Genomic DNA, 55,565 nt, shown 5'->3' with positions numbered 1-55,565 from the left:
GCCGGGTGGTGTGAGAGGACAGATAGGGAAATAATCCCTATCTTCCTACTCGATTATTATAGATCAAAACGCGGGTATACGAATATCGTGTAACCGTGTATTGCCGTGTTTTGATATTAAGTGCTTAATTAAACCAGTTCAGCACATCATCTTTAGCGGGCATACTAACCTCAAGTTTGAGTTTTTTGCGCATACCTCCCAAATCGTTAAATACCTTATTTGGATTGGCTGCTTTTAATTCCTCGATCGTGTTAAAGCCCATTTTTTGTAGTACTGGTACCCATTCTGCTGGTATTCCTTCAGCGAGATAATCTTCAATGCTCGCGGCTTGTACGATTTTTTCTGGTCGCATTTGCGGAAAGAACAGAACTTCCTGAATCGAAGCATTGTCGGTTAAATACATCGTAAGTCGGTCCATCCCGATACCTAATCCTGAGGTAGGTGGCATCCCGTATTCTAAAGCGCGCAAAAAGTCTTGATCAATAAACATTGCTTCGTCGTCTCCTTTTTCCGAAAGAGCGAGTTGTTCTTCGAACCGCTCGCGTTGATCGATTGGGTCGTTTAGCTCGGAGTATGCGTTAGCAATCTCTTTACCACAAACCATAAGTTCAAATCGTTCAGTTAATTCTGGATTGTCTCTATGTTTTTTGGTTAGAGGGGACATAGAAACGGGGTAATCTGTGATGAACGTCGGTTGGATGTAGTTTCCTTCACATTTTTCACCAAATATCTCATCAATTAATTTCCCTTTACCCATAGTCTGGTTAACGGCAATTCCCATTCCTAACGCGGCTTCTCGGATTTCCTCCTCGCTTTTTTCGGAAATATCAAACCCGGTAAAATCGAGTATGGATTGTGCCATCGTTACACGTTTATATGGTGCACGGAAGTCAATTTCATGTTCACCAAATTTTGTTTTGGTGGTGCCATTTACTTGGATCGCACAATGCTCTAACAGTTTTTCTGTGAAATTCATCATCCAGTTGTAGTCTTTATAGGCTACGTAAATTTCCATAACGGTAAATTCTGGATTATGCGTTCTATCCATCCCTTCGTTACGGAAGTTCTTGGAAAATTCATATACACCTTCAAACCCACCAACGATTAGACGCTTTAGGTAAAGCTCGTTCGCAATACGCAAGTATAGCGGAATGTCGAGTGCGTTATGGTGTGTAGTGAACGGCCGGGCAGCTGCTCCACCAGGGATGGACTGTAATACCGGTGTCTCTACTTCCATGTAACCTGCGTTGTTGAAGAAACCACGCATTGCGGTGAATAATTTAGTGCGTTTGACGAAGGTGTCCCGGTGTTGTGGGTTGACAATAAGGTCAACATAGCGCATACGGTAGCGCTGCTCTGGATCGGTAAATGCGTCGAAAGTCTTGCCGTCCGCTTCTTTAACAATCGGTAAGGGGCGCAGTGATTTAGTTAGAATCGTTAATTTTTCGACGTGAATCGAGATTTCACCCGTTTGAGTCGTAAAAACGTATCCCTCAATACCAACAATATCTCCAATGTCTAAAAGCTTTTTGAAAACGGTATTGTAAAGCGTTTTATCTTCTCCAGGACATAGATCATCACGCTTTAGGTACGCCTGAATACGTCCACTTGAGTCTTGCAACTCCATAAAGGAAGCGCTACCCATTACTCGGCGCGACATTATCCTTCCTGCAAAGCGGATACTCTTATAATTAATGTTATCTTTTTCGTAATTTTCTAAAATGTCAGCAGCAGAAACATTTACTTTAAACTCGTCTGCCGGAAAAGGGTTGATACCCAAGTCGATAATGGCTTGAAGATTCTGTCTGCGTTGTTGTTCCTGTTCGGATAATACAGTACTCATGTTGTTGTAATGTGCTAAATTTGAATGCAAAAGTAGCAAAAAAAAAGGATGATGCACCCGGTTATAACTAAAAATCGGCCGATCGGGTGGGGTAAAGTACATCGGACGAAAAGTTTGATTACGAGTATTTTCTTTTTTGTCGAGTTTGCCCCCTCGGTAGCACGCATATTTGAATCTGTAAGTGGCACGTTTTAAGAGGTTTATTTGGTAAGTAATAATGAAAATACTACCTTTGCATTTAATAACTGCGGGGTGTAGGCATGAACGTGAAAACTGTTGATAATTATTCTTTTGTTTTTTTTAAAGAATAGATTATCTTTGCACCTCAATTGTTGAGTAGAACATTACGTAATCATAAGAATAAAATGAAAAAAGATTTACATCCATCAAACTACAGATTAGTTGTCTTTAAAGATATGTCTAACGACTACGCTTTCGTAACTAAGTCGTGTGTAGATACAAAAGAATCAATTACTTGGGAAGATGGTAATGAATATCCACTAGTAAAATTAGAGATTTCACATACATCACACCCTTTTTATACGGGTAAAATGAAACTTGTTGATACGGCAGGTCGTATCGATAAATTCCGTAGCCGTTACAACAAAAAGTAATATTGCTGCGTAATAAGTAGACAAAAAATCCCGATAAGTGCACTTATCGGGATTTTTTATTGTATTTTTATTCAGGCCTATGTTAGAAATTGTATTACATGATCGCGCTGCATGGCGTAAACATTTTTTACCCTTGGTTTTTACCCGTCCAGTAGGTGAGTTGCGCGTCGGGATTCTGACATTTCGAGAGAAGTGGCAGCTCATATTCGGAAGCCAGATCACTTTTTATACCGAGCAATATTTACAAAGCCGATTCCCGTCACCACCCTTAAGCACGCAGTATTTGGTTATCGCAGCAAACATCTTTCCAAATAAGCAACTGATCGAGGCGCTTTCTACGTTGCCCGATGAAACCGTTTTGGAGAAAAATGGACATTGGCTCGCGTATAGAACTGCGCATCGTAGTGATGACCCTTATAGGTATACAATCGATAGGATACAATATGGGGGCGATTTTGATAAACTTTCAACGTTAACGGATATCTTTATACACAACCGTTTGCAGATTGAGCTTGACTATACGTTGCTTATTTCGGGAAAAGAGTCCTCGCCATTGGATCGTTCAAATTTCGTTCACGGCGATCAGTTATTTGTCGGTAAACATGTCGAAGCGTTGGCCAGTACCTTTAATACCGTTAACGGGCCAATCTTCATTGACGACCACGCGGTAATTGAACAAGGGTGCCACATTAAAGGCCCCGTTGCTATTGGTTCGGGGTCGCGTTTGAAAATGGGATCCAAGATTTATCCTAATGTTACCATAGGACCTGGGTCAACGGTTTCAGGTGAAATCAACAACACGGTAATCTGGGGGAATAGCGCGAAGGGGCATGATGGCTACTTGGGCTGTTCGGTGATCGGAGAATGTTGTAATATAGGCGCTGGTACGAATAATTCCAATTTGCAAAACAATTGGGGGGAGGTATCGGTTTATGATTACAGTTTGAAAGGTTACCGGAAGACCGGCCAGGCGAAAGTAGGCGTTGTGATGGGGGATTATGCCATGTGCGGTATTAATTCAGCAATATCCACAGGGACGATCATTGGCGTTGGCGCTCAAATAGCAAAATCAAATATAATTCCGAAATTTGTCGCTGATTTTACTTGGCTTACAGACTTTAAACAGGAAGAGTACCGGCTTGATAAATTCGAGTCGATGTTAGAAAGCCGGGCGAAGGTAAGAAAAGAAGCAATAGATGAGCGCGATGTTTGTATATTGCGGGAAGTTTATACTTTAACGGAAGAAATTAGAAAGAATTTATAACTAAGAAACATTGATAATAGTATGCGTAGAAACATTGTTGCAGGAAACTGGAAGATGAATTTAGATTATGAAAAAGGCGTTAGCTTATTTTCAGAAATTGTAAATATGGTTAAAGATGAGATTGTAGGAGATCAACAAGTGGTTGTTTGTAGCCCTGCAATTCATTTATATAGTGTCGCAAAACTATCTACTGGAGTGAACAACGTTGCAGTAGGCGCGCAAAATATCCATCAAGCAGAATCAGGTGCCTTCACGGGCGAGCTGTCTGCAACGCAAGTCAAATCGACCGGAGCAGATTATGTTATTTTAGGGCATTCCGAAAGACGTGCTTATTTCGGCGAGACCGACGCTTCGTTGGTGGAAAAAGTGGATGCGGCATTAGCGCACGATTTAACGCCTATCTTTTGTATTGGCGAAACCAAAGAGGAACGTGAGAGCGGTAAGTTTTTCGACGTAATAGAATCGCAATTAACGAATGCTGTATTTCATTTGAACGCTGATCAATTCTCGAAGCTTGTGTTAGCTTACGAACCGGTTTGGGCGATTGGAACTGGACTTACGGCTTCCCCCGAGCAGGCGCAAGAGGTGCACGCATTCATTCGCAAAACTGTAGCCACTAAATATGATCAAAATGTTGCGGATAATACCAGTATCTTATATGGAGGGAGTTGTAACCCCGGAAATGCAAAGGATCTTTTCTCGCAGACCGATATCGACGGTGGACTAATTGGTGGCGCATCACTGAAGTCACGTGATTTCCTGGACATCGTTAAGGTCTTTAACGCAAAATAATGAAGTATTCATCCGTCACTTTCACCTCGACAGCGATGCAGGAGTGGCAGAAGGATTTGCTCATATCCTCGCTTGCCGATATCGGATTCGATACTTTTGAAGATAGTAAGGGAGGATTCACTGCATATATTCCATTTGTTAATTTTGACGTGCAGGCATTAGAAACGCTATTATTGAGGGATGTCAATGGTTTTGACGTTCAGTACATTGCGCAGGATCTCGAAGAGGAGAATTGGAACGAGCTTTGGGAAAGTAATTTTAAACCGATCACGGTAGATGATCAATGTTATGTTCGGGCGACTTTTCATGAAGATCGTCCGGATATGGCTTATCAAATTGTGATTGATCCTAAAATGTCGTTTGGAACCGGGCATCATCAAACAACCTCGCTGATGATTAGTTATATCCTTGAAGGAGATTTCCAGGGTAAGGATATTCTTGATATGGGTTGTGGCACGGGGATTCTAGCTATATTGGCGTTGAAGCGTGGCGCAAAAAGCGCACATGCGGTGGATTTCGACGATATTTGTATTGCCAGCGTAGAGGAAAACAAAGTGCTGAATAATGTTGCACCATTAACCGCTTCTCTTGGTTCGAAGGAACAGTTAGAAGGGCGGCAATTTGATGTAATTTTAGCAAATATAAACAGGAATATCCTCGTGGACCAGTTTGATCAATATGCACGGAGTCATAGCGCTAATGGTGTTCTTTATATCAGTGGTTTTTATGCGCATGAAGATTTGAGCATATTGAGAGCAAAAGCTGCATCTGTTGGGTACAGATTTGACGATTATAAAGTGTTGGACAATTGGTGTGCAGCACAATTTACTAAGATTTAAAAAGCATGCGGATTCATTTTATCGCAATCGGTGGAGCAGTGATGCATAATTTAGCTATCTCTTTAGCTGAACAGGGGCATCAAGTGACTGGGTCTGACGATCAGATAGTCGAACCATCCAAATCAAAATTACAGAATGCGAAGCTCCTACCGTCGAAACTAGGTTGGTTTCCTGATAGCATTACCGACGATATCGATGCGGTAATTTTGGGAATGCATGCCGAAGCCGACAATCCGGAATTACTTCGTGCGCAGGAGCTTAACATAAAAATTTACTCCTTTCCTGAATTTATTCAAGAGCAAAGTCAAGATAAAACACGTGTTGTGATTGCTGGAACATATGGTAAGACGACCATTATGAGCATGATCATGCATGTGCTTAAGAAAGTGGGTAGAGATTTTGATTATTTAGTAGGGTCGAAATTAGAAGGCTTCGATTCTTTAATCAAATTGACAACGAGCAACAAGATCATTCTTTTAGAAGGCGATGAATATTACGCGTCGCCGATTGATCATCGATCAAAGTTTCACCTTTACAACCCGAATATCGCTTTAATAAGTGGGGTAGAATGGGTAGAAGGAAGTATTGATATCGATAAGGAAGAATATTTTAAGCAATTTGAAACCTTTATTGATACTATCGTAAACAAAGGCACATTAATCTATAATAAGGAAAATGCAAATCTGCGCGAGACCGTAGAGGAGACCTCTGAGTGTAAAATTAACAGGCACGGCTATACATTGCCCGAATATTCTATTAACAAAGGTATAACATACTTACATTTGGGTGATGATCGCATTCCATTACAGATTTTTGGTAAACTAAATTTATCTAATATCGCTGGAGCGTACACCGTTTGTGAGTGGTTGGGCGTAAAGAAGGCGGACTTTTACGAAGCGATAAAAGATTTTAGAAGTTCGATTCGATACCTCGAATTTGTAGCTAGTAATAACGAAACAGTAGTTTACCAAGACTATTTATATTCACCCTATAAGTTACGTACAAGCATCCACGCGGTGAAAGAGCAATTTCCGCAACAGGGGCTGGTCACAATCATTGAGTTAAATCCATATGATGTATCCGATAAAAATTTTCTTTATCAGTATAGAGATGCCATGGATGAGGCCGATCATGTCGTTATTTTGGTTAATAAAGACGTTGTAAAGGATAAAAATATAATATTAGGAAATTTAGAAGGTCCGGTTAGGGAGGCGATTAATCATCCGAATTTCACATTTCTGACGGAAGTTGAAGGTCTAGAAAATTATTTGGAATCTTTTAAATCACTGGGATTCAATCTTTTATTTATGATTTCGCCGAATCAAAATAGCCTTAATATTCCAAGCTTGGCGGATACGTTCTTTAAAAACAAATAGTTATCCGAATACGTTTATGTTTCTTTAATATTTTTTTTATTACTTTTGGTCTACGAAAAACATAATAGAAAAACAATTTACCAATGAATGCATTAGGAAAGAAAATTCGTCTATTACGGCACCAGAAGGGGTGGAGTCAAGAAGACGTGGCAAAGCGATTAGATATATCTATTCCTGCTTTTTCGAAAATCGAAACAGGAATTACGGATGTCAATCTTTCAAGATTGAATCAAATTTCTAAACTTTTCGGTTTATCACTTGTCCAATTGTTATCGACTTCAGATTCAGAAGAGGAAAAACATGTACAAGATGAAATTAACGAGTTAAATAAGAAATTACAATTTCGGGAATCAGAAGTGATTGATTTACAGAAAAAGGTAATAGATTTATACGAGCAATTACATAAAAAGTAAATTTGACGTAAGTCAAATGAGAAGGTCATGTATATCCAGCATGACCTTTTTTTATTTTAATATATTTGGAAAAGCGGCGAATCAGGTGAATTTTTAATTGAAACATGACTACTGAATCCGTCATTGGATTTTTAGATAGTATAATTGCTCGTCGACGCTAGTGAGAGGGGCAAGGGGTCGATGTCGGTATACGCCCTATTTGTGAACAAATTGAGCAGTTACAAATCGTTTTCCGAAACTATTGTAACTGCTCAAAATCGCATGAATTTGACGATGAATTTCTATAAGTCGTCGTCGTCGTCAAAGTCTCCGAATTCCTCAATCGGGTCGATTTCCTCTACATCGAAGTCATCGTCAAAAGTGTCATCTGCATCATCTTCCGGACCGTTAAAATTGATGATTTCATCAATTAAAATGTCGTTTTCTACCACTTGCTCCATAGTCGTTACCAGTTTAAAAGGGATAAACCTTGTGTGTTTTTGTAAACGTAAAATTAAACAAGAATATGGGAACTTGAAATTTTTTTATTTTTTTTATTAACTGAATTTCAACTTGTTGTCTCGGAGTGTCGCTATGCGCTGGTTTCTCCTATCTGATTTTCATCGGAGATGATATCTTTTAGCTTTGGAAGATCTCTCGATGAATTGAGACCGAAATGCTGCATGAATTCATCACTTGTCGTATAAAGCAGTGGTTTACCGATCGAGTCCGACTTGCCCGCAATTTGTATCATATTTTTTTCCAGTAATCGCTGCACCGAATAATCACAGTTTACACCTCGAATTTGCTCGATCTCCAATTTGGTAATTGGCTGGCGATATGCAATTATTGCAAGTGTTTCTAAAGCAGACTGGCTCAGCCTTTTTCTGTCTTTCTGTACTTGGAGCTGATTGACTATTTCATGATACGTTGCCTTGGTAAGAAATTGATAATGGTTATTTATTTCCTTCAGGTTGAAAACTTGATCGTCGTCATCGTATTTCTTTTGAATTGTTTTGATAAAATTGAGAACTTCCTGTCTATTGATGTCAATAGCTAATGCTTCTTGGAGAACTTGTTTTAATTCATTTATGCCTATGCCTTCTTCCGCGGCGAAGATAGCGGCTTCAATATTTAATTGGATATCTTTCAAAAGCTTAAGCGTTTAATAGTTTATGACTTGTTCCTCCATTTCCGGCAGCTCCCTAAACTCATACTTTTGGGTGCGCAGTTGTGGGATAAATCCCGCTTCGGTGATCGATTCTTGAATAGAAGAGGAGGTAAATCGGTGCGGTGCACCCGCTGCAGAAACGACATTCTCCTCAATCATAATCGAACCAAAATCGTTCGCTCCAGCATGTAAACACAATTGTGCAGTTCGCTTTCCAACGGTCAGCCATGACGCTTGTATGTTTTTTATATTCGGTAGCATTATTCGGCTCAAAGCGATCATTCGGATATATTCTTCACCCGTAACATCATTTGTGATACCTCTTAATCGCTTAAGTAGCGTGCCGTCATCTTGAAAAGGCCAAGGTATAAATGCAATAAATCCGTGGGCATCTGGTGCTTTTTCAGACTGAACTTCCCGTATCCACGCCAAATGCTCAAAACGTTCTTCAATTGTTTCTATATGTCCGAACATCATTGTTGCGGAAGTTGGGAGATTGATTTTATGCGCGGCTCGCATCACGTCGAGCCACTCCTGGCCGCCACATTTTCCTTTGGAAATTAATCGACGCACTCTATCGTTCAGGATCTCGGCCCCTGCCCCGGGAAGAGAATCAAGTCCCGCAGCCTGTAGTTCTATTAACACTTCCAGGTGACTCATACCCTCGAGTTTAGCAACGTGGGCTATTTCTGGTGGTCCAAGAGAATGCAGTTTAAGTGCCGGATAGAGTTCCTTAAGTTGTTTGAATAGCGTAGCATAGAATTCTAAACCTAAGTCTGGATGATGTCCACCTTGTAGCAGTAGCTGGTCACCACCCAATCTAAACGTTTCTTCAATTTTTTGTTTGTAGGTTTCGATATCTGTGATATAGCTATCTTCATGACCTGGCCTACGGAAGAAATTACAGAATTTACAGTTGGCCACGCAGACGTTCGTCGTGTTTACGTTACGATCAATCTGCCAGGTAACTTTTCCATGTGGAACCTGAATCTTTCGAAGCTCGTTCGCAACATAGGTTAAATCCGCTGTTGCTGCATGATGGTAAAGGTATACCCCTTCCCGTTGGGTTAGAAACTCAAAGTTTAGGGCTCGTTTAAGTAAAAGATCTACATTCATCGTAAACAAAGATACATAGGATTTTTTTTAGTCTGAAATGTTTGTCCGAAGAAGAATAGCAGAATGAGCTGATTCTGTTTCCGTGATTCGTGTTTTGTATTTTTAGTTTGTTCGTAAAACTATTTAAGCATTTTTTCGTTATATTGGTATAGGAGTTCCTGTGTTTACAAGGAGTCTAGCGACAACCTATCGATGAAAAAAAACTGGTCGCAGATCGCTTAATATCAGGTTTAATTCGGAGTGACAAAGTTTCTGAAAGCTGAATTAGAAGCGATAGAAAAATAGATGAAAATAATAAAACACGATATATGGAAGTGGTACATGTCAAAAAACAAAATAAGTGGTTAGCATTAAATGATGAAATTCAAATAGGCGAGCTCAATTACGAAATTGCCGAAGGAACGATGACAATTTCGCACGCAGAGGTAGATGCACATTATCGAGGCCATAAAATTGCCGAAGAGTTGGTGCTGTCGGCCATTAATCAAGCAAGAGATGGCGGACTGAAAGTTACGCCCGCGTGTTCATTTGCGAAGACTGTTTTCGAGCGCTTTCCCGAGCAACAGGATCTTCTTTCTTAATTTTTAGGCTATTACCGTTTATTTCGCTCAGTAAGCGTAGTTATCATAGAAGTGGATATGGGGATTTTTTCCCCTTTTTTTATGAAACATTTGGTGTATTTGAGCGATCCTTATATTATGATCAACATCACCGCTGAAAGCAAGACTAAGGATATTATTAGTTGTCGAAATCTCGCTTCGGGTAAGATTTTAAGAATCCATATCCCTAAAATTCCTCCTAGTATGATGAATGGAATGGCGACAATATTGATATAGAATCCCTGCCAACTTAAATTTTTCCACACGAAAGCTTGAAGGGGTATTTTTGTGAAGTTCAAGAGCATAATAAACCAGGCCGATGTTGCGGCAAATGTAATTTTGTTTAAGCGCTTGGATAACATATAGACTGAGAGTGCCGGCCCAGCCGCATTTCCTATCATAGTGGAAAAACCGAGTATAAGACCAAATACAGGGGAATACCAAGATTTACGAACGAGTGCGTCCTGTTTTGTTTTGGAAACCTGTTCGAGCCATAGCATCGTGCATATACCTACAATTATACAACTCCCAATAACAACCTTAAAAAGCGAGTCGTTGATGTAGTTTCCTAAAATAAGACCGATGGCCATACCGACAACCGCTGCCGGAAGCAGCATCTTGATTTCATTCCAAAGGAATTCCTTTCGGTAATATATGACAGCAATGAGATCTGCAAAACACAGGAGTAACAGGATAATTCCAGTAGAATATTTTGCTCCAAATAGAAGGGCAAATAATGGAACGGCAATAGTACCAATATTTGGTACACCTGTTTTAGACATACCGATCAATATCGCACAGAAAAAATATAGTATCCATCCCCACGGTGAAGATATGAGTTGCCAGGCTTCCGTCATTTATACAGCCATTAAGATATCTAGGACTTTACTAGCGTTGATCTCGCTGTAGTTCTCGATATATAACGAACAAGGTGGCAGATCTTCTTTTTTATGAGAACTCAAAACCCCCACTACCTTCATCCCCGCATTTAGTCCCGCGGTGACACCAGAGAATGAATCTTCAAATACCAGGCATCTATTAGGGGGCACGCCGATTTTTTCGGCCGATTTTAGATACACCTCTGGATGCGGTTTGTGGAGTGATACGTCTTCACTAGCGAGCAGCGACTCCATTTTATTTCCAATTTGTAACTTGTCTAATATGAGTTCCAAGTTCGCTTGTGGCGCAGAAGTTGCAACGGCTGTGTTCAATCCATGGAATTTTAAATCATCTAAAAACTCTTTGTAATAAGGGATCGTTGCAACGTTCTCACTATAGATTTCACGGAAGAGTGCTTCTTTCTCATGTTCAAGCTCTTTCAGTTCGGCGCCTGCAATTGGGCGCCCAAAGAAATGCGTCATGATATGGCTATTGTGTTTGCCATACATGTGCTGCTCGAAATCTTTTTGCGTGTAGGGTATCTTGTATTTGTCGAAAAAGACGGTGAACGCTTTCGCATGGAAGGGGTTAGTGTGACATATTACTCCGTCCATATCAAATATTACGGCAAATTTATTTTTTGTTTCTAGTGAGTTCATTTTCGTTGTTAAAAATTTTGTTATTATTCTCCTTTCTGGCGATGACAGTTGGTACGACGAACGTCTGCAGAAAAGTTAAAATCAAGTTTGAACGACCATTTGAATGACCAATTTTTTCTGTTTTTGCTACGGATAAATTTTTGCAAAGATACACTGATATATTACAATTTCATAATGGAGCGAGTAGGCCCTTTGTAATGGGTGGGGACGGGCAGTCGATCTTTCCAGCGGTTTTTATAGCACTGCAGGCACCGGTAATTGAAGTCCCTGTTTTTACTATTAGCACTTCAAAACTACTGCTATAATCAATGGTGCTGATATGTTGATTCACATTTCGGGCTACTTTTCAACAAGCCGATTTCCAAATTTGTTTTGATCTAGTCGCGTATTGTTTAGACCTGGTGGTACCGATCATAAAGGAGGCTCTCTTCCGGCCCACATTGTCCAGCAAGAGCTCGTGATAAGGAATAACTGCCTGTTTTTCGTTTAATTTCGGTGAAAAGATGACATGAAGTTCACGGGTCACTCGAAGATCAGTATTGATTCAATTTCAGATTTCCCTATTAAAATACCGCTTGCGGATCAAGTCAATGTCTTCGGGACGGTCTACCGCTATGGTGTCGTGTTCAGTTTGCGCAACTTTAACCGTATAGCCGTTCTCGAGCCAGCGTAACTGTTCAAGAGCCTCACTTTTCTCCAATGTGGAAACAGGTATTTCTGTGATTCTTTTTAATATTTCAACGCGGTATCCATACATCCCGATATGTTTGTAATAGTTTCCTCTCGCAAGCCACTTATCTTGGGTTTCACCGCGGTTGAAGGGGATCGTTTGACGCGAAAAATAGAGGGCGTGCTGATTGGTATTGAATATAACTTTCGGGATATCCTCATTAAATAGGTCCTCGGGGTCAACTATTTTTTTAACCAAAGTGCCTATATCAGTAGATTGGTCGTTAAAAAGCGAGCATAGAAGTTCAATTTGTAAGGGGTTGATGAAGGGTTCATCACCCTGGATATTAATAGCAACATCGAAACCAGAAATTTTTTTAACTACCTCGGAACAGCGATCCGTTCCAGATTGGTGTTGGTCTGAGGTCATAATCACGTTTCCGGCGAATAATCGGACATGGTCTGCAATGCGTTGGTCATCTGTGGCAATGACGACCTCCGAAAGGCTTGTGCAGCTTTTTACTTGCTCATATACACGTTGAATCATGGATCTACCTTCAATGTCTGCAAGTGGTTTGCCAGGAAACCGAGATGAAGCGTATCGCGCTGGGATAATACCGATTATTCTCATACACCAAATTAACAAGTAAAATAGCGAAATTAAAAATATTTATTAGCGATCGTCAGGTGACTACCTAATAATTCTGAAATTTCTGAGATTCTTGATATGCCTTTCTCGGCATCTGGATGTTTGTAAATATATTAATTGTGAAACATTAAACTTTTTACATTTTTTAGTGTTTAAATAAGCGATGACCATTGGGCGACTGTACAAAAAAATTCTTCCATTTGCCAAGCCGTATAAAAATCTTATTTTTTATACGCTCGTATTGACTTTTGTTGGTTCATTCGCTGCTCAGGTTAACGCTTTCATCTTAAAATATACAGTCGATTCGATTTCTGAATTACTCGTCAATAAAGAGCCCCTCTCTCAAGGTTTTTACCTTTTGGGTGTTATTGCCGCGGTTCTCTTGGGGAAGGAGGTTTTGTATGCAGGCTTACAATTTGGACAAAAATTTTATGGGGAGAAGCTGCGTATTATGATCGCTCGCGATTTTTCGCAGTCCATCATTGAAAAAATTTTAACGTATAAGATGGCTTTTTATAGCTCGCCAACAAATGAATCTGGGAAATTGCAGACGCGAATCGATGCAGGGATTAGCAGCTTAACACGGTTAGTGCAGAATTTCTTTATTGATATATTGCCACTTTTTACCAATGCTATTGTCGCTCTTGCATGTATGTTCATCGCTAATTTTTACGTTGGTCTTGTGGGGTTACTTGTCATTCCGATTTATTTTTACATCTCGCAAATACAAGCACAACGATTATCTGGTTTTCGCCGGAATATGAGAAGTTACCGGGAGAATAAAAGTAACCAAATTATTAATTTGATCGATTCTATTTTAGTGATAAAGTCATTTGTACGTGAAGATGCAGAAGCGGCTCGCCATAAGCAGATTCAATACGAAATGACCGAAAACCAAATGATGACACGCAAGACGAGTTTCTTATTTGACAGTATAAAAAATTTTATAGAACAGATCGGTGTCGTTTTAGTGATTATCCTCACGGCATATTTTGTGTTAAATGAACAGATGACCATCGGGGCAATAATGTTTCATATCATGCTATTTAGTAACGTTTCTGCACCGATCCGGCAGTTACATAGGATATACGACGAGGTCAACGACGCGCTTATATATTCGGAGAGTTTCTTCGATATTTTGGAATCGGAGGATCAGAAGGAGGGAACCGGAGACTACCGGCCAGCACGCATTACGGGTAAAATAGAGCTGCGTGATGTCGATTTTTCTTATCCTAATGGCTACCAAGCATTGTCGGCAATCAACATGACAATTCATCCTAATCAAAACACAGCTTTTGTCGGCCTTTCAGGTGCGGGAAAAAGTACTGTTATTAATCTTCTGGATAAATTCTATACCCCTACAAAAGGACAGATTTTACTCGATGGTGTTGATTTGGCGGATTACGACACAGAGTATATTCGTCAAAATGTAGGCTTAGTGTTGCAGAAGAACCATATTTTTAGAGGAAGTATTGCCGATAATATTCGTTACGGTAAAGGTGATGCGACTCTAGATCAGATTAAGGATGCTGCACAAAAAGCATATATTCATGAACAGATATTGGATTTGCCGGATGGATATGACTCTCTGGCGCACCTGTTGTCTGGGGGGCAGCAGCAGCGGATTGCCATCGCGCGTATGTTCTTGAAGAATCCACCAATCATCTTTTTAGATGAACCAACGGCAAACCTTGACGCGATCGCAACAGAACAAATTAAAAAGAGTTTGGATGCAATAAAAAAAGGACGGACGGTGATCGTTGTTTCTCATAGCATCTCACAAATTATTGATTCGGAGCATATTATCGTGATGGAAAAAGGGCGAGTTGTGGAAGATGGAACGCATAATGAACTTTATAAGAACCTCAGTACCTATTATCAAATATTTAATGCGATGGCCAATAGTTTGAACCTCGATAAGATTACCAAATCAATGCATAACTACTAGCGTCCCGAGTTTTGGCGTCCTGTTTGCGGCGTGATTGGAGAACAACAATTGAACGTTATTTTTTTTCCGTATTTGGCTGAACTGAACTAAAAAAATAAATACATTCGTCTATGTTTTACAAAGTATTCAGGTATTTCGTCCGTCAAGGTCTTCGTTGGTTTATCGCGGATTTAGATCGCAGCAAACTACACGGGCATGCGCTCGCCGGCCCGTCGATTATTCTATCCAATCATCCCAATTCACTTTTCGATGCTTTGGTATTGGCCGTATATTCACCTGGAGAAATTCGCTACTTGGTACGTGGAGATATATTTCGACATCCGGTCTTAAATGTGGTTCTTCGAAGCTTATACATGCTACCTATTTACAAACGCGGTGAAGATCCGGAGTTTGAGGTGAAGAATGATTTTACTTTTGACGCCTGCCTCAGTTACCTAAAAGATGGTAAGCATATTCTGATTTTCCCCGAAGGTCGATCTGATAACATGTGGAAATTAAGACCATTTATGAATGGTGGCATTACCGCAATCATGGATCGCGCCTATCGCGCAGATATTCCCTTGCAGATACAAGCCTATGTGTTGAGATACAGTTCTTTTCGATTTGTACCCAAGGCGATGCAAATTATAGCACTCGACCCACTCGATACGACGGATTTTATCGTAGATAGCCGGGTGGAAACAGTCGCCGTAATCAAATTACTGCGCGCGCGTCTATTGACAAATATGATCGACGAACCATACGTTCCGCCCTTGGTAGATCGAAAGGAGAATGAATGGATGCGTGTGCCTGCAAAAATGGGATATTATTCGCATTATTGGTTCTATAAATTGTGGCGTGACTATGTTCGTAAAAAAACCGAAGGGACAATATTCTATGATTCGATCCTTTTTGCGGCTCTCTTTGTGTCGTACCCGTTGTTGGTATTCTGTCTGAGTGGGTTTGTTGCTTTGTTTTTGGGGTTCTGGATGGGACTCGTTGTTTTTGTGTTACTTCCAACGTTATCTTTTTGTATGGTCCAATATCAACCTGTTAAGGTCGAGCAGGAAGTCGGACAGCCCAAATCCAATACTTTTGGAAAGGTGGCTCCGTAACTATTTCTCAGAAAATGAAAAAAGTCAACCTTTGTGACTTTTTTCATTTATATGCTTTAGGGGCTCTTATTTATGTTTTTTTTCGAGCCATTTCCGTGCATTTACGAATGCTTCGAGCCAAGGAGTCACCTCATCGTGACGTCCATTTGGGTAGTTCGCCCAGTTCCATTGAAAAGTCGACCGTTCGATGTGCGGCATCGTTACTAAATGACGACCTGATTTATCACATATCATCGCGGTGTTATAATCGGAACCATTTGGGTTGTGTGGATATTGGTCGTATGCATATTTGGCAACGATTTGGTATTTATTTTCGCTTTCAGGTAGGTGAAACTTCCCTTCTCCGTGCGATATCCAAACCCCAAGTGTACTGCCTGCTAGCGTAGAAAGCATTACCGAGTTGTTTTCTGGAATATGTACCGAGACAAAGTTTGACTCATGCTTTTCCGATGTGTTGTGTTTCAGTTTGCCGTGTTCTGGATGTTCAGGAGTGATTAGCTCTAGTTCCATGAATAGCTGACAGCCATTACAGATTCCAACTGATAAAGTGTCTGGGCGAGCAAAGAAGTCCTCGAGTGCTTTCTTGGCTTTCGCGTTATAAAGGAACGCACCTGCCCACCCTTTTGCCGATCCTAAAACGTCGGAATTGGAGAATCCACCGACAGCACCGATAAACTGGATATCCTCGAGTGTTTCGCGACCAGCAATAAGGTCAGTCATGTGGACATCTTTTACGTCAAATCCGGCCAAATACATTGCGTTAGCCATTTCCCGTTCCGAATTCGAACCTTTCTCACGAATAATCGCTGCCTTTGGTCGTTGTGATACATCCGCAAGTGATGGTTTCTTCCCACTGAAATGCGCGGGGAATGTATAACGTAGGGGCTGGTTTTTATAGTTCGAAAAACGCTGTTCGGCCATCCCATTTTTTGCTTGCTTTTGATCCAAATAGAACGACGTTTGAAACCAGCGGTCGCGAAGCTCGTTCACATTAAATGTGAAATTTTCGCTCCCATTTTTAATCGTAATTTCCGTGCCGGTAGTTGCTTGCCCGATCTTAACGGCCGATATATTGACCTTTTGGAGTGCGGATTCGAAAGTATTGTCGTCGGCCGCCTGCAACACGACAGCGATATTTTCGTTGAAAAACGTTTTTACCGTATCTGTTTCACCTAGATTCGAAAGATCGTAGTTTGCAGCCAAGTCTACTTCTGCGAAAGTCAGCTCGAGTAATGTTGTGATTAAGCCTCCCGAACCGATATCATGTCCGGCAACAATTTGGTCATCGAGAATGAGTTGTTGGATCGCGTTGAATGCCGCCCGAAAGTAGGCCGCATCACGGACAGTTGGTGCTTGTGAACCTACTTTATTTAAGATTTGTGCAAACGATGACCCTCCTAATTTAAATTCATCTTGCGAAAGGTTGATATAATAAATCGACCCAGCTCCTTTTTGTAGAACAGGTTCGACCACTTTGTTAATATTTACACAAGGACCGCCCGCAGATACAATAAGTGTTCCCGGCGCAATTACGCTGTCACCATTTGGATACTTCTGCTTCATAGAAAGAGAGTCTTTACCTGTGGGGATGTTAATCCCCAGTTCAATTGCGAAATTCGAACATCCTTTCACAGCGTTATATAGACGGGTATCTTCTCCTTCGTTATTACAGGGCCACATCCAGTTTGCGGACAATGATACCCCTGTCAGACCGCCCTGAATAGGTGCAAATACCAAGTTTGACAGAGCTTCAGCTATCGCATTTCTAGAACCGGAAACCGGGTCAATGAGCGCAGTTAATGGGGAATGTCCGACTGTTGTGGCGATACCTTGACTTGATTTATAATCGAGTGCCATTACTCCAACGTTGTTTAAGGGTAGTTGGAGTGATCCAGCACATTGTTGCTTTGCAACGCGTCCACCTACCGAACGGTCAACTTTGTTCGTTAACCAGTCTTTAGACGCTACTGCTTCCAGCAGAAGCAATTGATCTACGTAGTCGGGGATGTTTTTAGTATCGTAGACTAGTTCCGCGTAATTACGCGGGATAGTCTTGTCGTTCATAACTGTTTTCGGCGTGGAACCGAAGAAGTCTGCTAAGTCGTAGTCCATTGGCTTTTCGCGCGTCGTTTTTGATTGAAATGTAAAACGATGATCGCCCGTCACGTCACCGACTTGATACATCGGTGCACGTTCCCGATCTGCAATGGTTTGCAGTTGCTGAATGTCTTTCTCGCCGATAACGAGTCCCATCCGTTCTTGCGATTCATTACCGATAATCTCCTTTGCCGAAAGGGTAGGGTCTCCCACAGGTAATTTATCTAAATCGATTAGTCCACCAGTTTCTTCTACAAGTTCCGAAAGACAGTTTAAGTGTCCGCCCGCTCCGTGGTCGTGAATCGATACAATTGGGTTGTCATCAGATTCTACAAATCCACGTATCGCATTTGCCGCACGCTTTTGCATTTCAGGATTAGAACGTTGAATGGCGTTTAATTCGATACCCGATCCGAACGCACCGGTATCCGCTGACGAAACAGCAGCGCCACCCATTCCGATGCGGTAATTATCGCCGCCCAGCACGACGATTTTATCGCCTGTTTTTGGTGTTTGCTTTTTCGCTTGTTCTAATTTACCATATCCAATTCCGCCGGCTTGCATGATAACTTTATCGTAACCTAGCTTGCGGCCACCTTCCTCATGTTCAAACGTCAGTACAGAACCCGTAATTAAGGGTTGACCGAATTTGTTGCCAAAATCCGAAGCACCATTCGAAGCTTTGATCAAAATATCCACGGGCGTTTGGTATAACCATGGACGCTCATCGGTTGCATTTTCCCATGGTCGGTCTTGCATCAAGCGCGAATAGGCCGTCATATAGATGGCCGTTCCAGCGAGTGGAAGTGATCCCTGTCCACCAGCTAGTCGGTCACGGATTTCTCCTCCGGATCCTGTTGCTGCCCCAGAAAATGGTTCTACGGTGGTCGGAAAGTTGTGTGTTTCGGCTTTTAACGAGATTACCGAATCAAACTCCATTTCTTGATAAAAATCCGGTTTGTCGGCTGTTTTGGGTGCAAACTGGGTTACCGTCGGGCCCTTGATAAAGGCAACATTGTCTTTATAGGCAGAAACAATTCCATTTGGATTGGTTTCTGACGTCTTTTTTATGAGTTTAAACAGGGACGAAGGTTGTTGTTGACCGTCGATAACAAATGTACCGTTAAAGATCTTGTGACGGCAGTGTTCGGAATTCGCTTGTGAAAAAGCAAAAATTTCAGAATCTGTCAATTTGCGGTCAATCTTAACCGATAGATTGTGCAAATACTTGACCTCTTCGTCACTTAATGCGAGCCCTTCTTGTTTGTTGTATTTATCGATATCCTCAATTTCTAAAATAGGTTCTGGGCTGATTTTTATCATAAAAATATCTGGAGTTAATGCTGCATATTTTTGCGCAATCATAGGATCGAAATCAGTAAAATCAGCCGCTACTTTTTGGAACTCTTCAATTCTAATAATACCCTGGATGCCCATATTTTGGGTTATTTCTACCGCATTGGTACTCCACGGCGTTACCATGGTGGCACGTGGACCGACGAAATTATTGTTGAGGGTTTTTTCTGGAAGAAGTTGGGAATTTCCAAAGAGCCAGTTGAGTTTAACTGTGTCTTCTGCAGAAAGCTCTTGCTGAGTTTGCACACCGTAGTAGGTGTTGCTCGGGTTCACGAAGAAATGAATCATTATAACTGTGTATTTTGGCGTTATTCTAATCAAAGTACAAAGTTACGCAATATTTTTATCCTTGATTGATACTAATTTGTTATTCTCATAAAAAAATATACGCTAGTAACCATGTAGGAATTGTTGGCAAAATCCAACAGAGAAATTTGCTCGCCGACAGCGAAAATAATTTTGTTTAAATTTTATCGGGGTTAAATGGTCTACAACGTTCTAAAATTTTATCTTTGTGCATTAAAATAGATTTAAATGAATATTTCCTATAATTGGCTTCAAAATTATATAGATACCCAGAAAAGTCCAGAAGAACTGTCGCTTATTTTAACTGATATTGGTTTGGAAGTAGAGTTACTCGAGACAGTGCAGACCATACCAGGGGGACTTCAGGGGCTAGTTGTTGGAGAAGTTAAAACTTGTATTCAACACCCGAATGCGGATAAACTAAAAATTACGCAGATCGATGTAGGCGGTCCTGAACTTATAAATATTGTTTGTGGAGCACCTAACGTGCGCGCAGGTTTGAAGGTGATTGTTGCCCAAGTTGGTACGATTTGTCATCCAATCAATGGAGAACCATTTAAAATTACAAAGTCGAAAATAAGAGGTGAAGTCTCCCAAGGTATGCTTTGTGGCGAAGATGAAATCGGACTTGGGACATCGCATGAAGGGATTGTAGAGCTTGCTGATGCTACGGCTGTTGGCTCCTTGGTGAAAGATTATTATAATAGTAAAGACGATTATCGTTTTGAGATCGGTTTGACGCCAAATCGGGCAGATGCTGCATCCCACCTGGGCGTTGCTCGCGATTTAGCGGCTTATTTCCGCATACCCTACAGTCTGCGTGATGTTTCCGCGTTTCAGGAAGGCAAACAAGAAGGTGTTGCTGTCGATGTGCGCGATTCATATGGGGCACCGCGTTACGCTGGCGTCACGATTTCGGGAATAACTGTAGGCGAATCACCAGATTGGTTGAAAGGGTCTTTAAATACGATTGGGATTCGCCCGATTAATAATATTGTCGATATCACGAACTATATATTACATGATTTAGGTCAACCGCTGCATGCATTCGATGCAGCAAAGGTTAGCGGTAATGTAATCGTGGTTCGCCGCGCGGCCGAGAATGAGCTTATTACCACCTTGGATGGTGTTGAGCGAAAGTTATCGGCAGAAGATCTTGTCATAGCCGATGCGCAGAAACCTTTATGTATTGCGGGAGTATTTGGAGGAGCGGAGTCTGGCGTTAATGAAAAAACCACTACAATATTTTTGGAATCCGCTTATTTTAATGCGGTATCGGTCCGTAAAACTTCCAAACGCCACGGTTTGAAAACTGATGCATCTTTTCGCTATGAACGTGGGACGGATCCCAATATACCAGTTTACGCATTACATAAAGCTGCTCTTCTTATTCAGGAGATTGCTGGTGGTGTTATTGAATCTTCGGTAACTGATTTTTATCCGAATCCAGTAAATTCGTTTAATTTTACCGTGAGTTACAGCCGGGTGCAAAAATTAATCGGAAAAGAGATTCCAAATCGGGAGATCAGGGCGATAATTGAATCTTTGGGCATTGGTGTTCTTGGCGGGGATCAAGATGAATTTCAAGTGAGCGTTCCGGCCTACAAAGTGGATGTGACACGTGAAGTAGATGTCATTGAAGAGGTTCTTCGCATTTATGGTTATAATAATATTGAATTAAATACGCAAATAAAATCATCGTTAAATACGACAGAGAAGCCGGATAAGGAGGTTGTGTTAAACCAAGTTGCCGATCTTTTGATTGGAAACGGATACCGAGAGATATTAAACAACTCGTTAACGAATCTAGCGTATGTTGATAATCCAGATACTGCTGTGCGACTTGTAAACCCGTTAAGCTCGGATTTGGATACCATGCGGCAAAATTTACTTTTTTCAGCCCTAACAACCGTTTCATACAATCAGAAACGGAAGAATGGAAATGCTCGGTATTTTGAATATGGTAAAACGTATTTCAAAACGGAGGGTGGATATGCTGAGCAGCAAAATATGTCACTCACAATCGCGGGAAATCTGGTTGATGAACAGTGGCAATCAAGCAACACTAAGTCGAATTTTTACCATATTAAATCTGCTGTCGATGGTGTTATTAAGCGGCTTAACATTAGCGGAATACGTGTTGAAGAAATTACCGGCCTTTACTTCGAATATGGCTTACGCTATATGAAGGGGCAGAAGGAATTGGTATCATTCGGGAGCGTATCGCCTGCGAACCTTAAAAAAGCGGATGTGGACGGGAAAGTCTACTTCGCGAGTTTTGATTGGGATTTAGTAATTAAGATCATACGTAAGAATAAAATTAAATTTCACGAAGTGCCTAAGTTCCCTTCGGTACGTCGTGACCTGGCTCTTTTAGTTGATGAGTCGGTAACGTTTGATCGACTAATGCAAATTGCCGCCAAGACAGAAAAGAAACTCTTAAAGGAAGTAAATATCTTTGATGTATATAAAGGTGACAAGCTCCCTGAAGGAAAGAAATCGTACGCGTTGAGCTTTATCATTCAAGACGATGAAAAAACGTTAAACGACAAGCAAATTGAAGGAATAATTAAAAAATTAATGCTTAACTTTGAGAAAGAGACGGGTGCTAGTATACGATAGGCTCGGAATTTTAAGTTTAATTGCGAAGTAAAATATGGCTACATTATCTACACAGATGAATATCATCGTTGAGAAAACGAAAAATCTTATTCAGTTGTGCGATGCGCTTCAAGAGGAAAATGACTTGTTGAAATTGGAAGTTCAGTCTTTACAGGTAGCTTTTCAGACGAGCACTGATAAAGTGAAGCAGTCCGAAGAAAAGCTTAAAGCTATGGCAGTTGCAAAATCCTTAGAAGAACCAAATACAGATAACGCAGCAATAAATGAAAAAATACTTGACACAAAGCAAAAAATTAACGATTTTGTGCGAGAAATAGACAGATGTATCGGCTTACTTAAGTAGGAATTTAGAGAAGAGGGATTAGTCAGATACGTTATTTAAGCTCAACGACCATGGGAGAGATCTCCATAAAAATAAATATCGCAGATCGTGTATATCCATTAAGGGTATCGACAGAGGAAGAAGAAGTCATTAGACACGCTGCGAAATTGGTTAATGAAAAGATTAAAGAGTTGCAAGATAATTACGCTGTACGCGACAAACAAGATCTATTATCCATGTGTGTATTGCAATATGCCACGGGAATGATTAAAGCGGAACGTAACGCGCAGCAGCATGAAGTTGGACTGGAGGAGAAGGTTCACGAACTTGATGATATCTTAAGTGATTTCTTTAGTAAATAAGATTATCGTTCTTTATATCAGAGCTTTATAACAACGAATTTGCCGCAATTAAATTCAGGTTGTCACTATTTTAAACTTAACGCTTCAATATCACGAGCGCAACAAGATGTAGGCCATTTTGCGAAAGCCATCTAGGTCATGATCAATCGCTCAAATCATGTGTAATCGAAGTTTAATAATACATGGGACCTGTTCATTTAATTGCGGTTTTTTTTTGAAGAAAAATTAGAATCATAATATAATAAACACAAATGGAGACAACAATTTCGATTATAGTTTCGCTAATTATTGGTGTTGTTATTGGCCGTTTTTTGTTACAATTGTTGTTCAAAAAACAGGAACATGCAGCAAAAGAAAAGGCGGAACGTATCATTAAAGAAGCTGAGCAACAAGGCGAGCATTATAAAAAGCAACGCGGCTTAGAAGCCAAAGAGAAGTTTTTACAGCTAAAGTCTGAATATGAGAAGGAAGTCAATCAGCGTAATAATGGGATAGCACAGAAAGAAAATACCCTGCGCCAAAAGGACCAATCATTCAATCAAAAGCTGGAGAATTTGAATCGCGAGAAGCAAGATCTTGATACCAAAAGCAAGAAACTTGATCAACTTTTTGAAGTCAATCAAAAGAAGAGCGACGAGGTAGATCAGATTAAAAATCAACATATCAAACAGCTCGAAACCATCGCGGGATTGTCTGCTGATGAAGCCCGTGATCAGTTAGTGAATTCACTTCGTGAAGAAGCGCGCTCGCAAGCCATCATGCAGATTAAAGATGTAGTGGATGAGGCGAAACTCACGGCTTCTAAAGAAGCGAAGAAGGTCGTTATTCAGACGATTCAACGTACGGCGACGGAATCTGCAATTGAGAATACGGTTTCCATATTCAATATTGAGAATGACGAGATTAAAGGGCGTATAATTGGTCGTGAGGGTAGGAATATTCGGGCGTTAGAGGCCGCAACAGGTGTTGAGATTATTGTTGACGACACGCCAGAGGCGATCATTTTATCGGGATTTGATCCCGTACGTCGTGAGATTGCGCGACTTTCACTCCACCGCTTGGTTACAGATGGACGTATTCACCCTGCTCGTATCGAGGAAGTTGTCGCTAAAACAAGAACGCAAATTGAGGATGAGATTGTTGAAATAGGTGAACGAACTGCGATCGATTTGGGAATTCACGGATTACACCCGGAGTTGATTCGGATGGTTGGTCGTATGCGTTATCGCTCTTCCTATGGACAAAATTTATTACAACACTCTAGAGAAGTCGCAAATTTTGCAGCCACGATGGCGGCTGAATTAGGTCTTAATGTGAAGTTTGCTAAGCGCGCTGGCCTATTGCATGATATTGGGAAAGTTCCAGACGATAATCCAGAACTTCCGCATGCGATTTTAGGAATGCAGCTCGCTGAAAAATACAAAGAACACCCCGAGGTATGTAATGCAATCGGTGCTCACCATGATGAGATTGAGATGACTTCGCTTATTTCACCGATTGTGCAAGCATGTGATGCGATTTCAGGTGCGCGCCCAGGTGCTCGCAGGGAAGTTGTAGAAAGTTATATCAAACGATTGAAAGAATTGGAGGAATTAGCGCTTTCATATCCTGGTGTGGAGAAGACATTTGCTATTCAAGCCGGGCGTGAGCTTCGCGTAGTGGTAGAGTCTGAAAAAGTAACTGATGCGCAATCTGAAATTTTAGCTGCGGATATTTCCAACCGTATTCAGACGGAAATGACTTACCCGGGACAAATAAAGGTAACTGTCATTCGGGAGACCCGTTCTGTCTCTTTCGCGAAATAGGTATATACATATTTCGATTTGAACCAAAGGACGCCCGTATATCGGCGTCCTTTGGTGGTTATTTTACATGCACTCAACAGGCCGTCTTGTAAAAATTATTAACTTTGTGACATGAAGAAGAAGGTCAAGTATAACACACCAGAGCCCGTACAGGAAAGAAAGATCGATCAAATTTTTCGCATGATGGATCAACGTTATGTAGCAGGGAGTTTATTCTTTTACTTCGTGAATGTTGCTTTAATATTTTTCGGTGTGATGGGCTTGATCTGGATGATTCCATTTCCCCAGTTCGATTTTCTTGTTGCGATGGAAATGCATACTTTTTTAAACTGGGGCTCGTTCTACATTGCGATAGTAATTTATTTGTATCTACGGATGGCGCCTACACTCTCGTATCTCATTTTATTTGCGATCGGCGCGATGAGCTTCCTGATCGTTCAATTAGAGTATTTGGAACGCGATGGAGGACCGCAGGTTTGGTTAGTTAGCCTCGTTTCAGTTTTAGCGGGATTGACGGGCGTTTATTTGAATTCACGCAAAGAGTCACCTGTATTGTCGTGGAAAGAAATGGGGACTCTAATTACAATCGGCCCAATTTGGTGCTGCTCGAAAGTCTTTAAGAAGTTTAATATGAAGTATTAAAACGGCACGAATAATCCATAGCGTGTGATAAGCTGGTCTATTTGAATTTAATAAAATAACGTATTTTTGCCTTATATTTTGGAAAGTTGCTTAGTTTTGGCAATATATGTTTATTTATAGGCAGGATTTGTAAAACCTTTGTCTGATGGAAGCTGTAACTTTATCCTACATTTTAAAATTGAAGAAAATATGTTAAAAGGATTTTTTAATGTTCCTGTTCCGACTAATGAGCCGGTGAACACTTATGCTGCGGGAACAAACGAACGCGATTTATTAATAGCTGCGATTGAAGAAGCTAGAGCAGAACAAGTGGATATTCCCATGTACATTGGCGGCCAGAAGATAAGAACAGATAATAAAAGTAAAATTACCCCCCCCCACGATCATCAACATGTTCTAGGGTATTTCCATAAAGGAGATAAAAGTCATGTGAATGCTGCTATTGATGCAGCGCTTAGCGCGAAAGCCGATTGGGAAAGCTTGGAATGGGAACAACGGGCAGCAGTCTTTTTGAAGGCAGCGGAACTGGCCTCTACCAAATATCGTTATAAATTAAATGCTGCTACGATGTTAGGGCAGTCAAAAAATGCATATCAAGCAGAGATTGATGCGGCATGTGAGTTTACCGACTTTCTCCGTTTTAATGTTGCTTATATGAGTGAAATTTATGGACAACAACCTCCGGCGAACAGCAAAGGGGTATGGAATAGAGTGGAGCAGCGCCCATTAGAGGGATTTGTTTTTGCTTTAACGCCATTTAATTTCACGGCTATTGCAGGAAACCTACCTTCATGTGTAGCGATGATGGGTAATGTAGTGGTATGGAAGCCCTCGAATAGTCAAATTTATTCGGCTAACGTATTGATGGAAGTTTTCCGCGAAGCGGGACTTCCTGACGGGGTAATCAACTTGATTTATGTTTCGGGGCCTGTTGCAGGTGAAGTTATTTTTAAACACCCTGATTTTGCCGGTATCCATTTTACTGGTTCAACCGGCGTTTTCCAAGATATATGGAAAACAATCGGTGAAAATATCCACCGCTATAAGACATATCCACGCATCGTTGGTGAGACAGGTGGGAAAGATTTTATCTTAGCGCATCCCTCAGCCGATCTAGCGACATTAAATACAGCATTGGTCCGTGGCGCATTTGAATACCAAGGACAAAAATGTTCTGCAGCATCTCGTGCATACATTCCAGCTTCATTGTGGGATGATTTACTGGAGCGTATGAAGCGTGACGTGGAATCGTTCGAAATTGGTGGTGTGGAAGATTTCGGTAACTTTATAAATGCTGTTATTGACGAAAAAGCATTTGATAAAATAACTTCGTATATCGATCGCGCGAAGGAATCTAAAGATGCAGAGGTTGTAATTGGAGGGGATTACGATAAATCGAATGGGTATTTTATCCATCCGACGGTAATAGTAGCTACGACACCGGATTACGAAACGCTATCTGAAGAACTATTCGGTCCTGTATTGACGATTTATATCTACCCAGATGATAAGTTTGAAGAAACCTTAACGATTGTCGATAAGACTTCAATTTATGCATTAACAGGGGCAATTATCTCTCAAGATCGGTATGCTATCGAGCGCGCTACACAAGTCCTACGTAATGCGGCAGGTAACTTCTATATCAATGATAAATGTACTGGTGCTGTGGTTGGGCAGCAGCCGTTTGGTGGTGCGCGTGGATCAGGAACGAATGACAAAGCGGGTTCGATGATTAATTTACTACGTTGGGTTTCTCCACGTACGATTAAAGAAACATTTAATCCAGATACAGATTTCCGTTACCCATTTCTCGTTCGTTAGTCTCGAAAGGCAGGGTAAGTAGATCCATCATATGATAAGTTTCTAGAAAAAGGACCGAAGTTATTTTATTGTATCAATAAGATTAGTCGGTCCTCTTTTTTAACATCAAGTGTATATGAAAAGCCCCGAACATAGAAAACCAATTGAGTTCACCGTACCTGCCCATGGCGATGGTGCATTTTATGTGATGAACGATGTAAGTAGTGATTTTTATGGTTATTACCACCGCCATCGCGAATTTCAATTAAGCTACATCGTTCGTGGTAATGGCTCGCTGATCGTTGGAAATCTTTTACGCCCGTGTGCAGAAAATGAAGTCTTCCTTTTGAAGCCCAATGATCCCCATTTGTTTTTTAAAGAAGAGCATACGACAGAGGAGACCGGCGTCCATATCGTGCATCTATTTTTTTCGCTTGAGAAATTGGAGCCTTTTTTTGATATGAGCGAATTGCATACTATTCGAAATTTATTCTATAATATATCTTCCAGTCAGATGTTGAGCGCGAATTTTGCGCTACCCATTAAAGGTGCTTTTATAGCACTTCATAATGAGGATGGTCCCCGTAAACTGATCCGGATATTAGAAATTTTTGATTTTATTCGTCAACACGAAAATGAATTAATTTCGCTTTATTCAGGGCTAAACAAAACGGATTTCCAAGATTTTGACGGCGTACGCATAAATTCCGTTGTAAAATATGCCATTAATAATTATAAAAAAAATGTGACTGTTGGCGAGGTCGCTGCATTGGTGCATATGACACCTACCGCATTCTGTAAGTTTTTTAAGAAGCATACCAAGAAAACGTTCATTTCTTTTTTAAACGAGTTACGTATAGAAAAAGCTTGCCAAATGTTGGTTAATCAACGCGTAGAGAGTATTGCTGAAGCGGCATACCATTGTGGATTTAACACCGCTGTCCATTTCAACCGCGTATTTCGAAGTATCATGCATATCTCACCACGCGTGTTCATTGCGAACCATTCTGTAGAGAAATAAGATTATTGTTTGTGCGTTGTAACAGGGAGGTATGTAAGACACTCTTTTTCTAATTTGAAATATAATTCGTTCTAACGGTGATATTTGCTGTTTTGTTCCGTGAAGTCGTGTTTAGTGCACCCCCAGAAGAATAGGCTTCATTCTCGTTTTGACCTGTAATCTGAAAAATTCCGAGATCCGCTTTAATTAAGTCTCCAAGCGAAGCCCCCGCTTCGGCGGCAATATTTGCAGCTCGTTGTTTAGCGTTTTTAGAAGCCTCGGATATAAGTTCTAATTTAAGATCTTCCAATTTCGAATAATAATAGTTCGGGGGATTGGAGCTGAGTTCGACACCTTGCGAGATTAATGTTGAAATTTCGCGTGAGGCATTGTCTACTTTCGCCAAATCCGTGGATTCTACGCTCACTTTTTGTGATAAACTATAACCGGTAAATGTATTATAGCTTTTTCCTGAACCGTCGGTCTGATAGGAGAAATCCCGGCCGATGTTTACGGCGTTAAAAACAATTGCTTTAGCATCTATTCCTTGTTTTATTAAGAATTGGCGAACTAATTCGCGGTCTGACTGTAATTGCCCTGATGCAGAAGCTAGATCCATAGATTTGCGACTGTAGGAAGCAGACCATTTAACGATATCTGACTCAAAGTTTTTCATCGCATTCCCCGTAACACTAATAGTATTACCCATCTTGTATTTGTATTTATAAGCATTAGCTAAAATACAGCCGAATCCAATAAGAGCTATCGCGGCAATTATTGAGATGATGAGGTTATTGTATTTCATAACATTAGATTTATACGCCAATATACGGATTGTTTCTAGCAACTTAGGAAGTTTATTCTGTTAAATGGCGGGAAAATTTATTTCTTGTCTATTTTTCCCTACGGATACAAAGCAAAAAATAGCTGTTTTTTCGGTTCTAGATTTATTTTGCAGTCATCGATTGAATTACCGTAGAAGCATGTCCGCGGGCGGTATTATTTCAATTTGACGGTTTGTATTGGCATTGATTAGTTTGCCGGTTGATAATTCCACGTGTAATTTTGTGTGAATTCTGCCCGATACCGCCTGTTTTTGCGGACTCTAGCTGCTTGTTAGTATTCGAAAGATCGATGTATTCTTAAAAATGGCTTACGTGATTTGATGTTTTTGTTGCCGTAATGCTTAAAAAATGGAATTTAACTAGGTTGCGGTGTTTTAAATATGCTGATTTATATGTTTTTTCATATTTTTATCATATTTTTTTAAAAAATAACGTACATTTACATTGATATAACACTAGGAACTGTATAAATTAACAATATATAATATAAAAAATGTCAAGTCTTCGATTTAAAGCAGCAGAGGCTGCAGTTTCACGATCTCTAGATTATGTTGGGAAAGTTGAATCATTAAAAGCGACTAGTATCTATAGTAAAAATGTGTTTACTATCGCAAAAATGAACGATTATCTCTCCAAAAACACATACAAGGAACTTCTTCAGTTAATTGAGAGTGGTTCGCAGATCTCCCGAGATATTGCAGATCATATTGCGCAAGCGATGAAAGTTTGGGCCCTGGAAAACGGAGCCTCACATTACACTCACTGGTTCCAACCACTTACCGGTACTACAGCAGAGAAGCACGATGCATTCTTCGAGCCAGACGGGAATGGAAATGCTATTGAAAAATTCACTGGTGACTCATTAGCACAACAAGAGCCTGATGCGTCATCTTTTCCTAACGGCGGGATTCGTAACACTTTTGAAGCGCGTGGATACACTGCTTGGGATCCATCATCTCCAGCATTTATTTTTGAAACAGTTGCCGGAAAAACATTGTGTATTCCGACCGTCTTCGTGTCCTACACAGGGGAGTCACTTGACTATAAGACACCTTTACTAAAAGCGACAGCAGCCATTGACAAAGCTGCTATCGATGTTGTTCAATATTTTGACCGATCAGTGTCCAAAGTAACAGCATCATTAGGAATTGAGCAGGAATATTTTTTAGTAGACTTATCGCTCTTTAATGCACGTCCAGATCTTCAAATGACAGGACGGACTTTGTTTGGTCATATTTCGGCAAAAGGACAACAGTTAGAAGATCATTATTTCGGAGCTATACCGGAACGTGTTCTCGCCTATATGGTGGATCTTGAAAATGAATCCTTAAAATTAGGAATTCCGTTAAAAACAAGACATAATGAGGTAGCACCATCCCAATTTGAATGTGCGCCGATGTTTGAAGAAATCAATCTCGCTATCGATCACAATCAACTTTTGATGAATGTGATGGAGCAGGTAGCTGTTCGTCACAACTTCAAAGTCCTTTTGCATGAGAAACCCTATAGTGGAGTAAACGGCTCTGGAAAACATAACAACTGGTCGCTTATTACCAATACAGGTGTTAACCTTCTATCACCAGGCAAGACGCCGAAGAATAACCTAATGTTCTTAACCTTCTTTGTAAATACGATTAAAGCGGTATTTGACAATGCTGAATTGCTGCGTGCTTCAATCGCTAGCCATAGTAATGATCATCGTTTAGGTGCGAATGAAGCTCCTCCAGCGATTATTTCTATTTTCTTGGGATCACAATTAGACGAAATCTTAGAAGAAGTTGAATCCGCACGCGTAGCAAAGAAAGTTAAAAATGAAGCTAATTTGTGGCATGGTATCCCTAAGATTCCTCAATTAAAGATGGATAATACCGATCGAAATCGTACGTCTCCGTTTGCGTTTACTGGGAATAAATTTGAATTCCGTGCCGTCGGCTCTTCGGCGAACTCCGCATCACCGATGACCGTTTTAAACGCCATCGTTGCAGCACAATTGATCGAATTTAAAACAGAGGTGGATAAGCAGATAAAAAAAGGCACTAAAAAAGACCTCGCTTTATTAAACGTCGTACGTAAATACATCAAAGATTCGAAAGCGATTCGTTTCGAAGGTAACGGATATAGTGATGAGTGGGCCGTCGAAGCAGAGGCTCGTGGACTGGCAAATAACAAGACTACACCGAAAGCTTTGGATGTGTACGTGAAGGAGGGAAGCTTAGCGCTTTTTGAAAAATTAGGTGTGTATTCGAGACGGGAATCCGAAGCACGACACGAAATACTTCTGGAAAACTTTTATAAGAAGATTCAGATCGAAGCACGTGTGATTGAAGACGTGGTGACCAGTCAGATCGCTCCGGCTTGTTTTCAATATCAGAATCAATTAATTGAGAATGTTAAAGGTCTTAAAGAGATGGGGTTAGATGGAGCTGCATATAGCTCGCAGTTGAATCTCGTTGAACGTATTTCTAAACATACTAATTTAATATTAGAACAGGTTGAAGCCATGCGTCAAGCACGTAAAACTGCTAATGTAATTGAAGATGTTCGTGAGAAGGCAATTTCATACGATGAGGTCGTTAAACCTTACTTTGATGATATTCGTTACCACGTTAACAAATTAGAAAAGATTGTAGACGATAAGAAATGGCCTCTACCAAAATTGCGTGAACTTTTATTTTTAAGATAGTATTTACTACTAACCATCCGATAATAAGTGCGGCGCCCAGATTTCCTGGGCGCTTTTTTTATTTGAATAAATAAGTAGAAATATTTTTGTTAATTTTAGTATATGAAAATAGTAGCATTCGCAGCGAGCAATAGTTCAGAATCCATTAATAAAAAATTAGTTATCTCGGTTAGTAAATACTACAAAGAGCTCGAGGACACGGTGGAAATCCTTGACTTAAATGACTATGAGGTGCCGATATATTCAGTCGATAGAGAGAAAACGGGGGGAATTCCTGAACGTATTACCGATTTTGCGGCTAAGCTCGATCACGCGGATTTTATTTTGATCTCTTTTGCGGAAAACAACGGTAACCTGAATGCCGCGTATAAAAACATCAACGATTGGATTTCGCGGATCCCGAACCGCAAAATATTTAACGGCAAACCCCTTTTTATCATGGCAACGAGCCCCGGAAAGCGAGGTGGGCAAAGTGTATTAGATATTGTCAATGCTCGTTTACCGCTGGATGGAGCTGATATTTTGGAAACATTTAGTCTTCCCGAATTTCATCAGAATTTTGAATCAGGAAAAGGGGTCATATCGATCATACACCGCGCACAGCTGGAGGCTAAAGTACGTAAGACGAAAAGGCTTTTAAAAGGCGCGTTAAATAAGAATTAGTTAGTTTTAAAAAACACATGCATATGGCAAAGAAAGTATTATTGATAGTTGGCGACTATGTCGAAGATTACGAAGCTATGGTTCCGTTTCAGGCAATGGGTTCTGTGGGGATTGAAGTTCACGCAATTGCCCCAGATAGAAAAAAAGGAGACGTTGTCCCAACGGCAGTTCATGATTTTACTGGAGATCAGACCTATAAAGAACTTCGGGGTCATAATTTCGTTATAAATTATGATTTTGACGCGGTAAACCCGGAGGATTATGACGGACTGTATATTGCGGGGGGGCGTTCTGCAGAGTATATTCGCTTAAATGATAAAGTTATCGCATATACCCAGCATTTTTTTAAGGCCGATAAACCTGTGGCTGCAATATGTCACGGTATTCAGGTGCTTACCACAGCGCGCGTGCTGAGTGGCCGGACATTGACGGCCTATGTAGCGGTAGGACCAGATATCGAACTGGCGGGTGGAATCTGGAAAAATATACCAGCCGATCAGGCGGTCGTAGATGGAAATCTTGTGACTTCTCCAGCATGGCCCGGTCATCAAGCAATATTAAAGGAATTTTATAAATTACTCGGAATAACTATTACAGTATAATGCAAAAAAGTAAAAGAATTTGGTGGATTGCGATCGGATTGATTATCATATTAGGCTATGGAGTATGGGACGCATTCAATCAGCCGAGTGTCGAAGATTTACCCGGGGATTTTAGTGAGGTCGCATTTGTTCGTAATGAACAGAATAAGGGAGGGATTGTTCGTATATATGCAGTGACCGTTGGGGATATGGCTAATGCGAAATACGATGCTTGTGCCGAACTGTTTCCCGTGAACGATTATGGAAGTGTGACAAAGATTTATTTTTTCGATAAATCGAAACCCTTTCCGACAAGTTTAGCGATTGACCCACCACATTACGATACCGCGAAATATAGTGCGGTATCGATTCTTCGCCGTACCGGGCAAGACAAGAAATAAATTATCAATAAAAAATGAGATGGTATTGGGTAGTGAAATGCAATGTTTACTACCCAATCTTTCGACGTGGCCGTGCATGTTAGGCTTTTTGGCTGTCGAGCTCAAACACCGAATCAATTTTCCAGTTTGCCTTATCTTTGGATGCTTTAACCGCGAGCTGATCGCAACGTTCGTTCAACGGATGACCAGCATGACCTTTGACCCAAACGAGCTTCACCTGGTGACGACTATAAACACTGATAAGACGTATCCATAGATCTTTGTTTTTTTTACCGTGAAACCCTTTTTTTATCCAACCAAACACCCATTTTTTGTCAATCGCATCGATGACATATTTAGAGTCCGAGAAAATAGTGATTTGCTGATTAAGATTTTTTAAAGCTTCCAACCCAATAATAACTGCAAGAAGCTCCATGCGATTGTTGGTCGTTTTACGAAATCCTCCGGAGAACTCCTTTTCGATCAATTTGCCTTGAAATTCGGGGTTATCTCCTTTATATAATGTTCTTAAAATTGTGCCATAGCCACCCGGACCAGGGTTCCCGCTCGAAGCACCGTCTGTATATAGTTCAATCATTGGGTCAAAAATACATATTATACGAAGATGTGCCAGAATTATTAAAGGGATTTTAGCATTTGTAGGCGTTTCAGTTCAAAAAGGGGGAGGCGATAGCGTGAGATGGGTAATCTATAAAAGTCGAATTGCTGGTGAAGTCGATAAAAAACGGAGGGAATTACCCCTCCGTTATAATTAACTAACGGTGTAGTTAAGATCTTTTGCATTTTTTACTTTTTGGTCGAGTAATGCGAGATTAATCACATCGGCCATGTGTGTGACATAATGAAATTTTAGATCTTTAATATAATCTTCTTTAATTTCTAAAATATCTTTCTCATTTGCTTTACAAAGAATTATTTCTTTGATATTAGCACGTTTGGCGGCGAGTATTTTCTCTTTGATGCCGCCAACTGGGAGGACTCGTCCGCGTAACGTTATCTCTCCTGTCATGGCTAGTTTGTCTTTTACTTTCCTTTGTGTAAACAGCGACGTCAATGCCGTGAGCATCGTTATTCCCGCAGAAGGGCCATCTTTCGGCGTCGCGCCGGCAGGCACATGGATATTGACATCCCATTTATCAAACACTTTGTAATCAATTCCAAATAAATCCGCATGGGAACGGAGATAGGCCATGGCAATGGCAGCAGACTCTTTCATGACAGCCCCCAGATTACCAGTCAGGCTCAGTTTTCCTTTCCCGGGGCTTAAGCTAGACTCTATAAATAAGATGTCACCGCCCACTGAAGTCCACGCAAGTCCCGTTACAACACCGGCGACTTCGTTATCTTCATAAAGATCTTTATCAAATATTGGTGCACCTAATATTTCTTCCGCTAAGCTGACGTCAATTCGAGTGTTGTACTCTTTTTCCATCACAATTCGAGTCGCTACGCCACGTATGATCGAACCAATTTTTTTTTCGAGCCCCCTGACACCGGATTCTCGTGTGTATTCTTCAATGATTTTCTCGAGAATTTTATTATTTAATGTCGCCGATTTTTTAGTCAACCCATGAACCTCGAGTTGTTTGGGCAACAGGTGTTTCTTTGCGATTTCTATTTTTTCTTCAATAGTATAGCCGTTCACTTCAATGATCTCCATTCTGTCCAGTAATGCGGGCTGGATCCCATTTAATGAATTTGCCGTAGCGATAAACATAACTTTGGATAAATCATACTCCATTTCTACATAATGATCGTAGAAATTCGTGTTTTGTTCGGGATCTAAGACCTCCAGTAGGGCAGACGAAGGGTCTCCTTTAAAATCGGAGCCTAGTTTATCGATCTCATCGAGTACAAATACAGGGTTGGATGCACCCGCCTTTTTTAGGGATTGTATAATCCGACCCGGCATGGCTCCAATATATGTTTTACGGTGTCCACGAATTTCGGCTTCATCTCGAATACCGCCCAATGCCATACGAGTATATTTTCTTCCCAACGCTCTCGCGATTGACTTACCTAACGACGTTTTACCGACTCCCGGAGGACCGACTAAACAAAGTATTGGCGCGTTCATATCATTCTTGAGCTTAAGTACCGCCAAGTACTCTATTATACGTTGCTTAACCTTATCAAGTCCGTAATGATCTTTGTCAAGTATTTTGGTTGCCCGGTTTAAATCGAAATTATCTTTTGTGAACTCTCCCCATGGTAAATCAAGCAGCAACTCAAGATAATTGATCTGTACGGAGTAGTCGGCGGCGGCTGGATTGATTCGGGCAAGCTTTTCTAATTCTTTGTCAAAATGTTTCTTTACATCAACCGGCCATTTTTTTGACCGCGACCTTTTATCTAACTCTTGGAGCTCGAGGTCAGGACTCGTTCCGCCCAGTTCTTCCTGAATTGTTTTTAATTGTTGGTTTAAAAAATAATCCCGTTGTTGTTTGTCTAAGTCGACACGAACTTTGTTTTGTATTTGATTTTTTAACTCAAGAAGCTGGATCTCGGTCGTAAGATGTTCGAGTAATATTTTTGCTCTTTTTACGAAGTCTTTGGTTTCTAGTAAAATTTGCTTTTGATCTGTTTCCAAGCTCATGTTGGAAGAAATGAAGTTCACTAGAAAGGTATGACTTTCGATATTTTTAATCGCGAGTCCGGCCTCACTAGGTAAATTTGGGGAGAGCTGAATGATCTGCAATGCCAACTCTTTAATCGAAGCAATTAAGGCTTTAAATTCACGGTTGGAAACTTTTGGTTTATCCTCCGGGATCCGCTCTACCCTCGCTTTTAAATACGGCTCGGTGGAAACCATCGACGTTATTTTGAATCGTTGTTTTCCTTGGATGATGACTGTTGTATTGCCGTCTGGCATTTGCAATATCTTAATAATATTCGCAACTGTCCCGACCTGATGAAGCTGGTCCTCTGAAGGCTCTTCAATAGTCATATCCTTTTGTGAAACTACACCAATGGTACGATCGTTTTTATACGCCTCTCTAATTAATTTAATAGACTTGTCTCTGCCAACAGTAATTGGAATTACCACTCCTGGAAATAGAACAGTGTTGCGAAGCGGTAAGATAGGTAGCACCTCAGGGATATCCGCTTTGCTCATTTCTTCCTCGTCTTGTGAACTTAGTAATGGAAAAAATTCCGTTTCTTCATTGATGACAGAGAGGACCTGATTTATGTCGAATGTGTCGTTTTTATTCATGTATATATATTCTGATCCGACAAAATGTCAGATTTTGAGTTTGTTTTCCTATTAATAAATAATTAACGCTATAATTGCAAGAGCGGTGCCAACTTTGAAAATTGGTACTATTTGTGTTAATAAAGTTATTATCGTACTTGTTCGTTTTTTTCGGTGTGTAAATTTGGCGGGTTTACCCCTTAAATGTGGAAATGTTTAAAACTTGCGATTGTATCGTTAAACTATTTGATGGAGATTTATATCCAACAGTAATAATGCGAGTTAGTTAATTATTTAGAATGAATAAATTAGTATATATGAAACGTAGAACTTTGAATAACCCGTGGAAATTGATGAAATTGGGTTTAGCATCTGCATCCTTAGCTTTGTTGACTTTGAGCGTACAAGCGCAAGAACAGGAGCAGCATAGTAACCCAAACGTCCGTCTGGGTCAAAAAGCCTTGTTAGACGGTGATTTTAAGGCGGCGGCAGCCCATCTAAAAAAAGCATTGCCTGCGGAAGAGAACGATCCGGATGTGTATTATTTACTAGGGTATTCACAATTCCATAATGGTGCTTATACCAATGCAATTGAAACCTTTAAAAAGGTAATTGCGTTGGACCCTAATCATACTTCCGCGTATTATTACAAAGCGAAAGCAAGTAATAATTTAGCGGTAACCCCAGGGGGGAAGTTAGGTAATTCTGCGAAAGAACAATTGTTAAAAAAGGCGATTGAAGATTTTAGCAAAGCGATTTCCATTACTGCAAACGATGCGAAGTTGTATCAAAACCGAGCGATTGCTTATCGTGATTTAGGTATCTTATTAGGAACAAGTGGTACGGACAATTATGATAAAACACAGGCTACTGACGCGTATAATAAAGCAGTGTCAGATTACGAAAAGGTGTTAACGTTTGATGCGTCGCGGAAAGACATTCAGACGGAAGTCAAAAAGGCAAAAGTATATCGTGATAACCTTAAGTAATCGCTAGGGGAAATCCTTAGAGATATTTAATTATATGCGATTAACCTTGCAATTTTTATTGTGGGGCCTCATTATAATAATTTCTGACTTTTGGAGAGAGCTTGTTTGGTTCGTACCCCGATTGGGAGGGCCGAACATATCAAAAAAATGGTCAAGTTGAGAGCGACTCATACTTGACCATTTTTTTATTCGACTCCATTGAAAAGATAATTTTTCAAATTCCCTATCCTTAAACGGCCTTGCATGGATTTGTGCTTTGGCTGGGGGGGAGTATGTCAATTAGGCGTATACGCTTTCTTTCTTGAATTTTTTCACTAAGAGTGCATAGATTATCGCGCGATATTTATTGCGATTAGACTTTCCTACTTGTTCAATAACTTCTCCGATTGCTTTGTCAAGTTCAGGACCATCTTTTAAACCTAATTTTTTAACTAAAAAATTATTTTTTAGACGATCAAGCTCTGCTTTGTCTGAACCAGCGACAGTTTCGGCATCGGCATTATAGATCGATGGTCCTAGACCTTTTGCAACGGCTGCTATTAGCTTTTCGTCAAGCGTGAGGTTCAGTTTTTTTGCTTCTGCAACATATGCAGCGACTTTTTCTTCTAGTTTACTCATAATTACTTTTTTTGATGATTATTGATTACACTTTAAAGTTACGCATGATTTTCGTTAAAAAGTAAGATATCTACACTAAATTTTAGTGTATAAATTATTCCATCAAGCCCGCTCTTTTTAATAGTGCATCAACCGTAGGCTCTTGTCCACGGAAACGCTTGTATAAGATCATCGGGTGCTCCGTTCCACCTTTTGATAGTATATAGTCCTTAAATAATGTGGCAATCTCACTGTTGAAAATCCCTTTCTGCTGAAAATAGGAAAAAGCATCAGCGTCTAGTACTTCCGCCCACTTGTAGCTGTAATATCCCGAAGAGTAACCGCCATTAAAAATATGCGAAAATGCAGGACTCATGGCACTTTCCTTGATTTGTGGGTAAAGATCTGTGGCTTCAAAGATATCAGATTCGAACGATTTTACACTTTGAATACCACGGGGATCGCTTGCGTGCCAGCCCATATCTAGCATGCCAAAGCTCAGTTGTCGTAACGTAGCCATTCCTTCAAGGAAAGAGGCAGATTCTTTGATTTTAGCGATGATATGCATTGGAATTAGCTCACCGGTTTGGTAGTGCTTCGCAAATAGTTCTAATGCTTCTTTTTCGTAACACCAATTCTCCATAATTTGACTAGGTAGTTCTACGAAGTCCCAATAAACGGAAGTTCCCGAGAGCGTAGGGTAGGTTGTGTCGGCCAGCATCCCATGTAACGCATGCCCGAACTCGTGGAACAGTGTTGTGACTTCATTAAATGTTAATAATGAAGGTTTGGTGGCGGTGGGTTTTGTGAAATTGCATACGATAGACACGTGGGGACGTTCCTGTTTACCATCTCGGATATGCTGCGGTTTAAAGGATGTCATCCATGCGCCGTTGCGTTTTCCTTTTCGAGGAAAAAAATCTGCATAGAACAGCGCAACAAAGGTCTCGTTATCATCGACAACTTTGTAGGTACGCACCTCCGGGTGGTATTTATCAATCGTGTCTATTTCCCTAAACTGAATCCCGTATAGTTTTTGTGCAACGGAGAAAGCACCGTTAAGAACGTTGTCTAACTTAAAGTATGGTTTTAAAAGTTCATCGTCTAAATTGAATCTTTCTTGCTTTAATTTTTCGGCAAAATAACTACCATCCCATCGTTCGAGCTTTGAGATTCCTTGTGTACGCTCGGCAAAGCTTGTTAGCTCATCGAATTCTCGCTGGGCCGCTGGCCTAGCTTTGTTTAGTAGCGTACCTAAGAATGCATTCACTTTCTCGGGGTTCTCGGCCATCCGTTCTTGGAGGATAAATGAGGCGTGAGAGGAATGCCCAAGAAGATTCGCTCTTTGATGACGTAGAGTTGTTATTTTTAGGATGTTTTGCTCATTGTTGAACTCATTTTCTTGGAAGGCTTTCCTGCCGGCGGCAAGAGTTATTTCCCTGCGTAATTCCCGGTTGTCTGCGTAGGTGACAAAGGGGACGTAACTCGGGTAGTCCAGCGTGAATACCCATCCCGTTTTCTTGCGACCTTCTGCTGCAGCTTTTGCACCCTCTATGGTTCCCTCGGGTAAACCTTTTAAGTCGTCTCGGTTTGTAATGTGCAATTCGTACGCATTGGTTTCTGTTAACACATTTTCACCAAACTTTAACTTGAGTACGGCTAGTTCGGCGTCAATTTTTCGGAGCTCTTCTTTCTCATTATCGCCAAGAAGTGCTCCGTTACGTACGAAATCTCGGTATGATTTTTCCAAAAGCGTAGTTTGCTCCACATTTAAAGTCAAGCCGTCACGCTGATCGTACACTTCTTTTATTCGTTCAAAGAGATCGAAATTTAATGTGATATCATTTGATAAGGCAGCCAATTTGGGTGCGATTTCCTGGGCTAGTCGATCGAGGTCATCGTTAGTTTCTGCGGAATGCAAATTGAAAAAGATGTTCGCAATACGATCCAATTCTAGCCCAGAGTAAGCCACCGCTTCGAGCGTGTTTTCAAATGTGGGTGCGCTTGGGTTCTCTGTGATTTTCAAAATTTCAGCTTTTGTTTTTGCTATCGCAGTGTCAAAAGCAGGGATGTAGTCCGTTATTTTTATTCGAGAAAACGGCGCAGAATTATACGCCGTGTCGAATTGTTGATTTAAAATACTCATGATATAAAATTACAATTTTTACTTGGAATGCCTAAACACGGTCAATTGCCGTTGTGTAATATTTTTTTTACTAATATGTAGAAGAATATTGTATAAGAGTATTTTGTAAAGTTTAAGGAAATTACTATATTTATAGTGCCAATTTATTATAAAAATGTTGATCGGTTTAATTATAATACTCGTTGTAGTTTTGGTTGCTGTCTATTATTTATTGTTACGCAATAGGAACTTTTAAAATATAGGGATGCACTGTCTTTGGGGACACCTTTGCAATTTTTATATCGAAAAAAGCCCCAAACTAGTCTTGCTAGATGGAGCTTTGTTTATGCTGTTTTTATTCAAAGAAAATGAATTACTTTTTCTTTGAATTCTTTTTTTCTAATCCACTTCTTTCTGCATCTTCGAAATCACGACGGATAATTCTTTCGATAGCTTTCTCAATACGCTCTCTACCTTCATCTTCGTTGATGTCGATACCGCTTATGGTGCTTCCGTTGTTTTTTGCGTGTAGCGTAAGGTAGTAGATCCCTCCAAGAATTATCGCAAGAGAAGCTCTAATGTCAACACCTGTGTTCTTGAATTTGCTATCTAATGTCGATAGAAGATGTCCTCCGAGTTCCTCTCTGTCATCAGCAACTTTTCTTAAAAGCTTATTCTTCATCCCCATTTCCCAATGTATTATCCGCTGAATAGTCTTGTCCTTTAAAAAAGTGTCGAACTGTCCTTGGAATACTTCGTTTGTTTCCTCAGCACCAATTGAATCAGGATGTTCAACGAGTTCAGCCAATTGTGTTCTTGATTTAGCGGACCAAAAGTCTTTTTCTAAAATGTATTGTTGAATTAGGCCGTCTAAGTTCCCAAAATAAAGATAGATCAACTTGGGGTTTAAACCAGATTCTTTTGCAATGTTAGTAATCGTAAGTCCGGAATAAGTGTATTTTTGTAAAACTTTTCCAACCGTAGCAACTAACCGTCGCTTCGTTTTTTCTTTATCTCTAATGGGGCCAGCGACTACTTTTCTTGGTTTTTTTTCAGGGATTGTTTCGATCCCTTGCGCAGATTCCTTTTTTTTACGTGCCATAGTAGACTTTGTCTTATTTGTGATTAAATAGTTTGATATAAAATTGGTGAATTTTTATTTATATATCAAATTCTTTTTAATATTTTTTTTCATTTACACTGCTTGTTTATTAGAACTTTATGCATGTTATTTTTGGGGTGTCTAAATTGGAATAATCCTGTGCATTAACGCCTCGTATTGTCCCTGAGATTGACGCTTAAGCGCTATTAGTATGGGTTTGTAGGACCTGTTATCGCTACGAACTACAAAAAATTAAGCAACATTTAGCTCCGCCCATTTCCGCTTAATTACTCAATAAAAATATTCAGAAAATGTATGTAACTTTTTTAGGACGTAAATAACGTTATTGTTTTCATCTCCTATTTAAAAAAGACCGTTAATTTCCTGTTTCGCAGTACCCTTGAATTGTCAATTTATAATCTATTTGAGAAATGTGCAATGGTTCTTAATTTCAAATTAAGAATGGCACGAGTATAATCGTATAAAACTAAATCGTTTGATGTACTTAAGTTAAAATGATTTAGTTTAAATTTACACCTGCTTGTTTGGAAAATAGCGCAAGCAGTTTTATGTCAAACACTATGATAAAATTATTTTTTAAAGCCCTGGTGCTGCTCATGCTGCCCTTAGTGATCGCAGCGCAAGATAAAAAATTGGTCAATTATGTCTCGCCGATTATTGGGACAGCGAAGATGGGACATACTTTTCCCGGAGCGACGGTGCCGTTTGGTGCAATTCAACTTAGTCCCGACACGGATACTATACCCTATGCAGTTGATGATCGATATAATGGTGAGGTTTATCGTTATTGCGCCGGTTATCAATATGATGACCCCACGATTGTAGGTTTTAGTCATACCCATTTTAGTGGTACAGGACATTCTGATTTAGGTGACTTGGTGGCAATGCCGACGGTCGGGGAAGTGCAGCTCAACCCAGGTACGGCGGATAAACCTGAAACGGGATATCGGTCAGCGTATTCACATAGTAAGGAGCTGGCACAGGCCAATTATTACAAGGTGATGTTGGAAGAACCTAAGGTTCTGGCAGAATTAACCACCTCCGAGCGTGTAGGATTCCATCGTTATACTTTCCCTAAATCAGATCAGTCACATATTATTCTTGATTTTAAATCTGCTATTTATAACTATGACCAAAAGAATATTTGGACTGTTGTGCGGGTTTTGAATGATTCTGTTGCTACAGGGTATATGCAAAGCAGTGGATGGGCACGTACAAGGACAGTGTATTTTGCAGTAACATTTTCTAAACCCTTTAAGAACTATGGGGCTTCATCGACGCGTGAGAAGGTACCGTATCAAGGGTTTTGGCGTAAGTTTAATCAAAACGAAAATTTCCCTGACATCGCTGGCCAGAAGATCGCGATGCACTTTGATTTCGACACCCAAGACCAAGAGCAGATACAAATGAAGATCGCGATAAGTCCGGTGAGTATGAAGAACGCGCTTGCTAATATGGAGGCCGAGATTCCAGATTGGGATTTTGAGCGTGTAAAATATGCTGGCCAGGCATTATGGGAAGCGGAACTACAAAAGATCAAAGTCGACCTATTGGAGGAAGATGATTATGTAAACTTCTATACGGCAATGTACCACGCGGCTCTCATGCCTACTGTCTATATGGATGTGAATGGTGAATACAAGGGCTTGGATCACGAAGTGCATAAAGCCGATGGTTTTGTAAATTATACCTCCTTTTCACTTTGGGATACCTTTAGAGCGTTTCACCCTTACCTTAATTTGATTAACCCAGAACGAAATGCCGATATGGTTTCTTCGATGATGGCGCACTATGATCAGAGCGTTTTAAAAATGCTTCCGATATGGTCACATTATGCAAACGATAATTGGTGTATGAGTGGATACCATTCGGTTTCGGTTATTGCAGATGCTATTCTAAAAGGCGTCTACAAAGGGGATGCTCGGGCGGCCCTCGCGGCTTGCGTGCAAACGGCTAATACAAGAAATTATGAAGGGATTGGGGAATATATTGACTACGGGTATGTGCCCGATGAGGTGTCAGGAACTTCGGTGTCCAATACATTAGAATATGCGTACGACGACTGGTGTATTGCACAGTTGGCTAAACATCTCGACGTCCAAGATGTGTATGACACATTTATAAAACGCTCCGAAAATTGGCGAAATTTATATGATGCTAATATTGGGTTTATGCGACCTAAAGATACTAACGGAAAATTTAGAGAGGAGTTCGATGTTTTGGAGACCCACGGACAAGGGTTTATCGAAGGAAACACGTGGAATTATAGTCTTTATGTGCCCCATAATCCCGTTGCTTTAATCGAAACTATGGGTGGTAAAACACAGTTTCAAACTTATTTGGATTCTTTATTTTCAATGCACCTGCCGGATAAATTTTTCGCCAACACGGAGGACATTACACGAGAGGGAATTATCGGGAACTACGTCCACGGCAACGAGCCGTCTCATCATGTCGTGTATTTATACAACATCGCAGGTGCGCCCTGGAAAGCACAGTCGCGAATTCGTATGATAATGGATAATCAATATCATACCGGACATGACGGATTAGGTGGTAATGATGATTGTGGTCAGATGAGCGCTTGGTATATTTTTAATGCCTTAGGTTTCTATCCGGTTAGTCCTGCTTCAGACGAATATTGGATCGGAAGTCCGATCGTTAAATCAGCCACTATGCACCTCGGGGAAGGTAAAATTTTCCAGGTGGAGGCCGTTAACCAGAGTGAAAAAAATGTATACGTCAAACAGGTGAAATTAAATGGTAAAACGGTAAATGATTTCAAAATTAAACATTCAGAGATCGTGAACGGTGGTAAGTTAACATTTGTAATGAGCAGCAAACCAAGCAAAAGATAATTTCCACGCCATCTTTAACAAACGAAGGGCCGGTATCAATGATACGGCCCTTCGTTTATTTATTTTAGAAATGAAGTGTTTGGTGAGCGATCTAACGCCTAACAAATCGTTCTAAAGTTATTTCTATCACCTAATAACCTGGGTTCTGTTCCCAATTTGTGTTCACGTTAAGTACGCTCGTTGGGAGCGGGAAAATTCGGCGGAACTTTTCTGTAAATCCAGCGGTATATAAGGATTTAAAACCCCAATTGTCTTCAAATTTACCGAAACGGATCAAATCATTTCGTCTCCATGATTCATCTGTAAATTCGCGTGCTCTTTCATCAAGTAGATCCTCGAGCGTAGGCTCTGTGGTGAACTCAGGTGCCCCGACATAATTTCGGATCTGATTGATTAGTGTGCGTGCTGTCTCACCAGCAGTCGGCGTTGCTCCGCGTAAAATAGCTTCTGCTTTCATCAGTAACACATCTGCATAACGAAAGATTGGCACATCGTTACTTTGACTGCGATTGTTTGCTGCGGTAACCTCGACGTCCATATAGAATTTGATCGACCTGTAGCCCATCGATCGTCCCTTTAGGTCATTTCCTCCATTAAGCGTTGGCCCTCCATCGGGGCGGAGAGTAATCTCTTTGCTCGTTTCTAAGTGCCATTCAAATGTGTCGTTAGCATCACCTCCACTATAGTCTTGATCAATTCCCTTTTTGGATGTTGTTATTAAAAAAGGTCGATTCAGGTCGGGGCCGTAATCTGACCAATAGTATTGCAGCCCACCAATATAAATGTCGTTTCGTTGATCGCCTTCTAGATTAAATTTTTCGAGAAAAGTGGGCAGGACCCTTAGCGTTCCGGCCACACTTTGAGGAAGGGGTGCAAACTGGTTTTGCCCATTACGGTGAATCCAATAGCGCGTATAGGTCATTCCCTGTTGCTTTTCACGATCATAGGGAACGGCGAAAATAAAATCTTTAATTTGAGGTCCGTTATCTGGTCTGAATTTTTCTAGGTATTTATGACTATCCAAATTGTAGAACCCCGATTCAATGATGTCGTCACACATGGCAATAACATTGGACAATTTCTCATTTCTGACCCCAGGCATATAACTCGCTACATCGGAAGCGGTATAGACGGCCCAATTCAAATACAGTTTCGCTAAAAGAGCGTCTGCCATGTAACGTGTTGCTTGTCCGTAATTGGCAACAGTAACATCTGCGGGTAGTCGATCACGGATTTCGAGCAGCTCTGATTCGATGAAATGACATATTTCAGAACGGGAAGATCGATCTGGAATTTGGTCAACCTTTCCAGTGATCAAAGGGACGTCGCCGAAATTATCCATGAGAATAAAGTAGTAAAATGCACGCATAGCACGCATCGGCGCAGCCGTTTCACTCTGATCATCACCAAATATTGCTAGGACATTATTGGCTAGGTTGATACCGTTCATTGCATCATTCCACATCCCAGGTATGATTCCATTATCCGCCGTCCAGTTGTGCACATGTAGCTCGCGGAAGCGCCCCCCGTCGTAATAATCTGTTCCCAGCGCAAGGCTGACTGCTTCATCGGAAGTCAACGTTTGTGACATCCAGTGGTTATAACCCAATGCCCGGCGATACGCCGCATAGACATCAGCTGAAATTGCCTCCGCTGCGCGTTCGGATGTCGGGAATTCTGTATATTGTGATTTGATGTCAACATCTAAATCGGTGCATGAAGACAGCGTGAACGCTAATGCGACGGCTGATATATATCGTGTATATTTTATTGGTTTCATAGTTCTTCTATTAGCTTTATAATGTTAAATTGACACCGAACATGAACGTGCGGGTGCGTGGATATACTTGACGATTGTCAATCCCAGGGGTGAGGCCACCTAAATCAACTTCAGGATCTATCCCCTTGTATCCGGTGATGACAAAAGCATTGTTTACACTTGCATAAATGCGTAGCGATTTGATTTGCGAGGAGATTTTAGGGAGATTGTAAGATAACGATAGGTTCGCTAAGCGTAGGTAATCGCCATTCATTAAGTATCGATCAGAAAGATAATGTGCATTTATGTCCGTCATCTTCTCGGTATTTACAACATCTGCAAGTACGTTTTTCATACCGGCATTTCCGACGACATTGGAGTGACGTGCTCTTGTCGCATTCATTATTTTATTGCCAAACACCCCTTGGAACATCGCGTTAAGCGTAAGGTTTTTATAGGCCAAGTTGTTACTCCAACCCAAAGTAAATTTAGGCTGTCCTAGGCCCGTAGCGGCGCGATCTTTGAAAGTCGGTGTGATCGTTGTTTCCCCTGTGCGCTCCCCCGTGTTCTCATCACGCTCATAGAATGTTGATATTCCTTCTTCATTGTAACCAGCCCATTCCCACGTATAAAACTGACCGATGGGAGATCCTTCCACTAACCGTTGTTGAAACGCGCTACTCTGACCGGCTCCCCCCAGATCTGATAGGTCAATGTAATCGACTGAAAATTCTTGGTTAGAAATTCCCTTCACTATATTTTTATTGTGCGAAGCGACAATCCCTGTATTCCATGTGAAATTTGTGTTTTTTACAGGTACTACGTTTAGCGCGAGTTCAATACCTTTATTGTTGACTTCGCCCACGTTTGCCGTAAGTGATTCATATAGATATTTGGTGGTGGAAACCGCATAGTCATAGATTAAATCGGTTGTATTTTTGTCATATACTTCCAAGGTACCGTTTAGCCGATTATTAAATAAGCCAAAATCAACACCGAGGTTGAGCATCCCGGTACGCTCCCAACGCAATTCTTCATTTGCATTGCGTAACGCAGCTAAAGTACGTAACTGATTTCCCAAAGCGTCAGTGTAAAAGCTTGACGTCGCACCGTAAACCTGTCTGGCGGTAAAGACATCGAACCCCATCGAGTTTCCACTCACTCCGTATCCTGCACGTAACTTCAAATCATTGAAGGCGGATCCTTGCATGAATGGTTCGTCAGAGATACGCCATGCTGCCGAAATCGAAGGGAACGTCGCCCACCGATTGTTTTGTCCGAAGGCAGAAGAACCGTCCCGGCGTAGGGTTGCTTGGAATAGATACTTGCTGTTATAGGTGTAGTTTATACGGCCGTAAACTGATATCATTCGAAGCGTCGATAGGTAATAATCGCCAAAGCCAAGCAGGTCAACGACATTTGCCATCCCCGGATTGTAATAACTTAAACCATCATCGTAGTAATCAGAGGTCGTGAGTTGAAAGCCATCATTGTTGTTGTTCTCTTCCCAGGAGTAACCAGCTAGAACAGATACTTTGTGGCGCTCCCGAAACGTTTTGTCGTACGCAAGGTTCATTTCTAATATTTTACGATCATCCTCGACAGCAGCACGAATAGACTTGCCATTTTGATTTCGTGCGGCCATGGAGGCTCTTGTATAGTACTGCGAATTGTTAATTTGTCGGTTCTGCATCGATAAGTCGATGTTGTATGTTAGACTGGGTAAAATTTCGTAGCCTAGTTTCGCGTGCGCTTGGATTACCTTCGTCTTGGTGAAGTTTGTATTCTCTTTTATTAACGATACGGGATTTACGTACTGGGAACGATCGGTCTTTTCGAACCAACTTCCGTTGTCATTTTTTACCGGAGAGACGGGTAAATAATAATACATGGCGTCGTAGACGCTTACGCCATCACCAAGTGCCAGTACATCGTTTTGTTTGGTAATACTGGTGTTGAGGTTGAACGATGCACTTAATTTGTCGTTCAATGCTTTAGTTTGAACAAATCCACGTCCTATTTGACGGGCCATATCCGTGCCTTCGATAATACCGTTGTTTTGCAATGTATTTACACTAGCACTGTATTGCGTCGTTTCGGTTCCGCCCAATAAAGAAATGTTATGGTTGTTCGAAATCCCGGTTCGCTGGACCTCCTTTTGCCAGTTGGTGTTGGCGCCTAGATCATCGGTCGGCTCCATGGAAAATCCGTTATCATTAATAAATGAACGGTACTGATCACCGTCCATCATGTCGTATTGTTTTGCGACCTTATCGACTGCCAGGTAGCCATTGTAATTTATACTCGTCTGCCCATTTTCGCTACGCTTGGTAGTGACGATAATAACCCCATTTGCTGCCTTGGAACCGTAAATAGCGGTTGCCGAAGCATCGCGAAGTACATCGATACTCGCGATGTCATCTGGTGCCACCAAGCTTAATGAAGCGCCGGGAACACCGTCAATTACGTAATAAGGTTCCATAGCTTCGCCCGACCGAAGCGTGGATGAGCCTCGTAAGGTAACCGAAGGCGTATTATTAGGGTTGCTGTTGTTGGAAGAAACGGTTAATCCGGGAACCTTCCCCTGTAGCAACTGCGCAGGGGAGGTGAACACACCGTCATTCATGTCTTCTCGTTTGATCGTCGTGATGGAACTGGTAAGGTCTTTACGAGAAATCGTTCCGTAACCGATCATGACTTCTTCGATGGTGGTGGTTAACTGCTGCAGCTTGACGCTAAGGGCAATTGTTTGGTTTTGTTGAATTTGATAGCCCGATAATGTATCAGTTTTGTAGCCGACAGAACTGAAGATAAATTGATAAGGGCCTCCCAAAGGTAGATTTCGGAAGTTAAATAACCCATTGTTTGAGGAACTTGTCGTGAAATGCTGATCCGTTCCTTGATGCGTTGCTTTTATACTCACTCCGGATAGAAATTCGCCGGATTCATTTTGGGTGGCTCCTTTGACCTGTTCCTGCTGGGCATTCGAGTGCGCAGCGATCGCAACAAGAAAGGTCGCCAACAGCATTCTTTTTTTGAGCTGGTACTTGTAGTTAAACATGGTGTTTTAATTATAGGTTTTATTTTACTGTTTTTTACGTGTAATGATGTAACTGTTTTGGTCTTCTTTCTTGTATTCGAGGTCGTTGATATGGCAAATCAGGGTTAACACATCGTTTAGATTTTCCATGTCGACATCTATCAGCCCCGTATATTTGATATGGGAAATATCGGTTCCTTGAATTTGGATATTTGTGTGATATACATTTTCTAATAGGTCGAAAACCTCGGTAATTGGCCTGTTGTCGATGCGAATGGCACTTCGATTAGCCACATCAGCAAGTGCGGCGAATTTATGTACCGGTTGTGCCTCTTTGAGGGCTTCAGTTTTGTGTAGCTGGTCTATATGATTCGAACGGCGATCATAGGTTAAACGGTCTCCTTTGTGTTCAAGGTATATATCTTGGAATCGAGTGGTGGCGGAGAGGGATGCAACGACCACTTTTCCTGAATGAAGCTCCACGGAGGTGTGTTCGGCGCCGCTACCGGTGTTTATTGTGAAACTTGTACCTAGCGCTGTCGTTTTTGTACCTCCAGCGTATACACTAAAGGGTCTCCATTTATCTTTTTTTACCTTAAAAAGGGCTTTCCCTATGAGTCGGATTTCTCTAGGTCCATGGTACGGTGAGATGCGGTACTCGATGCTACTATTGGTAAATACTTTTATAATCGAACTGTCCGGAAGTGTCACGGTTTTGGCTGTATCGTGCGTGTTTATTATTGTGCTCCATTGCTTTATAGTAGGTTGGTCAGTGGAGGCTATCTCGGCTTGCGGGTTGTCTAATGTTCGATACTGATCAACGCCGGTTAAAATCAAAGCGATCACGCATGCGGCAGCGGAATAGGTCAATAGCTGATATATCGTATTGCTTCGCCTTTTTTTTCTAGCTTCATTTTTTTTGGTTTCAAGTAACTGTTGAAAGATATGATCCTCCATTCGCTGTGTGGGAATTTTGTCGACATTCTCGTCGATTTTAAAGCTGGTCCATTGCGTATCTGAAAACAGATCTTCGAGGAACGACGGATCATTCCAGATCGCACGTTTACGATCAGAATCGATAATTTTATCAGGACTTGCTTTCCTGCGTTTTCTTTTTAAGAACCTCATACCTATATTACGCGGCTCACGGTGTGATCCCCTAGTCTGTTTTTTAAAAAAAATATTTATCGGTTATACCATATGTTTTTGAAGGTGTTGTAGCCAAGTGGAAAGGCAGGTGTATAGGTTGTGGAGGGGTGGTCAGAGCATAATGGAATACAAATGCTGTTTTAATTGCACGAGTGCTTTGCCGATATGGTGTTCGACGGTTTTTGGTGAGATGGAAAAAACTTTTGCAATTTCTTTGTGTGTTAGCCCTTCATTCCGACTAAGTTCGAATACTGTACGACGCATCTTCGGCATATTCTCAATATCGTTAGCTAGCAAGCGCAGTAAATCTTTACGTTCAATAGATTCGATCAGACAATCGGTGAATGGTGTATTTGCAGTCAATCCTTCGTGTTTAAAACGTGTGGCTTCCTTTCGTATGATGTCGATCATTACTTGTCTAGCCATTCCAAAGATTTGGACGTTGAGTGGTAAATTCTCTCGTAAAATTTCACGCTGTTTCCATAGCTTGATGAAGGTAAGTTGGGTTACTTCTTCGGAAATGTATGCGGATTTAGTTCGAGAAAACACTAAACCATATATCTGCGCATGATACCGGGTATACACGTCCCTGAAGGCTAGATCGCTATTTTCTTTTAATCCTTTGATATGCTCCATATGTGTGTCCAAAGTTATATTGCGAGCGTATGATCGTTGTTAAGGAAATGTGATACTTTTGTGAAGTTTACTTCAAGCGAAAGCGTGCTAAACATGATTTGGTATAGTCTATAATTTGGTTTTAGCTTACTAATTGGAAAGATACTGCTTTTTTGTCTTAAAATATATCGGTTGAATGTGCGTCTTTCTTGCAGATGAATAAAAGTAGAGCCAATAGGTGATCGCAAAGTTAGATTCAGGGGACGATTATATTTCAGACGCCAAATTATTGAATGTTGGATTAAGTTATGTTCTATGATAATACAGCAGACGATGCTAAGGGAGGTAGAGCTTCATGCGATTTAATGCAATGACTGTAGTAGTGCCCATGATTAAAGACATATGCAAGTACTATAAATAGAGCAGGCTTTGTTTGAAGACACTAGAGAGCGCTTTTGCGGGGGAGGGGCGTCTCTCTAGGGGGGACGGATGTATACAAGCTGTTCGTGATGCACTCTTGGAGCTTGCCCCCGCGGAAATTATTAGACTTAGAGCTTGCTTTCTTTCTTTATTTTTCGTTTCACCGATATTGGCTTGGCTGCCTGTTTTACAGCGTATTGGCGTTCAAGGTATCGTACAACCTCTATGGCAATATCCTTCCCTGTTGCGGCTTCAATACCCTCTAAGCCCGGTGATGAGTTTACTTCAAGAATTAAAGGTCCACGTACGGAAGGAAGCATATCAACGCCGGCGACCGTTAGCCCCATCGCTTTCGCTGCGGAAATCGCTGAGGCTTTCTCATCTCGTGTTAATTTAACGATTTCGGCAGATCCTCCTCGGTGGAGGTTGGAGCGGAACTCACCTTCTTTTGCCGTTCTTTTCATCGCGCCCACTACCTTTCCATCTACAACAAACGCGCGTATATCTGTTCCTTTCGCCTCTTTGATGTATTCTTGTATCAGGATATTATTGCCCAATCCATAAAATGCCTCGATAACCGAGGATGCCGCTTTTTTTGTTTCAGCCAGCACGACACCGATCCCTTGGGTGCCCTCAAGCAATTTAATGACTAGTGGTGCACCGCCAACCATACTAATGAGGTCATCGACATCCGATACTGATCTTGCAAAGCCTGTGATGGGTAATCCCAGTCCTGCTCCCGATAGGATTTGCATGCAACGCAGCTTATCGCGTGATCGGGTAATCGCTTGACTCGGGTTCGCTGATACGACGTCCATTACTTCAAATTGACGAACGATCGCCGACCCATAGAACGTGAGTGAGTTTCCGATTCGCGGAATGATCGCGTCGATATGCGCTAGGTCCTGTCCTCGATAATGTATGGTGGGGTTCCCTTGTTGTATTCCCACATAGCATTTACTATGATCAATTATCTGAGCCTGATGACCCGATGTTTCGATTGCTTCGACAAAGCGCTTAGTTGAATAGAGATTTCTATTGGTCGATAATACGGCGATATTCACTGGATGATTCTTTTAGTGTTTAGAACAGATAAATCTAGTATAAGTTTTAATAGGTGTTTTTAGCAAGTTCTTTTTTAGATACGTCTACTAAAAACTTTCCATTTATAAAGTTCCTGCCAAGCAACATGGGGTAAGACATTGTCGAACGATCCCTTACTGATAATTTTATGTCGAATAAAGTGTCATATAACCTAATTTTGGTTATGAATATATGACGTGTTTCTGCTTGCCCGAATGAATTTTTAACTTCACGCTCCCTGTGGATCAGGAAGGTCAGCGTCATCAGATTTTCTGATTTATGTTCTGGGTGCTTATTGACATAACAACGGATATAGCGATGCCCATTTTTTTCAAACACTTCAAAATGCTCACAGTGAAGTACGGAAGTCTCCGCTCCAGTATCTATTTTAGCATCGATGTTGTATAGACCTAACTCGGGTAGGTCTACTACTTCAATTGCGCCTATTATAGGTTTCTCCTTGAGGACGGCCATGATTAGTCATAAATATACTCACCAAATTCAGACCGAATCGTTACCTTTTTTGTATCTGCTTTTTCAACTCGGCCAACAACTTGAGCGGGGATACCAAACGATTCCGAAATCGCAATAATGCTCTGGGCAATCTCTTGAGGAACATAAAGTTCCATTCGGTGTCCCATGTTGAACACTTTGTACATTTCCTCCCATGGGGTGTTTGATTGTTTTTGTATCAGATTGAAAAGCGGTGGAATGGGGAACAAGTTGTCTTTAATGACATGTACATGGTCTACAAAATGCAATACTTTTGTTTGCGCTCCCCCCGAGCAGTGTACCATCCCGGCGATTTGCTTACGGTACTTGTCTAAGATCGCTTTAATAACGGGTGCATAAGTACGGGTGGGAGAGAGTACTAGTTTTCCGGCCGTAATTTGCTCGCCGGTTTCTACCTGAATTTTCTCAGTTAACTTGCAGTTTCCTGAAAACACGAGCTCGTAAGGAACGGCTGGGTCATAGCTTTCGGGGTACTTTTCCGCAACATATTTGTGGAATACATCGTGGCGGGCGGAGGTTAATCCATTGGACCCCATACCACCGTTATATTCGCGTTCATAGGAGGCCTTCCCCGAAGACGCTAAACCAACAATCACATTTCCTTCCGTGATATTGTGGTTCGAAATTATATCTTCACGCCTCATGCGGCAAGTTACGGTACTATCAACAATGATCGTACGTACTAAATCGCCGACGTCAGCGGTTTCGCCCCCCGTAGAATAAATTCCCAATCCTAATTCGCGTAATTCCGCGAGTATTTCTTCGGTTCCATTAATGATCTCCGCGATAACTTCCCCCGGAATCAGATTTTTGTTTCGACCGATGGTCGATGAGAGTAAGATGTTGTCGACCGCACCAACACAAAGTAGATCGTCGAGATTCATGATGATCGCATCCTGGGCAATGCCGCGCCATACAGATATATCACCCGTTTCCCTCCAGTATACATAAGCTAATGAGGATTTTGTGCCAGCTCCGTCGGCATGCATAATATTACACCAGGCGTCATCTTGGCCTAAAATATCAGGTACGATTTTACAAAAGGCTTTTGGAAATAGTCCTTTGTCAATATTTTTTATCGCATTGTGTACATCCTCTTTTCCAGCGGATACACCTCGTTGGTTGTATTTTAAATCTGACATGTTAGTTGCAAAAATAACAAACACAATGGTATTCTTATAACCTTCTGATTAAAAAGTGTTGCGACTATAACCGAGGGTAGGACCGCTCGTAGCGGTCAAGTCGATTTCTGGTCTTATTTGCTTGGAAAAGTAATCAGTTCATTTATAACTTTCCAAACTTGAATCAGTTGGCTTTTATTACTTCTGGCGTTCGCAGGGCTGGTACTCGGAAGTGTGTGGTAATGAATATCAGTGCGACGCCGATGGTGCCGATCGAACAGCTGCTGCGCTTTTTGACCATTAAATAGAATCGATGAAATCGAAGGATATTGATCAAGCAAGAGTGCGATGTCGTTTGGAACCTCCTGGAGAATGTCCGTGTCCATGCTTCCAGCGCGCTTTGCAGACTTGCAGACGTCCCATAAACAGATACCATTCTTCTGCAGCAGGTCAACACGTTCGTTATAATTCGCGTCATGGTTACCATTCAAAAATGCGGTCATCATGGGCCAAAAGCGATTTTGTGGATGTGCGTAATATTGATTCTCGATTAGTGAGCGGTCTCCAGGCAGACTCCCTAGAATTAATACGCGGGGATCGTGAGCGATTATCGGTGGAAATGATTTCTTGAACATTTATCAAAAATAGCATATTATTTTGGGCTGTTTAATACCTTTGCGCTTTGGTAGTCGTATTATTGTTGGCTAAATTATAGGCCGAGATCATGTAGTACCTTCGACCAATAAAAGGTGAACACAACGGTATGATATGCAAAAGATTATTTTAGCGGCAGCAATGCTTGTAGACCCTTGGGGCAGGTTGCTGAGCGTTCGAAAAAAAACGTCTCGTTATTTTATGATGCCCGGAGGCAAAGTTGAGCCTCATGAAAACCATCAGGAAGCTTTAATTCGAGAACTGGGGGAAGAATTGGGCTTGAAAGTAAAGGTGCAGGAATTACATTTTTTAGGAAATCATACAGCGATAGCTGTAAATGAAAAGAATTCAGTCGTCCACGCGGCTATTTATTTGCTGCGCATAAGTGACTTACACGAAATTCTGCCGCAGTCAGAGATCGAGGAAATCGCCTGGTTAACTAAGACTAATCATCATCGATATAAGCTAGCTCACTTGTTATTGGAGTTTACCTTGCCCCGTTGGTTAAATGATGCCCATCTCAAGTTTTGAATTCCGACAATTCATTCGGAGATGATCACCTATTATCGGGATGGGATGAGTGTGTTGGCGCTGTTTTTGATTTGTTTTGGGAATGATTGTGGAATTATCAACTAGTTGTTTTGAATACCTTATTTTTTAACTTATTCCATTAACTTAATTCTAAATGAAAATTATTAACTTTAATACTGTGCTAAAACGGTCAATTCATTAATTAAAAGTTACAAAACGAAGTGTATGTTGATAAACGTGTGTTAAATTAATATATATTATACAAAATTGAAAATTCACCCCTACATTTTGTTTTTTAACGAAAAATCAAGTGTTAAAAGATGTTAAATAACACTTTTGTGTTATGCTGATTCAGTAGCGTCCTAAACAAAGAAAAAAATGGCGGTGGATTAATACAGCAGGGATT

At 41.0% G+C, this 55,565-nt stretch carries 45 protein-coding genes; 23 read left to right on the top strand and 22 right to left on the bottom strand.

What is annotated here, in order from left to right; genetic code table 11:
- Positions 1-124: 124 nt before the first annotated feature.
- Positions 125-1,843 (bottom strand): lysine--tRNA ligase, encoded by a 1,719-nt coding sequence (gene lysS, locus FM107_RS16950; RefSeq protein WP_086949675.1) that lies wholly within the window; start codon positions 1,841-1,843, stop codon positions 125-127.
- Between the two features lie 365 nt (positions 1,844-2,208).
- Between lysS and FM107_RS16945 the strand changes: the two genes are divergently transcribed.
- The 6 genes from FM107_RS16945 to FM107_RS16920 all read left to right on the top strand — a co-directional run bounded on the left by FM107_RS16945 (position 2,209) and on the right by FM107_RS16920 (position 7,141).
- On the top strand, positions 2,209-2,457 hold the full coding sequence (locus tag FM107_RS16945) for a type B 50S ribosomal protein L31 (protein ID WP_086949673.1): 249 nt from the start codon (positions 2,209-2,211) through the stop codon (positions 2,455-2,457).
- Between the two features lie 79 nt (positions 2,458-2,536).
- Complete coding sequence (locus FM107_RS16940; protein WP_086949672.1) at positions 2,537-3,721, top strand: putative sugar nucleotidyl transferase; 1,185 nt, start codon at positions 2,537-2,539, stop codon at positions 3,719-3,721.
- Between the two features lie 21 nt (positions 3,722-3,742).
- Positions 3,743-4,513 (top strand): triose-phosphate isomerase, encoded by a 771-nt coding sequence (gene tpiA / locus FM107_RS16935; RefSeq protein ID WP_086949671.1) that lies wholly within the window; start codon positions 3,743-3,745, stop codon positions 4,511-4,513.
- Positions 4,513-5,352: a 50S ribosomal protein L11 methyltransferase gene (gene prmA, locus FM107_RS16930; protein ID WP_086949670.1), complete on the top strand. Its 840-nt coding sequence runs from the start codon at positions 4,513-4,515 to the stop codon at positions 5,350-5,352. Before tpiA ends, prmA begins: the two co-directional genes overlap by 1 nt.
- A 5-nt stretch (positions 5,353-5,357) precedes the next feature.
- A complete protein-coding gene (locus FM107_RS16925; protein ID WP_086949669.1) occupies positions 5,358-6,728 on the top strand; it encodes a Mur ligase domain-containing protein in 1,371 nt (456 codons plus the stop codon).
- Between the two features lie 83 nt (positions 6,729-6,811).
- Positions 6,812-7,141 carry a helix-turn-helix domain-containing protein gene (locus tag FM107_RS16920; protein ID WP_086949668.1) on the top strand — a complete coding sequence of 110 codons (330 nt, stop codon included), beginning with the start codon at positions 6,812-6,814 and terminating at the stop codon, positions 7,139-7,141.
- Between the two features lie 281 nt (positions 7,142-7,422).
- Here the strand turns inward: FM107_RS16920 and FM107_RS19600 are convergent, their stop codons facing one another.
- The 3 genes from FM107_RS19600 to FM107_RS16910 all read right to left on the bottom strand — a co-directional run bounded on the left by FM107_RS19600 (position 7,423) and on the right by FM107_RS16910 (position 9,407).
- The gene (locus FM107_RS19600; protein WP_179204533.1) at positions 7,423-7,581 is read right to left on the bottom strand and encodes a hypothetical protein; all 159 of its coding nucleotides are present in this window, start codon (positions 7,579-7,581) and stop codon (positions 7,423-7,425) included.
- Positions 7,582-7,712: 131 nt separating this feature from the next.
- The gene (gene scpB, locus FM107_RS16915) at positions 7,713-8,273 is read right to left on the bottom strand and encodes an SMC-Scp complex subunit ScpB (protein ID WP_086949667.1); all 561 of its coding nucleotides are present in this window, start codon (positions 8,271-8,273) and stop codon (positions 7,713-7,715) included.
- Positions 8,274-8,285: 12 nt separating this feature from the next.
- Positions 8,286-9,407 carry a CofH family radical SAM protein gene (locus FM107_RS16910; RefSeq protein WP_086949666.1) on the bottom strand — a complete coding sequence of 374 codons (1,122 nt, stop codon included), beginning with the start codon at positions 9,405-9,407 and terminating at the stop codon, positions 8,286-8,288.
- Between the two features lie 308 nt (positions 9,408-9,715).
- Between FM107_RS16910 and FM107_RS16905 the strand changes: the two genes are divergently transcribed.
- Complete coding sequence (locus FM107_RS16905; RefSeq protein ID WP_086949665.1) at positions 9,716-9,988, top strand: GNAT family N-acetyltransferase; 273 nt, start codon at positions 9,716-9,718, stop codon at positions 9,986-9,988.
- Positions 9,989-10,098: 110 nt separating this feature from the next.
- Here the strand turns inward: FM107_RS16905 and FM107_RS16900 are convergent, their stop codons facing one another.
- From FM107_RS16900 to kdsB, 3 genes are all read right to left on the bottom strand, one after another.
- Positions 10,099-10,863, bottom strand: coding sequence for a sulfite exporter TauE/SafE family protein (locus tag FM107_RS16900; RefSeq protein WP_086949664.1), 765 nt, complete (start codon positions 10,861-10,863; stop codon positions 10,099-10,101).
- Positions 10,864-11,544 carry an HAD family phosphatase gene (locus tag FM107_RS16895; protein WP_086949663.1) on the bottom strand — a complete coding sequence of 227 codons (681 nt, stop codon included), beginning with the start codon at positions 11,542-11,544 and terminating at the stop codon, positions 10,864-10,866.
- 550 nt (positions 11,545-12,094) lie between these two features.
- Positions 12,095-12,844 carry a 3-deoxy-manno-octulosonate cytidylyltransferase gene (gene kdsB, locus FM107_RS16890; RefSeq protein ID WP_086949662.1) on the bottom strand — a complete coding sequence of 250 codons (750 nt, stop codon included), beginning with the start codon at positions 12,842-12,844 and terminating at the stop codon, positions 12,095-12,097.
- A gap of 181 nt (positions 12,845-13,025) precedes the next feature.
- Between kdsB and FM107_RS16885 the strand changes: the two genes are divergently transcribed.
- Together FM107_RS16885 and FM107_RS16880 are read left to right on the top strand one after the other, a co-directional pair.
- Entirely contained in the window at positions 13,026-14,810 is a 1,785-nt protein-coding gene (locus tag FM107_RS16885; RefSeq protein ID WP_086949661.1) for an ABC transporter ATP-binding protein, read from the top strand.
- A gap of 110 nt (positions 14,811-14,920) precedes the next feature.
- Positions 14,921-15,904, top strand: a complete 984-nt coding sequence (locus tag FM107_RS16880) for a 1-acyl-sn-glycerol-3-phosphate acyltransferase (RefSeq protein ID WP_086949660.1) — start codon at positions 14,921-14,923, stop codon at positions 15,902-15,904.
- A gap of 66 nt (positions 15,905-15,970) precedes the next feature.
- Here FM107_RS16880 and purL read toward each other — a convergent pair whose 3' ends face one another.
- Complete coding sequence (gene purL, locus FM107_RS16875; RefSeq protein WP_086949659.1) at positions 15,971-19,645, bottom strand: phosphoribosylformylglycinamidine synthase; 3,675 nt, start codon at positions 19,643-19,645, stop codon at positions 15,971-15,973.
- Between the two features lie 246 nt (positions 19,646-19,891).
- On the opposite strand from purL, the gene pheT reads away from it, so the two are divergent.
- The 7 genes from pheT to FM107_RS16840 all read left to right on the top strand — a co-directional run bounded on the left by pheT (position 19,892) and on the right by FM107_RS16840 (position 28,237).
- The gene (pheT, locus tag FM107_RS16870) at positions 19,892-22,285 is read left to right on the top strand and encodes a phenylalanine--tRNA ligase subunit beta (RefSeq protein WP_086949658.1); all 2,394 of its coding nucleotides are present in this window, start codon (positions 19,892-19,894) and stop codon (positions 22,283-22,285) included.
- Positions 22,286-22,319: 34 nt separating this feature from the next.
- Positions 22,320-22,628, top strand: coding sequence for a hypothetical protein (locus tag FM107_RS16865; RefSeq protein ID WP_086949657.1), 309 nt, complete (start codon positions 22,320-22,322; stop codon positions 22,626-22,628).
- A gap of 50 nt (positions 22,629-22,678) precedes the next feature.
- Positions 22,679-22,969 (top strand): cell division protein ZapA, encoded by a 291-nt coding sequence (locus FM107_RS16860; RefSeq protein ID WP_086949656.1) that lies wholly within the window; start codon positions 22,679-22,681, stop codon positions 22,967-22,969.
- Positions 22,970-23,220: 251 nt separating this feature from the next.
- A complete protein-coding gene (gene rny, locus FM107_RS16855) occupies positions 23,221-24,774 on the top strand; it encodes a ribonuclease Y (RefSeq protein WP_086949655.1) in 1,554 nt (517 codons plus the stop codon).
- Between the two features lie 111 nt (positions 24,775-24,885).
- Positions 24,886-25,416 (top strand): hypothetical protein, encoded by a 531-nt coding sequence (locus FM107_RS16850; RefSeq protein ID WP_086949654.1) that lies wholly within the window; start codon positions 24,886-24,888, stop codon positions 25,414-25,416.
- A gap of 189 nt (positions 25,417-25,605) precedes the next feature.
- Positions 25,606-27,237 (top strand): L-glutamate gamma-semialdehyde dehydrogenase, encoded by a 1,632-nt coding sequence (gene pruA, locus FM107_RS16845; protein ID WP_086949653.1) that lies wholly within the window; start codon positions 25,606-25,608, stop codon positions 27,235-27,237.
- A gap of 115 nt (positions 27,238-27,352) precedes the next feature.
- Entirely contained in the window at positions 27,353-28,237 is an 885-nt protein-coding gene (locus tag FM107_RS16840) for an AraC family transcriptional regulator (protein WP_086949652.1), read from the top strand.
- Between the two features lie 49 nt (positions 28,238-28,286).
- On the opposite strand, the gene FM107_RS16835 is transcribed toward FM107_RS16840, so the two are convergent.
- Positions 28,287-29,021, bottom strand: a complete 735-nt coding sequence (locus FM107_RS16835; RefSeq protein ID WP_086949651.1) for an SIMPL domain-containing protein — start codon at positions 29,019-29,021, stop codon at positions 28,287-28,289.
- Between the two features lie 533 nt (positions 29,022-29,554).
- On the opposite strand from FM107_RS16835, the gene FM107_RS16830 reads away from it, so the two are divergent.
- The 4 genes from FM107_RS16830 (at position 29,555) to FM107_RS16815 (ending at position 33,389) form a co-directional block, all read left to right on the top strand.
- Positions 29,555-31,744 (top strand): glutamine synthetase III, encoded by a 2,190-nt coding sequence (locus tag FM107_RS16830; RefSeq protein ID WP_086949650.1) that lies wholly within the window; start codon positions 29,555-29,557, stop codon positions 31,742-31,744.
- 102 nt (positions 31,745-31,846) lie between these two features.
- Complete coding sequence (locus FM107_RS16825; protein WP_086949649.1) at positions 31,847-32,407, top strand: NADPH-dependent FMN reductase; 561 nt, start codon at positions 31,847-31,849, stop codon at positions 32,405-32,407.
- Positions 32,408-32,430: 23 nt separating this feature from the next.
- Positions 32,431-33,009: a DJ-1/PfpI family protein gene (locus FM107_RS16820; protein ID WP_086949648.1), complete on the top strand. Its 579-nt coding sequence runs from the start codon at positions 32,431-32,433 to the stop codon at positions 33,007-33,009.
- The gene (locus FM107_RS16815; protein WP_256959600.1) at positions 33,009-33,389 is read left to right on the top strand and encodes a hypothetical protein; all 381 of its coding nucleotides are present in this window, start codon (positions 33,009-33,011) and stop codon (positions 33,387-33,389) included. The genes FM107_RS16820 and FM107_RS16815 overlap by 1 nt, the downstream gene beginning before the upstream one ends.
- Positions 33,390-33,468: 79 nt before the next feature.
- On the opposite strand, the gene rnhA is transcribed toward FM107_RS16815, so the two are convergent.
- Together rnhA and lon are read right to left on the bottom strand one after the other, a co-directional pair.
- The gene (gene rnhA / locus FM107_RS16810) at positions 33,469-33,966 is read right to left on the bottom strand and encodes a ribonuclease HI (RefSeq protein ID WP_086949646.1); all 498 of its coding nucleotides are present in this window, start codon (positions 33,964-33,966) and stop codon (positions 33,469-33,471) included.
- 174 nt (positions 33,967-34,140) lie between these two features.
- Entirely contained in the window at positions 34,141-36,603 is a 2,463-nt protein-coding gene (gene lon / locus FM107_RS16805; RefSeq protein ID WP_086949645.1) for an endopeptidase La, read from the bottom strand.
- A gap of 296 nt (positions 36,604-36,899) precedes the next feature.
- Between lon and FM107_RS16800 the strand changes: the two genes are divergently transcribed.
- Positions 36,900-37,571, top strand: coding sequence for a tetratricopeptide repeat protein (locus tag FM107_RS16800; protein WP_086949674.1), 672 nt, complete (start codon positions 36,900-36,902; stop codon positions 37,569-37,571).
- Between the two features lie 279 nt (positions 37,572-37,850).
- Here FM107_RS16800 and FM107_RS16795 read toward each other — a convergent pair whose 3' ends face one another.
- From FM107_RS16795 to FM107_RS16785, 3 genes are all read right to left on the bottom strand, one after another.
- A complete protein-coding gene (locus FM107_RS16795; protein ID WP_086949644.1) occupies positions 37,851-38,189 on the bottom strand; it encodes a DUF2853 family protein in 339 nt (112 codons plus the stop codon).
- Between the two features lie 94 nt (positions 38,190-38,283).
- Positions 38,284-40,314: a M3 family metallopeptidase gene (locus FM107_RS16790; RefSeq protein WP_086949643.1), complete on the bottom strand. Its 2,031-nt coding sequence runs from the start codon at positions 40,312-40,314 to the stop codon at positions 38,284-38,286.
- Between the two features lie 352 nt (positions 40,315-40,666).
- Positions 40,667-41,395, bottom strand: coding sequence for a TetR/AcrR family transcriptional regulator (locus tag FM107_RS16785; protein ID WP_086949642.1), 729 nt, complete (start codon positions 41,393-41,395; stop codon positions 40,667-40,669).
- A 581-nt stretch (positions 41,396-41,976) separates the two neighbouring features.
- Between FM107_RS16785 and FM107_RS16780 the strand changes: the two genes are divergently transcribed.
- Positions 41,977-44,274 carry a GH92 family glycosyl hydrolase gene (locus FM107_RS16780; protein WP_086949641.1) on the top strand — a complete coding sequence of 766 codons (2,298 nt, stop codon included), beginning with the start codon at positions 41,977-41,979 and terminating at the stop codon, positions 44,272-44,274.
- A gap of 130 nt (positions 44,275-44,404) precedes the next feature.
- Here FM107_RS16780 and FM107_RS16775 read toward each other — a convergent pair whose 3' ends face one another.
- From FM107_RS16775 to FM107_RS16740, 8 genes are all read right to left on the bottom strand, one after another.
- The gene (locus FM107_RS16775) at positions 44,405-46,054 is read right to left on the bottom strand and encodes a RagB/SusD family nutrient uptake outer membrane protein (protein ID WP_086949640.1); all 1,650 of its coding nucleotides are present in this window, start codon (positions 46,052-46,054) and stop codon (positions 44,405-44,407) included.
- 16 nt (positions 46,055-46,070) lie between these two features.
- Positions 46,071-49,094: a SusC/RagA family TonB-linked outer membrane protein gene (locus FM107_RS16770; RefSeq protein WP_086949639.1), complete on the bottom strand. Its 3,024-nt coding sequence runs from the start codon at positions 49,092-49,094 to the stop codon at positions 46,071-46,073.
- A gap of 24 nt (positions 49,095-49,118) precedes the next feature.
- On the bottom strand, positions 49,119-50,201 hold the full coding sequence (locus FM107_RS16765; protein ID WP_086949638.1) for a FecR family protein: 1,083 nt from the start codon (positions 50,199-50,201) through the stop codon (positions 49,119-49,121).
- A gap of 132 nt (positions 50,202-50,333) precedes the next feature.
- Positions 50,334-50,858 (bottom strand): sigma-70 family RNA polymerase sigma factor, encoded by a 525-nt coding sequence (locus tag FM107_RS16760; protein WP_086949637.1) that lies wholly within the window; start codon positions 50,856-50,858, stop codon positions 50,334-50,336.
- A 527-nt stretch (positions 50,859-51,385) separates the two neighbouring features.
- A complete protein-coding gene (rimK, locus tag FM107_RS16755; RefSeq protein WP_086949636.1) occupies positions 51,386-52,321 on the bottom strand; it encodes a 30S ribosomal protein S6--L-glutamate ligase in 936 nt (311 codons plus the stop codon).
- 46 nt (positions 52,322-52,367) lie between these two features.
- Positions 52,368-52,814, bottom strand: coding sequence for a RimK/LysX family protein (locus FM107_RS16750; protein WP_086949635.1), 447 nt, complete (start codon positions 52,812-52,814; stop codon positions 52,368-52,370).
- Positions 52,815-52,816: 2 nt separating this feature from the next.
- Complete coding sequence (locus FM107_RS16745) at positions 52,817-53,995, bottom strand: AIR synthase related protein (RefSeq protein ID WP_086949634.1); 1,179 nt, start codon at positions 53,993-53,995, stop codon at positions 52,817-52,819.
- A 113-nt stretch (positions 53,996-54,108) separates the two neighbouring features.
- On the bottom strand, positions 54,109-54,609 hold the full coding sequence (locus FM107_RS16740; RefSeq protein ID WP_086949633.1) for a DNA-deoxyinosine glycosylase: 501 nt from the start codon (positions 54,607-54,609) through the stop codon (positions 54,109-54,111).
- 133 nt (positions 54,610-54,742) lie between these two features.
- Here FM107_RS16740 and FM107_RS16735 point away from each other — a divergent pair, with 133 nt between their 5' ends.
- Positions 54,743-55,159, top strand: a complete 417-nt coding sequence (locus FM107_RS16735) for an NUDIX domain-containing protein (RefSeq protein WP_086949632.1) — start codon at positions 54,743-54,745, stop codon at positions 55,157-55,159.
- Positions 55,160-55,565: the final 406 nt, after the last annotated feature.

Origin of the sequence: Sphingobacterium sp. JB170, from assembly GCF_900163865.1 — a bacterium.
Lineage (GTDB): Bacteria > Bacteroidota > Bacteroidia > Sphingobacteriales > Sphingobacteriaceae > Sphingobacterium.
Note: the sequence above shows the minus strand (reverse complement) of the source record. Positions and strands in the feature narration are given on the sequence as shown.

Bases quoted from the DNA above. Each gene is read 5' to 3' on its own strand.
- FM107_RS16795 (WP_086949644.1), bottom strand. From the start codon at position 38,189: ATGAGTAAACTAGAAGAAAAAGTCGCTGCATATGTTGCAGAAGCAAAA.
- FM107_RS16785 (WP_086949642.1), bottom strand. From the start codon at position 41,395: ATGGCACGTAAAAAAAAGGAATCTGCGCAAGGGATCGAAACAATCCCT.
- rny (WP_086949655.1), top strand. From the start codon at position 23,221: ATGGAGACAACAATTTCGATTATAGTTTCGCTAATTATTGGTGTTGTT.
- FM107_RS16865 (WP_086949657.1), top strand. From the start codon at position 22,320: ATGGCTACATTATCTACACAGATGAATATCATCGTTGAGAAAACGAAA.
- FM107_RS16760 (WP_086949637.1), bottom strand. From the start codon at position 50,858: ATGGAGCATATCAAAGGATTAAAAGAAAATAGCGATCTAGCCTTCAGG.
- FM107_RS19600 (WP_179204533.1), bottom strand. From the start codon at position 7,581: ATGGAGCAAGTGGTAGAAAACGACATTTTAATTGATGAAATCATCAAT.
- pheT (WP_086949658.1), top strand. From the start codon at position 19,892: ATGAATATTTCCTATAATTGGCTTCAAAATTATATAGATACCCAGAAA.
- FM107_RS16825 (WP_086949649.1), top strand. From the start codon at position 31,847: ATGAAAATAGTAGCATTCGCAGCGAGCAATAGTTCAGAATCCATTAAT.
- FM107_RS16750 (WP_086949635.1), bottom strand. From the start codon at position 52,814: ATGGCCGTCCTCAAGGAGAAACCTATAATAGGCGCAATTGAAGTAGTA.
- FM107_RS16940 (WP_086949672.1), top strand. From the start codon at position 2,537: ATGTTAGAAATTGTATTACATGATCGCGCTGCATGGCGTAAACATTTT.
- FM107_RS16905 (WP_086949665.1), top strand. From the start codon at position 9,716: ATGGAAGTGGTACATGTCAAAAAACAAAATAAGTGGTTAGCATTAAAT.
- FM107_RS16740 (WP_086949633.1), bottom strand. From the start codon at position 54,609: ATGTTCAAGAAATCATTTCCACCGATAATCGCTCACGATCCCCGCGTA.
- lysS (WP_086949675.1), bottom strand. From the start codon at position 1,843: ATGAGTACTGTATTATCCGAACAGGAACAACAACGCAGACAGAATCTT.
- FM107_RS16820 (WP_086949648.1), top strand. From the start codon at position 32,431: ATGGCAAAGAAAGTATTATTGATAGTTGGCGACTATGTCGAAGATTAC.
- FM107_RS16945 (WP_086949673.1), top strand. From the start codon at position 2,209: ATGAAAAAAGATTTACATCCATCAAACTACAGATTAGTTGTCTTTAAA.
- FM107_RS16775 (WP_086949640.1), bottom strand. From the start codon at position 46,054: ATGAAACCAATAAAATATACACGATATATATCAGCCGTCGCATTAGCG.
- pruA (WP_086949653.1), top strand. From the start codon at position 25,606: ATGTTAAAAGGATTTTTTAATGTTCCTGTTCCGACTAATGAGCCGGTG.
- prmA (WP_086949670.1), top strand. From the start codon at position 4,513: ATGAAGTATTCATCCGTCACTTTCACCTCGACAGCGATGCAGGAGTGG.
- FM107_RS16885 (WP_086949661.1), top strand. From the start codon at position 13,026: ATGACCATTGGGCGACTGTACAAAAAAATTCTTCCATTTGCCAAGCCG.
- kdsB (WP_086949662.1), bottom strand. From the start codon at position 12,844: ATGAGAATAATCGGTATTATCCCAGCGCGATACGCTTCATCTCGGTTT.
- FM107_RS16780 (WP_086949641.1), top strand. From the start codon at position 41,977: ATGATAAAATTATTTTTTAAAGCCCTGGTGCTGCTCATGCTGCCCTTA.
- FM107_RS16850 (WP_086949654.1), top strand. From the start codon at position 24,886: ATGAAGAAGAAGGTCAAGTATAACACACCAGAGCCCGTACAGGAAAGA.
- rnhA (WP_086949646.1), bottom strand. From the start codon at position 33,966: ATGATTGAACTATATACAGACGGTGCTTCGAGCGGGAACCCTGGTCCG.
- FM107_RS16895 (WP_086949663.1), bottom strand. From the start codon at position 11,544: ATGAACTCACTAGAAACAAAAAATAAATTTGCCGTAATATTTGATATG.
- tpiA (WP_086949671.1), top strand. From the start codon at position 3,743: ATGCGTAGAAACATTGTTGCAGGAAACTGGAAGATGAATTTAGATTAT.
- FM107_RS16770 (WP_086949639.1), bottom strand. From the start codon at position 49,094: ATGTTTAACTACAAGTACCAGCTCAAAAAAAGAATGCTGTTGGCGACC.
- purL (WP_086949659.1), bottom strand. From the start codon at position 19,645: ATGATTCATTTCTTCGTGAACCCGAGCAACACCTACTACGGTGTGCAA.
- FM107_RS16880 (WP_086949660.1), top strand. From the start codon at position 14,921: ATGTTTTACAAAGTATTCAGGTATTTCGTCCGTCAAGGTCTTCGTTGG.
- FM107_RS16790 (WP_086949643.1), bottom strand. From the start codon at position 40,314: ATGAGTATTTTAAATCAACAATTCGACACGGCGTATAATTCTGCGCCG.
- FM107_RS16860 (WP_086949656.1), top strand. From the start codon at position 22,679: ATGGGAGAGATCTCCATAAAAATAAATATCGCAGATCGTGTATATCCA.
- FM107_RS16745 (WP_086949634.1), bottom strand. From the start codon at position 53,995: ATGTCAGATTTAAAATACAACCAACGAGGTGTATCCGCTGGAAAAGAG.
- FM107_RS16900 (WP_086949664.1), bottom strand. From the start codon at position 10,863: ATGACGGAAGCCTGGCAACTCATATCTTCACCGTGGGGATGGATACTA.
- lon (WP_086949645.1), bottom strand. From the start codon at position 36,603: ATGAATAAAAACGACACATTCGACATAAATCAGGTCCTCTCTGTCATC.
- FM107_RS16815 (WP_256959600.1), top strand. From the start codon at position 33,009: ATGCAAAAAAGTAAAAGAATTTGGTGGATTGCGATCGGATTGATTATC.
- FM107_RS16840 (WP_086949652.1), top strand. From the start codon at position 27,353: ATGAAAAGCCCCGAACATAGAAAACCAATTGAGTTCACCGTACCTGCC.
- FM107_RS16800 (WP_086949674.1), top strand. From the start codon at position 36,900: ATGAAACGTAGAACTTTGAATAACCCGTGGAAATTGATGAAATTGGGT.
- FM107_RS16735 (WP_086949632.1), top strand. From the start codon at position 54,743: ATGCAAAAGATTATTTTAGCGGCAGCAATGCTTGTAGACCCTTGGGGC.
- FM107_RS16925 (WP_086949669.1), top strand. From the start codon at position 5,358: ATGCGGATTCATTTTATCGCAATCGGTGGAGCAGTGATGCATAATTTA.
- FM107_RS16765 (WP_086949638.1), bottom strand. From the start codon at position 50,201: ATGAGGTTCTTAAAAAGAAAACGCAGGAAAGCAAGTCCTGATAAAATT.
- FM107_RS16910 (WP_086949666.1), bottom strand. From the start codon at position 9,407: ATGAATGTAGATCTTTTACTTAAACGAGCCCTAAACTTTGAGTTTCTA.
- FM107_RS16920 (WP_086949668.1), top strand. From the start codon at position 6,812: ATGAATGCATTAGGAAAGAAAATTCGTCTATTACGGCACCAGAAGGGG.
- FM107_RS16835 (WP_086949651.1), bottom strand. From the start codon at position 29,021: ATGAAATACAATAACCTCATCATCTCAATAATTGCCGCGATAGCTCTT.
- FM107_RS16830 (WP_086949650.1), top strand. From the start codon at position 29,555: ATGTCAAGTCTTCGATTTAAAGCAGCAGAGGCTGCAGTTTCACGATCT.